Source organism: uncultured Clostridium sp., from assembly GCF_900547735.1.
In the GTDB taxonomy this organism is placed as follows: domain Bacteria; phylum Bacillota; class Clostridia; order Lachnospirales; family Lachnospiraceae; genus Otoolea.
Genome location: NZ_URHZ01000017.1, coordinates 1 through 57,671, shown reverse-complemented (window position 1 = coordinate 57,671; position 57,671 = coordinate 1). Strand labels below are relative to the sequence as shown.

The 57,671-nt window shown below is 49.1% G+C and carries 52 protein-coding genes; 10 read left to right on the top strand and 42 right to left on the bottom strand.

Going from position 1 to position 57,671, the window contains the following annotated elements:
- Positions 1-788: 788 nt before the first annotated feature.
- From QZT18_RS07695 to QZT18_RS07680, 4 genes are all read right to left on the bottom strand, one after another.
- Entirely contained in the window at positions 789-1,712 is a 924-nt protein-coding gene (locus QZT18_RS07695; protein WP_294146250.1) for an NTP transferase domain-containing protein, read from the bottom strand.
- A gap of 170 nt (positions 1,713-1,882) precedes the next feature.
- The gene (gene gltS / locus QZT18_RS07690; RefSeq protein ID WP_294146249.1) at positions 1,883-3,082 is read right to left on the bottom strand and encodes a sodium/glutamate symporter; all 1,200 of its coding nucleotides are present in this window, start codon (positions 3,080-3,082) and stop codon (positions 1,883-1,885) included.
- A 168-nt stretch (positions 3,083-3,250) separates the two neighbouring features.
- Positions 3,251-4,222 (bottom strand): aminopeptidase, encoded by a 972-nt coding sequence (locus QZT18_RS07685; RefSeq protein WP_294146248.1) that lies wholly within the window; start codon positions 4,220-4,222, stop codon positions 3,251-3,253.
- 90 nt (positions 4,223-4,312) lie between these two features.
- Complete coding sequence (locus tag QZT18_RS07680; protein ID WP_294146246.1) at positions 4,313-5,002, bottom strand: GntR family transcriptional regulator; 690 nt, start codon at positions 5,000-5,002, stop codon at positions 4,313-4,315.
- 368 nt (positions 5,003-5,370) lie between these two features.
- Between QZT18_RS07680 and QZT18_RS07675 the strand changes: the two genes are divergently transcribed.
- Positions 5,371-6,609, top strand: coding sequence for a 6-phosphofructokinase (locus QZT18_RS07675; RefSeq protein WP_294146244.1), 1,239 nt, complete (start codon positions 5,371-5,373; stop codon positions 6,607-6,609).
- 70 nt (positions 6,610-6,679) lie between these two features.
- Complete coding sequence (locus QZT18_RS07670; protein ID WP_294146242.1) at positions 6,680-7,357, top strand: Crp/Fnr family transcriptional regulator; 678 nt, start codon at positions 6,680-6,682, stop codon at positions 7,355-7,357.
- A gap of 151 nt (positions 7,358-7,508) precedes the next feature.
- On the opposite strand, the gene trxA is transcribed toward QZT18_RS07670, so the two are convergent.
- Positions 7,509-7,820 (bottom strand): thioredoxin, encoded by a 312-nt coding sequence (gene trxA, locus QZT18_RS07665; protein ID WP_294146239.1) that lies wholly within the window; start codon positions 7,818-7,820, stop codon positions 7,509-7,511.
- 169 nt (positions 7,821-7,989) lie between these two features.
- On the opposite strand from trxA, the gene QZT18_RS07660 reads away from it, so the two are divergent.
- The gene (locus QZT18_RS07660; protein ID WP_294146237.1) at positions 7,990-8,475 is read left to right on the top strand and encodes a GNAT family N-acetyltransferase; all 486 of its coding nucleotides are present in this window, start codon (positions 7,990-7,992) and stop codon (positions 8,473-8,475) included.
- A 43-nt stretch (positions 8,476-8,518) separates the two neighbouring features.
- Here the strand turns inward: QZT18_RS07660 and QZT18_RS07655 are convergent, their stop codons facing one another.
- From QZT18_RS07655 to QZT18_RS07625, 7 genes are all read right to left on the bottom strand, one after another.
- Positions 8,519-8,698 carry a hypothetical protein gene (locus tag QZT18_RS07655; protein ID WP_164516808.1) on the bottom strand — a complete coding sequence of 60 codons (180 nt, stop codon included), beginning with the start codon at positions 8,696-8,698 and terminating at the stop codon, positions 8,519-8,521.
- A gap of 157 nt (positions 8,699-8,855) precedes the next feature.
- Positions 8,856-9,422: a 6-carboxytetrahydropterin synthase gene (locus QZT18_RS07650; RefSeq protein WP_125141867.1), complete on the bottom strand. Its 567-nt coding sequence runs from the start codon at positions 9,420-9,422 to the stop codon at positions 8,856-8,858.
- A gap of 57 nt (positions 9,423-9,479) precedes the next feature.
- The gene (locus QZT18_RS07645) at positions 9,480-9,824 is read right to left on the bottom strand and encodes a transcriptional repressor (RefSeq protein ID WP_366925814.1); all 345 of its coding nucleotides are present in this window, start codon (positions 9,822-9,824) and stop codon (positions 9,480-9,482) included.
- A gap of 476 nt (positions 9,825-10,300) precedes the next feature.
- Positions 10,301-11,611, bottom strand: a complete 1,311-nt coding sequence (locus QZT18_RS07640; RefSeq protein ID WP_294146232.1) for a serine dehydratase subunit alpha family protein — start codon at positions 11,609-11,611, stop codon at positions 10,301-10,303.
- Between the two features lie 58 nt (positions 11,612-11,669).
- A complete protein-coding gene (locus QZT18_RS07635; protein ID WP_294146230.1) occupies positions 11,670-12,671 on the bottom strand; it encodes a uroporphyrinogen decarboxylase family protein in 1,002 nt (333 codons plus the stop codon).
- 50 nt (positions 12,672-12,721) lie between these two features.
- Positions 12,722-13,930 carry a Xaa-Pro peptidase family protein gene (locus tag QZT18_RS07630; RefSeq protein ID WP_294146229.1) on the bottom strand — a complete coding sequence of 403 codons (1,209 nt, stop codon included), beginning with the start codon at positions 13,928-13,930 and terminating at the stop codon, positions 12,722-12,724.
- 15 nt (positions 13,931-13,945) lie between these two features.
- Positions 13,946-15,472, bottom strand: a complete 1,527-nt coding sequence (locus QZT18_RS07625; RefSeq protein ID WP_294146228.1) for an AbgT family transporter — start codon at positions 15,470-15,472, stop codon at positions 13,946-13,948.
- Between the two features lie 238 nt (positions 15,473-15,710).
- Between QZT18_RS07625 and QZT18_RS07620 the strand changes: the two genes are divergently transcribed.
- Positions 15,711-16,742: an NAD/NADP octopine/nopaline dehydrogenase family protein gene (locus tag QZT18_RS07620; RefSeq protein ID WP_294146226.1), complete on the top strand. Its 1,032-nt coding sequence runs from the start codon at positions 15,711-15,713 to the stop codon at positions 16,740-16,742.
- 91 nt (positions 16,743-16,833) lie between these two features.
- Here QZT18_RS07620 and QZT18_RS07615 read toward each other — a convergent pair whose 3' ends face one another.
- The 7 genes from QZT18_RS07615 to QZT18_RS07585 form a co-directional block, all read right to left on the bottom strand.
- A complete protein-coding gene (locus QZT18_RS07615; protein ID WP_294146223.1) occupies positions 16,834-17,769 on the bottom strand; it encodes a LysR family transcriptional regulator in 936 nt (311 codons plus the stop codon).
- A gap of 203 nt (positions 17,770-17,972) precedes the next feature.
- Positions 17,973-18,887: a LysR family transcriptional regulator gene (locus QZT18_RS07610; RefSeq protein ID WP_294146221.1), complete on the bottom strand. Its 915-nt coding sequence runs from the start codon at positions 18,885-18,887 to the stop codon at positions 17,973-17,975.
- A gap of 135 nt (positions 18,888-19,022) precedes the next feature.
- Positions 19,023-19,841 carry a DUF6282 family protein gene (locus QZT18_RS07605; protein WP_294146220.1) on the bottom strand — a complete coding sequence of 273 codons (819 nt, stop codon included), beginning with the start codon at positions 19,839-19,841 and terminating at the stop codon, positions 19,023-19,025.
- 4 nt (positions 19,842-19,845) lie between these two features.
- Positions 19,846-21,123 carry a TRAP transporter large permease gene (locus QZT18_RS07600; RefSeq protein ID WP_294146218.1) on the bottom strand — a complete coding sequence of 426 codons (1,278 nt, stop codon included), beginning with the start codon at positions 21,121-21,123 and terminating at the stop codon, positions 19,846-19,848.
- Entirely contained in the window at positions 21,124-21,663 is a 540-nt protein-coding gene (locus QZT18_RS07595; protein ID WP_294146216.1) for a TRAP transporter small permease, read from the bottom strand.
- 23 nt (positions 21,664-21,686) lie between these two features.
- Positions 21,687-22,766: a TRAP transporter substrate-binding protein gene (locus QZT18_RS07590; protein WP_294146214.1), complete on the bottom strand. Its 1,080-nt coding sequence runs from the start codon at positions 22,764-22,766 to the stop codon at positions 21,687-21,689.
- Between the two features lie 104 nt (positions 22,767-22,870).
- Positions 22,871-23,734, bottom strand: a complete 864-nt coding sequence (locus QZT18_RS07585; RefSeq protein WP_294146213.1) for an alpha/beta fold hydrolase — start codon at positions 23,732-23,734, stop codon at positions 22,871-22,873.
- 232 nt (positions 23,735-23,966) lie between these two features.
- Here QZT18_RS07585 and QZT18_RS07580 point away from each other — a divergent pair, with 232 nt between their 5' ends.
- Positions 23,967-24,725: a succinylglutamate desuccinylase/aspartoacylase family protein gene (locus QZT18_RS07580; protein ID WP_294146211.1), complete on the top strand. Its 759-nt coding sequence runs from the start codon at positions 23,967-23,969 to the stop codon at positions 24,723-24,725.
- 115 nt (positions 24,726-24,840) lie between these two features.
- Here the strand turns inward: QZT18_RS07580 and QZT18_RS07575 are convergent, their stop codons facing one another.
- Positions 24,841-26,379 (bottom strand): AbgT family transporter, encoded by a 1,539-nt coding sequence (locus tag QZT18_RS07575; RefSeq protein WP_294146209.1) that lies wholly within the window; start codon positions 26,377-26,379, stop codon positions 24,841-24,843.
- Between the two features lie 109 nt (positions 26,380-26,488).
- Between QZT18_RS07575 and QZT18_RS07570 the strand changes: the two genes are divergently transcribed.
- Complete coding sequence (locus tag QZT18_RS07570; protein ID WP_294146207.1) at positions 26,489-27,424, top strand: LysR family transcriptional regulator; 936 nt, start codon at positions 26,489-26,491, stop codon at positions 27,422-27,424.
- A gap of 42 nt (positions 27,425-27,466) precedes the next feature.
- Here the strand turns inward: QZT18_RS07570 and QZT18_RS07565 are convergent, their stop codons facing one another.
- The 22 genes from QZT18_RS07565 to QZT18_RS07460 all read right to left on the bottom strand — a co-directional run bounded on the left by QZT18_RS07565 (position 27,467) and on the right by QZT18_RS07460 (position 52,482).
- The gene (locus QZT18_RS07565; RefSeq protein WP_294146205.1) at positions 27,467-28,561 is read right to left on the bottom strand and encodes a Xaa-Pro peptidase family protein; all 1,095 of its coding nucleotides are present in this window, start codon (positions 28,559-28,561) and stop codon (positions 27,467-27,469) included.
- An 89-nt stretch (positions 28,562-28,650) separates the two neighbouring features.
- A complete protein-coding gene (locus QZT18_RS07560; protein WP_294146280.1) occupies positions 28,651-29,700 on the bottom strand; it encodes a C45 family peptidase in 1,050 nt (349 codons plus the stop codon).
- Positions 29,701-30,147: 447 nt separating this feature from the next.
- Positions 30,148-31,956 (bottom strand): gamma-glutamyltransferase, encoded by a 1,809-nt coding sequence (gene ggt, locus QZT18_RS07555; protein WP_294146203.1) that lies wholly within the window; start codon positions 31,954-31,956, stop codon positions 30,148-30,150.
- A 75-nt stretch (positions 31,957-32,031) separates the two neighbouring features.
- Entirely contained in the window at positions 32,032-33,177 is a 1,146-nt protein-coding gene (locus QZT18_RS07550) for a succinylglutamate desuccinylase/aspartoacylase family protein (RefSeq protein WP_294146201.1), read from the bottom strand.
- A gap of 10 nt (positions 33,178-33,187) precedes the next feature.
- Positions 33,188-33,334, bottom strand: coding sequence for a hypothetical protein (locus tag QZT18_RS07545; RefSeq protein ID WP_164516807.1), 147 nt, complete (start codon positions 33,332-33,334; stop codon positions 33,188-33,190).
- Between the two features lie 15 nt (positions 33,335-33,349).
- Positions 33,350-34,627 carry a TRAP transporter large permease subunit gene (locus QZT18_RS07540; RefSeq protein WP_294146198.1) on the bottom strand — a complete coding sequence of 426 codons (1,278 nt, stop codon included), beginning with the start codon at positions 34,625-34,627 and terminating at the stop codon, positions 33,350-33,352.
- A 17-nt stretch (positions 34,628-34,644) separates the two neighbouring features.
- On the bottom strand, positions 34,645-35,289 hold the full coding sequence (locus QZT18_RS07535; protein WP_294146196.1) for a DUF6305 family protein: 645 nt from the start codon (positions 35,287-35,289) through the stop codon (positions 34,645-34,647).
- Positions 35,290-35,462: 173 nt separating this feature from the next.
- Positions 35,463-36,095 (bottom strand): response regulator, encoded by a 633-nt coding sequence (locus QZT18_RS07530; RefSeq protein ID WP_294146195.1) that lies wholly within the window; start codon positions 36,093-36,095, stop codon positions 35,463-35,465.
- The gene (locus tag QZT18_RS07525; protein WP_294146194.1) at positions 36,073-37,485 is read right to left on the bottom strand and encodes a HAMP domain-containing sensor histidine kinase; all 1,413 of its coding nucleotides are present in this window, start codon (positions 37,483-37,485) and stop codon (positions 36,073-36,075) included. The genes QZT18_RS07530 and QZT18_RS07525 overlap by 23 nt, the downstream gene beginning before the upstream one ends.
- 235 nt (positions 37,486-37,720) lie before the next feature.
- Complete coding sequence (locus QZT18_RS07520) at positions 37,721-39,379, bottom strand: GGDEF domain-containing protein (protein WP_294146192.1); 1,659 nt, start codon at positions 39,377-39,379, stop codon at positions 37,721-37,723.
- Positions 39,380-39,497: 118 nt separating this feature from the next.
- Positions 39,498-40,169 carry a V-type ATP synthase subunit D gene (locus QZT18_RS07515; RefSeq protein WP_294146190.1) on the bottom strand — a complete coding sequence of 224 codons (672 nt, stop codon included), beginning with the start codon at positions 40,167-40,169 and terminating at the stop codon, positions 39,498-39,500.
- 237 nt (positions 40,170-40,406) lie between these two features.
- On the bottom strand, positions 40,407-41,780 hold the full coding sequence (locus QZT18_RS07510; protein WP_227033816.1) for a V-type ATP synthase subunit B: 1,374 nt from the start codon (positions 41,778-41,780) through the stop codon (positions 40,407-40,409).
- A complete protein-coding gene (locus QZT18_RS07505; protein WP_294146184.1) occupies positions 41,781-43,550 on the bottom strand; it encodes a V-type ATP synthase subunit A in 1,770 nt (589 codons plus the stop codon).
- A 73-nt stretch (positions 43,551-43,623) separates the two neighbouring features.
- Positions 43,624-43,947, bottom strand: a complete 324-nt coding sequence (locus QZT18_RS07500) for a V-type ATP synthase subunit F (RefSeq protein WP_294146182.1) — start codon at positions 43,945-43,947, stop codon at positions 43,624-43,626.
- Positions 43,940-44,917 (bottom strand): V-type ATPase subunit, encoded by a 978-nt coding sequence (locus tag QZT18_RS07495; RefSeq protein WP_294146181.1) that lies wholly within the window; start codon positions 44,915-44,917, stop codon positions 43,940-43,942. The genes QZT18_RS07500 and QZT18_RS07495 overlap by 8 nt, the downstream gene beginning before the upstream one ends.
- Before the next feature lie 91 nt (positions 44,918-45,008).
- The gene (locus QZT18_RS07490) at positions 45,009-45,602 is read right to left on the bottom strand and encodes a V-type ATP synthase subunit E (protein WP_294146179.1); all 594 of its coding nucleotides are present in this window, start codon (positions 45,600-45,602) and stop codon (positions 45,009-45,011) included.
- 31 nt (positions 45,603-45,633) lie between these two features.
- A complete protein-coding gene (locus QZT18_RS07485) occupies positions 45,634-46,110 on the bottom strand; it encodes a V-type ATP synthase subunit K (protein WP_341466990.1) in 477 nt (158 codons plus the stop codon).
- Positions 46,103-48,118, bottom strand: a complete 2,016-nt coding sequence (locus QZT18_RS07480; protein ID WP_294146175.1) for a V-type ATP synthase subunit I — start codon at positions 48,116-48,118, stop codon at positions 46,103-46,105. The genes QZT18_RS07485 and QZT18_RS07480 overlap by 8 nt, the downstream gene beginning before the upstream one ends.
- 35 nt (positions 48,119-48,153) lie before the next feature.
- Entirely contained in the window at positions 48,154-48,462 is a 309-nt protein-coding gene (locus QZT18_RS07475; protein ID WP_294146173.1) for a hypothetical protein, read from the bottom strand.
- A 452-nt stretch (positions 48,463-48,914) separates the two neighbouring features.
- Complete coding sequence (locus tag QZT18_RS07470; RefSeq protein WP_294146171.1) at positions 48,915-50,240, bottom strand: SLC13 family permease; 1,326 nt, start codon at positions 50,238-50,240, stop codon at positions 48,915-48,917.
- A 54-nt stretch (positions 50,241-50,294) separates the two neighbouring features.
- A complete protein-coding gene (locus QZT18_RS07465; protein WP_294146169.1) occupies positions 50,295-51,185 on the bottom strand; it encodes a 3-hydroxyacyl-CoA dehydrogenase family protein in 891 nt (296 codons plus the stop codon).
- 109 nt (positions 51,186-51,294) lie between these two features.
- On the bottom strand, positions 51,295-52,482 hold the full coding sequence (locus QZT18_RS07460; protein WP_294146167.1) for a thiolase family protein: 1,188 nt from the start codon (positions 52,480-52,482) through the stop codon (positions 51,295-51,297).
- 617 nt (positions 52,483-53,099) lie between these two features.
- Here QZT18_RS07460 and QZT18_RS07455 point away from each other — a divergent pair.
- Genes QZT18_RS07455 through QZT18_RS07440 form a run of 4 tightly spaced genes read left to right on the top strand, consistent with a single transcriptional unit; the run spans position 53,100 to position 57,621 of the window.
- Positions 53,100-53,882, top strand: coding sequence for an enoyl-CoA hydratase/isomerase family protein (locus QZT18_RS07455; protein WP_294146165.1), 783 nt, complete (start codon positions 53,100-53,102; stop codon positions 53,880-53,882).
- Between the two features lie 59 nt (positions 53,883-53,941).
- Complete coding sequence (locus QZT18_RS07450; RefSeq protein ID WP_294146163.1) at positions 53,942-55,150, top strand: CaiB/BaiF CoA-transferase family protein; 1,209 nt, start codon at positions 53,942-53,944, stop codon at positions 55,148-55,150.
- A gap of 25 nt (positions 55,151-55,175) precedes the next feature.
- Positions 55,176-56,501, top strand: coding sequence for a 2-hydroxyacyl-CoA dehydratase family protein (locus QZT18_RS07445; RefSeq protein WP_366925813.1), 1,326 nt, complete (start codon positions 55,176-55,178; stop codon positions 56,499-56,501).
- Positions 56,494-57,621, top strand: coding sequence for a 2-hydroxyacyl-CoA dehydratase subunit D (locus QZT18_RS07440; protein ID WP_294146161.1), 1,128 nt, complete (start codon positions 56,494-56,496; stop codon positions 57,619-57,621). Before QZT18_RS07445 ends, QZT18_RS07440 begins: the two co-directional genes overlap by 8 nt.
- Positions 57,622-57,671: the final 50 nt, after the last annotated feature.

Sequence of the window (57,671 nt, the reverse complement as noted above, 5' to 3'; positions counted from 1 at the left end):
GGACGCAGAGGCGGTCCCCACGGGCCTGGCGGCGGTGGCGGCGGGCCCCACGGACGGGGTGGCGGTGGCGGGCCCCACGGACCTGGAGGTGGCGGCGGGCCCCATGGACGAGGTGGCGGTGGTGGTGGGCCCCACGGACGAGGTGGCGGTGGTGGCGGGCCCCACGGACCCGGCCCTGGTGGCGGGCCCCATGGACGTCTTTCCGTTCCGACCTCCTGAATTTGAGTCTCCTCCATCTCCCAAGTCTCGTAGCCTTCTCCGCCCCCGTACTCGCTGTTGACAGGGCCGTAGGAAACCCGCGGAGCCGTATCCGCAGTTCTGATTTGAGGCGGTTCCAGCTCTTCCGAGGTCATTTCCGCCTGCTCTGTCTCCTGGCCGGCGGGTGCTGCTCTATCTGCAATCTTCTGAATCATCTGCTCCATCAGAATTCGATCCGGAAACTCATCATAGATCGGGCTTCCGTCGTATTCCATCTCATCGCAGACCTCTTCCACGTACATTTGCAAAGTCTTGACTCTATCGGGAAACATACTCTTAAAGTACTCAAAGTCCCGGATTCTTCCACTTCGCTCCGCCTGAACAGCCTGATCCTTGCGGTACAGTATGTAAGGCTCCAAAGCTGCTTCCTGCGCTCTCAATCTTTCATACGAAAAATCCTGCATCTGATTCCCATTCCTCCTTCTGGCATGAAGTTATATGGTATCATATGCAGGATTTTTCCAAAGTTTCTATATTGCTTCCCCAATCCGGGGATTTTCTTTTATTTCTGCCTTAATTTTTCCGGTCAATCAGTTAAACAGCTTTTCCGGATAAACGCCCTGGCTGATCAGTGCCCTGATAGACTCCGCAACCCCTGCCTTGTCCTCTTTGTAGGTTACGCCGAACCAGTGATCCTGAGTTTCCAGCACCGTAACTCTGACACGGCCGTCCTTAATCATCTGGTCGATGATGGTCGGAAGCAGGTATTCAGACTTAATATCGCCTTCTTTCAAATTCTGCAGAAAGGCAGGAAAACCTCTCTCAAGCTCTCTGATAAACGCAGGCGTAAGTCCCCACATATTCATTGAGACATGCTGATCCGCCCTGACCGTAACCGGGTTCCCCTCTTTGTCGGATGCAGACAGGCCGTCCGGAGTTTTAACAATGTTGTAAGTCTCCGTCACGCGCTTTAAAACTCCGTCTTCCCCTACTTCACACACCCCTCTGGTAACTCCGCCGTTATCGCTTAATGTGTTGGTCAGAATAAAGCCGCCCATGCAGACATCATAAACGGGCGCATTCTCATCCATCTCAGAAATCATGTAATCATGAATCTTCTTAAATACTTCCTTGCCGTAATAGTCGTCCGCATTGATAACCAGAAACGGCTCATTTACGATATCGCGCACACTCAGTACCGCCTGACCCGTTCCCCACGGTTTTTTCCTGCCCTCAGGGACTGAAAATCCGTCAGGTATATCGTCCAGTTCCTGGAATGCATAAGAAACCGGAGCAATCTTTTCAATTCTGTCTCCTATCACTTCCCTGAAATCATCCTCCAGATCGTGGCGGATAACAAACACAATCCGGTCAAAACCTGCTTCAAGTGCATCATGGATTGAATAATCCATAATAATCTCGCCGTTAGGCCCTACCGGCTCCAACTGCTTAATCCCGCCTCCAAAACGGCTTCCGATTCCGGCAGCCATGATTACAAGCGCTGTTTTTTTCATTTCTCTTCTCCTCATATGTGTTTCCTTGATAACTGCATAACAGTATAGCACATGGGGGAGGGTTCTGCAATCAGGATGTTAGGTGGGGGAAGGGACGCGGATAGCAGGATCGAAGACTCATAGCATTCCTCTCACCATCCCGCCGGGCCGGCCCGGCCGCGAACTTATATCTACTTCAAAAAATTCACAAAACCTGTAATTACAAATGTATTGATGAGGTTAATGAACAGGCTGCCTACCAGCGGCACGATAAAGAAGGCATCCGGTGATGCACCGTATTTTTCTTCTACCGACTGCATATTGGCCATGGCCGTCGGAACGGCGCCGAGTCCGAAACCGCAGTGACCGACCGCAATCATAGCGGCGTCGTATGTTTTTCCCATGAACTTAAATGTAATGAATACCGCACAGACGAACATCAGGATGGTCTGGGCCAGAAGCAGAACGAGCATTGGAATTGCGAGGTCTGCGAGCTGCCATAACTGCAGGGTCATCATTGACAGCGCCAGGAATATAAGAAGCGATATGTTGCTGATGATTGAAATTTCCGGCAGGCGCAGTTTTAAATGATCCGTGTTGTCGGCAATGTTTCTGATGATGGCCGCTGCCGTCATGCCTCCTACCGAAGCAGGGAATGAAAGGCCGGTTTTGGCGAGTAAATCCGAAACAAGACAGCCCAGTGACACGGCGATAAGAAGCTGGTATGCTCCTACGGTCAGGGCACGTTCACTGGATCCGTTTGCCGATTTTCCGAGTTCACTGTCGTCCAGTTTTACGGCAACGCTGGCCGCATCGGAACTTTTTAAATGGTAATGTTCGATCAGGAAACGTCCCGTCGGGCCGCCAATCAGGCTTCCCGCCACCAGGCCGAATGTGGCCGCCGCCAGGGAAATCGTATTGGCGTTTGCAAGGCCGGCCCCTTCCAGAACAGGTGCAAATGCCGCCGATGTTCCGTGGCCTCCCGTCATAGGGATGGAACCGGTTGCAAGACCTACCAGAGGATCGATGCCCATCAGCTTAGACAGGCCGACTCCCAGCAGGTTCTGGAATATTACGACTACGGAGGAGATGACCAGGAAAATAATAACCTGCGGCCCTCCCTTTTTCAACAGTTTCCAGCTTGCCGTAAATCCGATTCCGGAATAGAACAGCAGCATGAAAAAATCTTTAAACGCCATGTCAAACTTGATTTCAAACGCACCTGTCTCGTGACCGATAAGAATCAAAACCGTACATATCAGGCCGCCGACTACCGGTACGGGAATACAATATTTCTGTAAAATTGCAACCCGCTTACGGATTGCCTCGCCCAAGATTAATATAACGACTGCGATTGCTATGGTATGATATACATTTAATCCAATTGTCATAGTTCATTCCTCCTGACCTTCTGTTCAGGTAAAGCTTTTCCGCCTCTATACTCCCTGTAATCCTCCCGCCTGAAGCTTTATCTGCTATTTCCCATAATAACAATAATTACACGTCAAATTAGCCGAAATTCTTTTCGGACTGCGTGTTAATTTCCCCTGTTAAACGACTCAGATTACCAGCGCTTTTCCCGCATCCATCAGAGTCTTACCGTCGGCCATGATGGTCGCATCCTTCATAATGAGATCGTAGTGGCAGGATGCCTTCACAACTCCCCCGAGTGTGATGCTCGTTCCGATTCCTATGTGGGCCGACCCGTACACGCCCTCGTCTTCCAGCATAAATCCCATGAATCGGCACTGCGGGTTCAGGCCCACTCCCATCTCTGCAATGTTGTATACATTGGGATCATTTTTCGCCGCCAGATCGGCTTTCAGCATTTCAGCCTGTTTTCCACCCTCAATTGAGGTGATAAATCCGTTTTCCACCGTGAGACGGACCGGTTCATCCAGAACGCCGATACCGATATACGGGATGCTGGCGTCCGCTATAATCACGCCGTTGGCCGTTCCTTCCAGCGGGGATACGTTTGCCTCCACCGTCGGTATGGTGGAAAACTGGCCTTTTTCCACCATACAGTAGAGGGAATTTCCTCTTCTTCCGGCAGCCGAGTAACGCAGGTTGGTGCCCGCGGCCGTCGTCAGCACAATCTCCCGGGAACCGGCCAGAGCCTCCGCCATGGCCTTGCATACCACCTTCGCCTCTTCAAAATCACACTCGATTCCGCCGTGAATCATCATTTCCTCGCTGAACTGCGTCAGAACAACGCCTCTGGAACCATTCTGGACCGCATCCTTTACCGCATTGGTGTGTGTGATGGATTTACCTACAACGGAGATAAATGCGTCACTGGATTTCATTGCCGCCGCTATCGTCTTCGGCGGCTCCTGGCTGTCCTGTTCCCTCGGCTCCATCACCGTAAGTATCGGCTGTGCTCCAACACGGTAAACAGCCGCCGCCACCGCCTCGGCGATGCTCAGCTTGGATTCCTCCGTGATAATTACCACTTCTTCACCCGGCTGCACTTTGACACAGGTGGTCACCACTTTGTCCGCCCCTCTTGCCATTAAAATTTTCTTCATCCTGTATATCCTCCTTATTATTGATTTACTTTCTATTTTCTATATTCTATAGAATAAATATTAGTAAAAAAAAGAAGTTTCCTTCTTTTTTTAGTTTTCCTGCTCACGGGTACCGTCCTCCCCGTAAACCGGGCGGCGTCCCTCTATGTACTTCTGGCCGTTACGGATATGGGTCACCATCGCATTCTGGGCTCTCTCCAGATCGTGATCCCGGATTGCCTCGGCTATCGCAACATGCTCATGGTATATCTCAGTTCTCCGCTTCTCATCGCTGGCGGAGTACTTCATGTCACGTGAAATAACCGTATTCAGCATGTCGAGCAGACGGCAGAGCATCGTGTTGTCCGCTGTCAGATAAATCACATTATGAAAGCTCTTGTTAATCCTTGATACTTCCAGAATATCTTCCGTATTCTTCTCCTTTTCAATGATATCAAAGAGCTGCTTCAGGGTATTCTCATCAAACCGTCCGATTGCATCTTCCAGCGCCATCTTCTCCAGCGCCTCCCTGCAGTGGTAGGCCTCCCTGATCTCTTCCTCGTCCAGCTCCTTCACAACCGCCCCACAGTATGGGACAATCTCAATAAAACCATCGCCGACCAGTTTCTTAAAAGCTTCCCTGACCGGGGTTGCGCTGACTTCCATCTGCTTTGCAATATGTTTTTCCTGAAGCTTGGTCCCCGGAGGCAGTTCTCCGCTGACAATTGACTGGACCAGAATCCTGTATACTTTTTCACTCAATGGCATCTTTCCTACGGTTGGTAATTCACTAATCTGCATTGTCTCTCCCATCTGCGGGAAAGGTTTTCTATATTCTATAGAATATAATATCTCCTTCCCCATGTCAATACTTTTCTGTTATTTTTCTATTTAATTTGTTCCTGTCTGAATTCTTTGCCGCTTATTCTATTGGCTTCCATTTCATCTCAAAAGATGGTTATCTCATTTTTTATGTGATTTTATTATAATGAAATTTGGCATTAAAAGCAATATTCCCCTACTTTTTCTTGTTGTAGTATCATAAAACTGATATAATCATTTTATAACGGTAAAAAGTTTGGACAGATGACTTTCCGCCGTTGTGGACGGGAACCTGTATGCTCTTTCCACGGGCCACCGTTACTAAAAAAGTTTGGAGGGGTATAACTATGAAAGGTAATGTAATTGTCGGCCAGTCAGGCGGGCCTACCGCTGCCATTAATTCCAGTCTCGCCGGTGTATTCCGGACCGCCATCGACAGAGGGGCTCCGAAGGTATACGGAATGCTTCACGGCATTGAGGGTTTGTTAAATGAGAAGTATATTGATTTATCTGAGCATATCCAGACCGATTTAGACGTAGAACTGTTAAAGAGAACGCCGGCCGCCTATCTTGGCTCCTGCCGTTATAAACTTCCCGAGATTCATGAAAATATTGAATCCTACGAGAAAATTTTTGAAATTCTCGACAAACTGAATATAGAATGTTTCATTTACATAGGCGGCAACGATTCCATGGACACGATTAAGAAGCTGTCCGACTATGCAATCATCAAGGGGTATCCGACGAAATTCGTGGGCGTGCCGAAGACGATTGACAACGATCTTGCGCTTACCGATCACACACCCGGCTATGGCAGCGCCGCCAAATACATCGGCACATCCACCAAGGAAATCATCCAGGACAGCAGTGCGCTTGTTTACAGCAAGGGCCTCGTAACCATCATCGAAGTAATGGGCAGAAACGCCGGCTGGCTGACCGGATCCACCGCACTCTCGGAAGGCGAGGACTGCGAAGGACCGGATTTAATCTATCTGCCTGAGGTTGCCTTTGATATTGAGGATTTTCTGGAGCGCGTAAAGAATCTCCTTAAGAAGAAACCCTTTGTCGTGGCCGCCGTATCCGAGGGCATCCGCCTGGAGGACGGCCGCTATGTGTGCGAGCTGACGGACGGTGTGGATTTTGTCGATGCTTTCGGCCACAAACAGCTCACCGGAACCGCCAACTATCTGGCCCGGCGCCTTGCACAGGAGATCGGCTGCAAGACGCGCAGCATCGAACTCAGTTCCCTGCAGCGGGCGGCTTCCCATCTGGCTTCCCGTATCGATATCCTGGAGGCTTTCCAGGTTGGCGGCGCCGCAGTTAAGGCCGCTGATGAGGGTGACACCGGGGAGATGGTTATCTTAAAGAGAATCTCCGATGACCCATACCAGTGCACCACCGAACTGCGCAATGTACACAAGGTTTCCAATGTGGAAAAGACCGTTCCCCGTGAGTGGATCAACAAGGACGGCACCTATGTGACCGAAGAATTTATCAGCTATGTGCGTCCGTTAATCCAGGGTGATGTTTCTCCCGTCATGGTGGACGGCATTCCGCGATACCTGTATCATAAGAAAAATTATTAATATTTAAAAAGAAGCGGTGAAAGGCCTGAGCAACATGCCTTCCACCGCTTAAGAAATCAGAGGTATTTGTATGACGTCAAATGATGTAACCGTATACTTAAAAAACCTGCCCTTCTGGGAACATATCTCCGATGACGATAAAAACCTGATTTGCGGCAACCTGCATCCGCTTCATTATGAGGCAGGCCAGTCCGTCCACTCGGGTGAAGCCAATTGCCTTGGAGCCCTGATTATCCGTCGGGGAATCCTCCGTACGTTTCTACTTTCCGACGAAGGAAAAGAGACCACCATGTTCAGGCTCAGAGAAGGCAGCATATGCATTCTTTCCGCATCCTGCGTCCTTTCCGTCATTACCTTTGATGTTCAGATAGAAGCAGAAACCAACTGTGATGTACTGTTAATCCCAAGCGCCGTATTTCAGGCGCTGATGAAGCGCAATATTTATGTAGAAAATTTTGCCTACAAACTGATGACCGAACGTTTTTCGGATGTCATCTCCGCGGTTGAGAGGATGTTTTTCCTGAATCTCCAGCAGAGAATTGCCGTGTTCCTGATCGATGAATCCGTCGCCCAGCAATCCACGACCCTCACCCTCACCCAGGAACAGATTGCAAAGGCCATCGGAAGCGCCCGTGAAGCGGTGAGCCGCAATTTAAAGCTCCTTGCAAAGAGCGGCTGTATCGAGGTATCCAGAGGCACCATCAACATCCTGGACAGGAAACAGCTCTACGAGATTATTTCGGCCTGAATAAATCCGGAGGCCGAGCCGATAAAAAGGGAAAGCGGCGTCACTGACATCACTTTCCCTTTTTATTATGTTTCTATTTTGTTCTTCCTTTATACGGTATTGCCTTAAACTAATATTCCTTTGATAGCTTCTTTTTTACTGCGGCGTTCTGTTATGCCTTCAGGGCTTTTTCCAGGGTCTGAAGGGACTGTAAACCAACCATTTTTTCTTTAATTTTGCCATCCTTAAATACGATCAGGGTCGGAATGCTCATAACCTGGAACTTTTCAGCCAGCTCCGGCTGTTCGTCGATATTGACCTTTCCCACATTATAACCGGCCACTGCCAGTTTCTCCACTGCCGGTCCCTGCATTCTGCACGGTCCGCACCATGTTGCCCAGAAGTCCACCAGGACGCTGCCTCCCTCTGCGCTGAGTATTTCTTTATCAAAATTCTGTGTTGTCAGTTCTTTTACGTCTGCCATGATTGATCATTTCCTTTCATTTAAATATTACCGCTATGTTCTAAGTTACTGTAGACTTATCACTTCGATGACTGTATTATAAACATAAAACTGCTCTTAATCTGTGACTTAGTCACAAATCCTGTGCAGATTCGAATTTTATACATTATCTTTTACGGAGGTACGAATTATGGATAACCCGCAGCTCAAATTCCGCAGCGCAAAAAGGGAGGATACCGGACTGATTCTCGATTTTATCAAAGCACTGGCCGAATACGAAAAAATGGCCGATGAGGTCATTGCCACTGAAGAACTTCTGGAGGAATGGATCTTTGATAAAGGGAAGGCCGAAGTCCTGTTTGCGGAGGAGAACGGCACTCCGGTCGGATTCGCCCTGTTTTTCCACAATTTCTCGACCTTCCTCGGAAGAGCCGGAATCTATCTGGAGGATCTCTTTGTCCTTCCCGAATACCGTGGGAAAGGTTATGGGAAATCCCTGTTCAAAAAACTGGCGGCCACAGCCGTAGAGAGAGGCTGCGGCCGTCTGGAATGGTGGTGCCTCGACTGGAACCAGCCGAGCATTGATTTCTACCTTTCCATGGGCGCTCAGCCGATGGATGAGTGGACTTCTTACCGCATCAGCGGAAAAACGCTGCTTGAAATGGCAGAAACCTGATATTTCTTTAAACACGGCCCGAATATTTCGCGCATCCGGCCCTTTAACCGCGGAACATATTTTCCACGTAATTCTTCATTTCCTGTCGGCTCTCTACATCTCTGGAACCGTCTATATAACGCTCCTGCTCATCGTGAGACAGGGCGGCAAAGCGGTTCAGTATATCTGAGTGCTGTGCCAGTTCCATGGTAAAGCCGATGGGAAGCTCATGGTTATCGATCATTTTAATCACCCCGGTATTATCATGTGAAAATGAGGTAATTAGTATTCTGGAATTTTATTGAAATATGAGCTGCGGTTCACTTATTTTTTTGAAAATGCCAAAAACAGCAGGCCGTTCAAAACCCGCTGTTTTTGACTGCAGTTCTACCTAGTTCTACTTAGTTTTTCTTATATCCGCATTTCGGGCAGACACCGTTTTCATTCAGGGCAATGCCGCACAGAGGACAGCGATCGATCTGATTCTTTGTCGTAAACTCTGCGGAAGCTGCATTCACGCCGCTGGTAAAGGTGATCTTTGCAATATTCAGTTTATCCTTAAGCAGGTCATAAACAATTTTAATCATGCCCTCAACCGTCATGGTTTCTTTTGTAACCACAAGCCGGCATTCCGGATAGGCTGTCGCAAGCTCGGTTTTGAAAGCCGGGCCCTTCATCTGATTGTTGGGAGCGCCGTCACGGATACCCTGCTTTTCATATACTTCAAGAATGGCAGGCAGCAAAGGATCGTCTTCCCTTAAAATCAGAGCGTGATCAAAATTCTTCAAAACGGCCCAGGCGGTCTTTTGAATCTCATTACATGGGAAAACCATATTTACACCCGGCTCAACGGTGTCTTCCACCTCGATGGTCAGAATACCCGTATGTCCGTGCAGATACTGTGCTTCACCCTTAAAACCGAAAAACCGGTGAGCATATTGCAAATCTAATGTCGTGATACTTCTCATATGTAGTCCTCCTATTATTATATTTTTACGGGAATCCGCGCCCGCATACGCACATGGTTATGACAGCTCTTTCTTCTTACATTCAGGACAAAGATATTGAATCTTCAAATCATATGCTTCAATTTGGAAACCCACCTGCTTCTCCAGGTCAGCAGTTAAATCCGAAAGAAAAATATCAGACAGCTTCCCGCATCGGCAGCAAACCAGATGGTCATGCCGTGTAATTCTGTCATAGCGGTCGGGTTGCCCTTCAACGCTGATTTTCCGGATACTGCCCTGCCGGTAAAGGCTGTTCAGATTGTTATATACCGTCGCAATAACGACAGCGGGGAAATGTTTCTTTAGTGCGAAAAAGACCTGCTCCGCCGTCATGTGTTCATGCGAGCTATTGATAATTTCCAATATGCTTTGTCCGTACCTCATTGTTTTTCTCCTGTTTTAGAATTATTCTAAATCTAAATTAACATATATTTCCATATCTGTCAAGAAATTTCTGAAAATTATGTTGATTGGTGGTGATGGGTCAGTATAATATGGGGAAGAGTTGATATGAAAGAACGCCTTTGTCGGATAACAGACGGGGTATGAGGATGGTATTGTCGCGGCAATGCCATTCTGTCATGAAGAAATAGAACAGACCAGCGATCGTCCCAGCGTCATTCTCTATCTTCTACGATATCCCATTATGCTTAGAAACAGGACACAAAAGAAGAAGTGCCAAGCCGGTTTTACTGCCCGGCTGGACGCTTCTTCTCATTTGGATTATATGGGATGTATGCTTTTACTGCAATATGAAAAGCGCTTTCAAATAACATAATTCCATTTTTAATTAAGGGAAACCGACCTGTTACAGACTTTTAATTTTCTGCTAACGACTTTTAATTTCCTAACATAATATTCAATATTTCAATATCTGTCCCCTTCATTCCTACCCGGCCCATTCGCCCTACGGCTGCTATTGTATCCTCCGGATTCTCCATTGTCATTCCTTCTCCAGGTTTAAAGACATTTCCCGCGAGACTGAGTTCCAGTGCCATTAAAGCATTTTCTACCGCTAAACCAATTTTGGCGGCACAACTGGCCTTCGCTCCATCACAGACCATTCCTCCTAATGTCTCTATACTGTTGGTAATCGTATCGCACAAAACCTGATAAATTCTGGAATCTTCCCTCCTCTTCTTTAACATCATATATCCAATCCCACAGGCCGCTCCGGTGGCAGCACTGGTAGCTCCGCAATAGGCGCTCAAACTTCCAATATATTTTTTTTGATGCACACTGAGCAGATTTCCAATCACCATAGCTCTCATCAATATCTCATCTTGAACATCCAGTTCTTTTGCATAAATCACGATAGGCATAGTCACTGTAATACCCTGGTTTCCGCTTCCACTGTTAATTACAACAGGAAGAGAACACCCACTCATTCTGGCATCACTGCCTGCCGCCGCCGCTGCTCTTGCACGAAGTCGTACATTATTGCTTCCATATGTAAAGGCTGCGTTGTGCATGAGAATTTGTCCCGTTTCCACTCCGTAGGAGCCTTTCAGCCCTTCTTCAGAAATAGCCATATTATAAGAAATCTGGCGAGACAGTATTTCTTCCACATCTGAAATTTTCACTTCTTCTGCAAACTGTAAAATATTTTCTACAGATAACAGCATCCTGTCGGTTCTGGATTCTTCCTCTCGTTGGACTTCACTTTCTTTTTCAAAGAGAATGTTACCGTCCTTCACAATCCTGGTGATATTGTTGTGATGTTTTTGAAGTTCTACTATGGCAGAATGCTCCTTATTTCTCACTTCCACGATAATATAAAGGTTGTCTACTCCTTCAATAAGGCTGCATCTGCAGAAACCGTTTTTTAAAAGTTCCCTGGTTTTTTCAATATGGCTCTGAGTGATACCTTCCAGTACGGCCAGTTCACGCTCGGGATTTCCTCCAACGATTCCGAGTATCGCCGCCACGTCCATCCCACGCATTCCATCGGAATTAGGCACAATAACACCTTTTACATTTTTAATGATATTACCGCTGCACTGAACATGACATTCATCCGGTTCTTCTCCCAGTACCTGTCTCGCCTTGGCGCCTGCATAGGCAATAGCAATCGGTTCTGTGCAGCCCAGAGCGACTAAAAGCTCTTCTTTCAAAATATCCAAATGGTTCTGATACAGTTTTTTGTCCATTTCTGTCTCTTCTCTCGTTACATTTTTTCGCCGCCCAGAATAAAACATTTTTTATCCTCTATTTTTCAAAGGCCAGCTCTATCTCATTCCTAGTTTTTCCTATAAAAGCAAGCATTTCATCATCCAAAGGATAACGGATGACACATCCGGGGGTTAAAATCTGGTGCAGTCCGCCCAGCTCTTTAAAACATTGGAAAATCTGATTTTGAATTGCGCCTTTATTCTTTTTAGTAATATCTGTACGATTCAGTCCACCCATCAGACATTTTCCAGTGAGCATATAGGCCTCTTCCAAATCCGGCAATGTTTCCCATGCATGCCAGTTAAATATCTGAACCGGGTAGTCCTTCAACAATTCAAACATAATATCGTTGCCATGGCAATGGAGCGTATTCATCCATCCTTTTTTTGCCGCTTCTAAAACACGTAAATCATAAGGCTTTCCAAACTCCGCATACTGTCTAACTGTACACTTGTCATAGGAACTCATCTGAGATGCCAAAAAGATTCCATCGGCCCCTTGTGAAATGGCCGCCTCCGCCAGTTGGCAGGTGGTTTCTGTGATAACTTCCAGAGCAGATTTTACTTCCTCGCCATAGCCGCCCTCCAGGTATTCTGTCAATTCCCCCCCACATATTTTATCGGCTATTGTGATTGGTGTAAAAACTGTAAAAATTACAGGCACCTCTTCACCTGACAGCTTATCAAGCACCAGTTTAAGATGCCGCAGTTCTCTGGCATTGCTGCCTTTATCACATGAACATACTTTAAGCTTTTTCCAGTCATCCGCACAATGAACCGGAGAGCTGACCAGTTTGGCTACACCGCCCTTTGCAATTTCTGAATAGTCGATTGTACATCCAAAGTCTTCAACAGCATACATTCCATTATTCATTGTTTTGACGAAATCGAAGTCATAGGTCTTATAAAATTCATAAGTTTTCTGTGCAATGGCTTCCGGATCCAGATCGGTTCCCGGCATATGGCTCCAGAAAGAATATGGAAGTTTATCCGGTTTTTCTCCTCGAATCGCTGCCTGTATACGTTCTTTTTTTGTCATATTACTTCACCCCTTTGGGAGGTTCGGCTACCGCCTCCCCTCCTTTTCTCTTATGCTTTTATAATAATTTTATCTCTTTTGGAATGCGTCAGGAACTCAAATCCATCCTCTGTAATGAGGACCGTGTCGCTGTTCCTGACAGCCCCCAGATCCGCGCTCATAAGTCCCGGCTCTACGGTTAAAATCATTCCTGGTGCAAGTTCTTTTTTATTACCTTTCGTCACAGAAGGAAACTCGTGAGTGGATAATCCCATTCCATGACCGCAACGGCCCGGTAAGATGTTACCAAACCCGGCGTCTTCATATTCTTTCATTGCGGTAAAATACAGTTCTTCAAAAATAGTTCCCGGGCGAAGCATATTAAAAATTTTGCTCCGAGCTCTCAGCATAGCATCGTAGGCCCTGGTACGCTCTTCGTTAACATAGCCCACTATTACCGTTCTTTCATTCTCCACATTATATCCACCGATTCTGGCCCAGCTCATCGGCATGGTCAAGTCACCCGGCATTGGTACATAGCCCGAGGGACAATCACAGCCATAATTGAGGCGTTCATTGGACATGCACCATACTACAAAAGTATCTATATCAGCTGTCTCTGAATTGGAGAAACCGGACACCTCATATTTCTGATATTTTTCATGCCAGCGGTTCCTCATGGCATACTGTCCTTCTGTAGCAGCCTGCGCTTCACTTGCCCCTGCTTCCAACGCTTCTATGGCTCTGGTTACACCAAGGTCAACCAGCTCTCCTGAAATGCGGCACATACTGATTTCATGGGAATCCTTAATCAAACGAAGATCGAGGGCATCCTGAGCTATGTCAACGTAGGATTTAACCTGCAGTTTTTGTTGAAGCTGTTTCAGAAAATTCATGTTGGCATAATCGCCTTCAACGCCTACCGTTAACGGCGTATCTCCCAAAATTTCCCGTAAGGCGTCCAGCGCATCCATGGCAATTGACTGTGTTGCCCCCCATTTTCCATAGCAAAGAACCTTATCTACCGCGCCCTCATTAACAGCGTGATCGTGCCGTATGCAATGAACCAGAAGAAATGCATCCTCTTCTGTAATGACAAAATAAGGAACATGGCTGATAATGATCGGATTAAAATTGCTGAAGTAAAACACATTTTCCGGCCGCATCATAATGGTTACATTTACCCCTTTTGTCTGCATTGCCATACGCATACGGTCAATTCTCTGTTTCACATATTCTCTAAGCTCTCTACTGGAGCGCTTCTCATCTAAAACATTCATACTAAAACCCCCTGATTACATTGTAAAGAAAATCGAGCTGTTAGGTCCGAGCGGTAATGCCAGGAAGAACCAGATTAACAGTTCGGCAACCATAAATATAAAATAGCCAATTACGTAAGGCATCATATTAGACATCAGAGTACCAAAACCGGCTTTTTTATCGTACTTCTGAGCAAGTGCCAGCAGCATACCAAAATAAGCAAATGTGGGACAAATGGGATTACTTACCGCATCACCGATTCTGTAAGCCATCTGTACCAATGCCGGTGAATATCCCATTAACATAAACATCGGAACAAATACACTGGAAAGAAGTGACCACTTGGTGGAAGCAGACCCAATTAAAAGATTCAGGAAGCAGCACATAATGACAAATAATATCAATACAACCCAAATTGGAAGCCCTGAAGATTCAAGCATATTTGCACCGTTAATAGCTAAGATCAGTCCCAGGTTGGACCAGTCAAAATATTTGAGGAACTGTGCGATAAAGTAGAATAACGCAATATACCCCGCCATACCGGCCATAGCGCTTGTCATTGCAGCCGCTACATCGTCAAATTTAGTAAAACGTTTTGAAGCATAACCAAAGGCAACACCCGGAATAGCAAACATCAGTGCAATAAGAACCGTCATTCCCTTCATCAGCGGAGCTCCAGAATTCAAAAGTGACCCTGTTTCATCTGCCAGAACTCCTGTTGCGGAAAGAATAATAATAATGGCTACATACGCTATAAATGCAATTACAGCTGCCTTCAGGCCCTTTTTATCATATGCACCCTGTTCCTGTGCTTCTTCCCTGTAATCACCTGTATAGCATCCCATACGCGGTTCTACCAGTTTCACTGTAATTACCGCTGAAAAAATAGTTAGAAAAATAACTGAAACTGCTGAAAAATACCAGTTCATGGATGGACTGAGTGCAATGTCCGGAACCAGCAGCTGAGCTGCCGCTTCGGTATACCCCATATTTACTACATCCATTGATGTAATCATCAGGTTAGATGCAAACGCACCTGATACAGAAGCATAGGCGGCCAGCATACCGGCCATTGGGTTACGTCCCATTGCTGCCCAGATAAGCGCTCCCAGAGGTGGCATTACAACAAATCCTGCACCGCCGGTGCAATCTGCCATAACGCAGACAAATGTAAAGATTACTATTACTTTCAGGTCGGAACCCTTTGTGTTGGCAAGTCCCCGAAGTGCCACATGAAACAGGCCCGAAGCTTCTGCTACACCTACACCGAGCATACAGGTCAATGTCAGACCCAAGGCAGAGGTGCCGGTAAAGTTGGTAACAAACGTGGTGAGCATTTTTACGAATCCTTCGCGGCTGAACAGATTAACAACCTCTACCACCTCGTTATTAACCGGATTAATCGCACTGACATGAAAAATGGAACATATCGCAGAAATTGCAACTACACCAATGCACAAATATATAAATAACAGCATTGGATTTGGAATTTTATTACCCATTACTTCTATGCCGTGCAAAAAGCCTTCCAACGGACTTCGTTTTACTTTTTTCTCTCCCATTTTTACCTTCCCATCCTTTCTCATACGCAGACATCTTTGTCATTTTTGACGTATAGACTACTGGCGCGCCCCCAAATCTATAGTAAAATTTTACAGTGTTTTGCCCCTTATCGTCCAACAGCTTTCCACGATACAGCCACAGCCTTTTGGCTGTTAAATCATACTTTTTATGTAATTTGTTTGAAAAATACCAAATTATATGTTAAAATCACTAAAAAAACAAAGGATGTGAAGAAATATGAAAATTACAATACTGGGTGCCGGTAACACCGGTAAGGCAAATGCTGTATTTTTGACCCAACATGGTCATCAAGTTATTCTCTATGACCGCTCTCCTTCCAGACTGGAACCAATCACAGAAAAAGGAATTACCGCAACCGGCTGCATCGAAGGATTATTCCATATTCCAGCTACTACAGCCCTCTCTATGGCCGTAAAAGGAAGTGACTTAATTCTGGTGTGTACAGTCGCTTCCGGACATCGCCCCCTTGCTGCTGCTCTCCAAGGTTTATTGGAACCCGGCCAGAACATCTTAATCACAAATGGCTGTTGGGGTGCTGTTGAGTTTGAACAGGAATTGGGGAAAGAGGCAGCCATCAAAGACTGTATTATCTCCGAGACCAATGGGCAGCTGATCTTATGTAATTCGCCGACCCCTGATTCTATTTATCTGAAGACTATCAAAAAGCAAATTTCATTTTCCTGCACGGATCCCACAAAAAACCAAAGTTTACTGGAATATTTACATCCACTTTTTCCACAGCTTTATCCCGCTCCCAGCGTGCTGTATACCTCGCTAAATAACTCTAACCCTATCTCCCATGGTCCTCTCGCGCTTTTTAATCTTACCCGTATGGAAAACGGTGAGGATTTCCTGCTTTTTGGGACAGGAGCCACGCCACGAGTCACCCGTTTCATGGAAAAAATTGATCAGGAACGGGTAAATGTGGTACGCGCCTGTGGAATTGAGGCTCCAACTCAGTTAGAAATGTTAAATGCATTCTGGCCACAAAAGCAGAAAAATCTATATGATGTATTTCACAACACGGCAGCCTATTCTGTCACAAAAGGCCCTACTACTCTGGAGCACCGTTATCTTTCTGAAGATCTTCCCTACGGGCTCGTTCCATACATACATCTTGGAAAAAAACTCGGCATAGAAACTCCCTGCCTTTATACCCTGGTTCAGATTATCAGTCTATATATGGAAACCGACTATTTGTCCATGGGACCATGTCTGGAGAAACTAAATTTTTCCTGTTACATATAAAAATCATCAATCCATTAAAGAATGCCGTAATGTTCCGGGCGCATAATTCCCGAACCATTACGGCATTCTCCTATGTATTTCTTTAATTCATTTATTTTTTCATCATTTTCTTTGTCATTGCAATAAATTTATGGGCGGCTTTCGTTTGATATTTATTTTTCAAATAATTAATTGCGATCATTTTATGGGCATTGGGAAAATCAAGAATAAATTTATGAATATTAACGCGCCCCTTATAGCTCAAAGCGAGGTTCGCTTCTTCCACAAAGATACTCGGACACAAAATCACACCCAAACCGGCTGCACACATGGACACCATGGTAGTAACATTTGCTGTCTCAAAAACAATATTACCGCATATGCCTTCTTCGTCACAAATTCGTTCAAACATTCCACCAATCCAGCTGCAATGATTCATTTTAATCAGTGGACAATGGGCAAATTCCTGTAATGGAAGAAATTTCTGAGCAAGGATCCTCTCCCTCTCGTTTTCTGGAATATATTCTTTCATTATGTTGTCCGGAACAACTATCAGTGTATGCTCCTCCTGAAGTATTTCGGTTGTGATTTTCTCTTCATCATCAAGTTCAAATCCAATGGTAAAATCAACGCGTCCCTCATAAAGAGCTTCCGTTATCATATTGGATGTACCTTCTACCACCAACACCTTCACCTGCGGAAAATCCTTTTTAAATTGTATCAGCAGCGGAGGCAGGATAAATGCTCCACGCGTAATTGGAACACCGATAGTTAGCGTAGCATTCTTAAAATCTTTGATATCCTGAAGTTCCAGCTCCGCTTCTTTTTTATCCGCCAGAATCTTTCTTGCATTTTTTAACAGACTCTGCCCTGCCAGCGTAAGAGTAAGCGGTGCGCTTCTATCAAAAAGCTGAACACCGAAGCAGTCTTCCAGCTTTGCAATATGATTGCTGAGCGACTGTTGGGATATAAATAACCGTTTTGCTGCCTTCGTGAAGTTCATCTCTTCCGCAGTCACAATAAAATATTCCAGATTAAGGAAATTCATGGCATCAGTTCCTCCCTTTCTTTCAGGTAAAATTATACGAGGACAGGGTAGAAATTGCAAGGTTTATCTGATAAGTCAATATGGGAAAATAAGGATAAAAAATATTTATTAAAGAATATCGAGTTATGCTTCAATTTCAAAGTCTACCTGTACCTGAGATTAAGTGCGGTTTATACCAGAAAGTCAACTTTGCATTTTTCCATCTACCCCATATTCGCCTTCATAATCCTGATAAACTCCTTCGCCGGCCCACTCAGCGTATCCCTGGAATCATAGGCCACCCCCATCGTCCATTTTGCCCCAAATTCCTCCTCCATCCGGCAGAACTGGGGTTCCACCGGGCAGTTGAACAGGGCAATATAGTTTTCCGGCATAAAGGAAATCCCGAGTCCCACAGAGGACAGGCACATCGCGGTCTGGACGCTGCTGGTCTCCAAATACGCGGCGGGTTTAATCCCCGCCGCGGCGAGGATCTGATCCGAAATCTGCCTGACCCGCTGATAGGGATAAGCCAGAACAAACTTTTCCCCTGCAAACCGCCTGGGATCGATGAACGGAAACGAGCTCTCCTTCTTTTCATAAAAATGCTCCCGCAGAAGGCTGTCTTTCGGCAGCACGGCCACAAAATTATTCTCACAGATTGGGACGCAGGAGATGGCTTCGTCCTTCAGAGGACAGTGGAGCAGCCCGATATCCACCTTTGAAGCCATTATGTATTCCTCTATTTTTTGTGACGGCCCCTCCCTGATCCGAATCTCAATATTGGGATACAGTTCCCTGAAAATCGGCAGAATTGTGGAAAAGGCAATGGAACCCAGATGAATGGTTGAGCCGATGGTCAGGCGCCCCTTTCTCATATTGCTGATCTCGCACAGTCCAGTTTCAAAGTCATTATAGAGTTTCATAATCTTTCTTGCCGTTTCCACATACTGTTCCCCTGCAAAAGTCAGGACAAGGCCGTTCTGAGTCCTCTTAAAAAGAGGCATATCATGCTGGCGTTCAATCCGCATCAGGCACTGGCTGAGATACGGCTGCGATACATACAGTCTTTCGGACGCGCGGGAAATGCTGTTTTCTTCCGCGATTGCCACGATATATTTCAATTCCTTTAATGTCATAACTTGCTCCCTCCCCACACGGAAAGGCAGGGCATCCCGTAAACCGTTTTTAAGGTTCATGGATGCCTTGCCTCTTTTACTGATCACCAACGAAAAGATCACTGCCATACCTTTCGTTGTATCACCATTATTTTATTATACCAGATTCAGCAGGTTTGCAGGATTGTCCTTTGTCATCAGATTCAGCTCTTCCTCCGTAACCCCATGGCTGAGAAGATACTGGAGATATTCCTCCATCAGTTTCGGCCAGTCCGGAAGTCCGATGTTGCCGCCATCCGTAGAGAGCACCGTATCGGAACATCCAAGCTCCGAAAGGTTATAAAACACATCCCCGTACGACCGGCTTAAATCCAGATATACCGCGCAGCGCAGGAAGTAGACGCCGTATTCCTGAAGATATTTCTGTTCCGGGACAGTGAGCCTTGTCAGAGACAGTTCCGGGTGATCAATCACGATTTTCTTGACCCCCAGCTCCCTGGCCCTTGCAATGACGGCTCTCTGCTCCTGAAATGACAGGTGCCCCGTGGACAGGATGACATCCCTGTCTGCAATCATGCGCAGGATGGATTCCAGTTCGTCCCTCACCCTTCCCCCTTCCAAAGCATTCAAACCGCCCGGCAGATTAAAATATTTTCTGTGGTTCTCTGCACTCTTCGTGGGCATCCATACCGTTTTAGCCCCCAGATTCAGGGCCGTCTCCACCGCCGCCGGATTGAATCCCCCTACTTCATCATTCAGGGTGATGGAACCGAACACGGGAAAACCGGCCGCTCTCGACGCGGCTTCCGCCCGCGCCATCGTAGGAAACGTATGGGATTTCAGCACGACGGCCGCTGCTTCCGACGCCTTCATCTGCTCCGCCAGTTCCAAATCCGTGAATTTTCTCGGCTGTATGTCGGGTGATGGATGGACATGCAGCTCCGTCACACCTTTTAATAGGTTTCTCTTCACCATGCCGTCACCCCGCCATCAATCCGGGAAGGAATAAGGTGATCTGGGGCACGAACGCAAACAGGGTGATCATGATAAGCGCCACACAGATATAGGGCAGAGCCCCCTTAACAATTTCCACAAATGTAGTATCGCAGACTGCCGCCGCGGTAAACAGATTCATGCCGAAGGGCGGTGTAATCAGTCCCATGACAAGCGCAATGCAGAAGGTGACTCCCAGATGCAGCGGATCCATTCCAAGCTGGACTCCTATCGGAATCAGGATTGGCGCCAGAATGACAACAAGGGCCAGAACCTCCATAAAACAGCCCGCCACAAAAAGCAGAATTAAGAGCAGCACCGTAAAGACAAACCGGCTGCCCAGATACGGCACCAGCGCATTAGCCACGGTGGTCGGTATTTTGGCGGCGGACAGAATCCAGCCGAAATTGGCCGACATGGCCATGATAAACATTACCATACCCGAGGTCACAACCGTCTTCTTCATTGCGCTGATCAGATCCGACAGCTTCATCTCCCTGTAGGCGATTCCCAGTACAAGACTGTAGATTACGCATGTTACCGCCGCTTCGGTCGGTGTAAAGATCCCGGTATAAATACCGCCCAGGATGATGACCGGGAGAAGCAGAACCGGCACCGCCTGTATAAAGGACTCCATTACCTCTTTTCTGCTGTAACTGACGGTGGCGGCAGCTTTTTTATTCCGGTTGGTCACCAGATTGACCGCAACAAAGGAAGCGGCCAGCAAAAGTCCCGGCACAATCGCAGCCACGAACATTTCCGGTATGGATACATTCATCGTACTGCCGTATACAATCATGCAGATACTCGGCGGTATCACCGGACCCAGAGAACCGGCCGCCGCCAGGATGCCCCCCGTCTCCGATTTGCTGTAACCGTTCTTCAGCATGGCCGGGAGCATGATAGCCCCGATGGCCGCTACGGTAGCCGGACCGGAACCGGTAAGAGCCGCAAAAATCGTACAGCAGACAATTGTGACGGTTCCCACGCTCCCCGGCGCGCCGCCCAGCAGTTTTTCAATGCAGCCGACGAGACGTTTGGAAAGCCCGCTGGACTCCATCAGATATCCACCCAGCGTAAAAAGAGGGATCGCCAGAAGCGGAAAGCTGTCCGTTCCCAGAACCGTTCTCTGGGCAATCAGGATCAGCGGTTTCATCTGTGTCACCATCAGAAAGATACTGCTGGAAATCCCAATAGAAAAAGCAATGGGAACGCCATATGCCAGAAGTATCATCATAACCCCTAATAACAGTGCAACTTCCATCTACCGCTCCCCCCTTTCTCCGCTTTGTACCTTATCTTCTGCGGTGGTAATCTCTTCCGTCCGCCCGGGTCCGGCCATTCTCTTAAGCAGGTTGTTGATCCCGTTCAGTATGATGCCGAATGCCCCGACTGGAAGGGAACAGTAGATAACGGACATCGGAATATGCAGGGTTGGCGTAAGCTGCCTCGTTGTCATGGACGCCATCTTGATTCCCTGCGCAAACAGAAGCACCGCACAGGCCAGAATCAGGAGATCCACCGTTATTTTATGTCCGCCCTTCATTTTCCCCTTTAAGTGATCATTCAGGATTGTCACGGCCGCATGGGAGTCTGTCGAGACACAGATGCTGGCTCCCAGCATCGTCATCCAGATGAAGCAGTACCGCCCCAGCTCCTCCGTACCCGACAGGGAGGCTCCCAGCACATATCTAGTAAAAACCTGTACGGCCATGGCTCCGGTCAGGACGGCCAGGAGGAGCAGGGCCGCTCCTCCGTAAATCCTGTTGACCAGACCGCACACTTTATCCATCGCATTTCTCATAAGCCTTCTCCTCGCCCGGCCGATTACTGGATTTCCGCTATTTTTGCATTAATTTGACTCAGCAGTTCACCGTTTACATCCGCCGCGAACGCCTCGTGAATCGGTTTTACCGCATCCCTGAACTGCTGTTTATCCGTCACTTCGTTCACCTGGACTCCGGCGTCCTCCATCTCCTTTAACAGCTTGTCGTCCGTATCCTTTGCAGATGCGCGCTCCTCTCCCGCCGCCTTCTTTGCAGCCTCCTCAAACCATCCCTTTTCCTCATCGCTTAAGTCGTCCCAGATAAATTTCGATACGCTGAGCGTGATGGGGGAGTAGAAGTGTTCCGTAAAGGAGATGTAATCACAAAGCTCATATGATTTATAGGTATACATCGGCGTAACCGGCTGCTCCAGACCGTCTATAGTACCCTGCTGAAGAGCGGTAAAACATTCGCTGGACGCCATTGTTGTGGGGTTGGCGCCCAGAGCCTTGAATGTATCTACGTAGGTTGAATTCTCCGGCACGCGGATTTTGATTCCCTTTAAATCGTCCGGCGTATAAATGGGACGTTTTTTATTGATGGTGCTTCTGAAACCGCCCTCGCCCCAGCTTAAAATTTTAACGCCGAAATCATTGTAAAGTTCCTCCTCCATTGCATCGGTTATGGCTACGTCGTCCAGAACCGCATGGGCCTGCTCACGGCTCAGAAACAGGTAAGGCAGATCAAAAACGGCAAAATCGGGTACTGATGAACTGAAGCTGAAATTTGTAATAACCGCCATGTCGATAGTTCCCATGTTCATGCCTTCCATCATGGAAAGCTCACTGCCAAGCTGTGCATCCGTAATTACGTCAACCGTGATTGCCCCGCCGGACAGTTCCTCTATCTCTGTTTTAAAATTCATTGCCAGCGTGTGGTAAGGATCCACATCCTGGGCCGGATCAATGTGGCCCAGCTGGATCGTTCTAGTCTTTCCCGCCGTTTTAGCCCCGCCCGTTTCCTGTCCTCCGGCGCTTTCTTTGGCCGCCTGCTGCGTATCCGCCGCAGTTCCTTTCGATGAGCACCCTGCCAGGGAAGCCGCCATGATAAGTGACATACCAATTGCTAACATTTTCTTCATAGTTTTCTCCACTCCATTTCTTATGTACGCTTTTTATGTTTACATGTTAAATAATAACAAGTCAATACCTTCACAATCACCGTTCTCCGCTTCTCCCGTCCGAATCAGGATACACACCTGGAATTCCCCGCCAGGCCGCCTCCCTCCGTGACCCGGTCGATAAAACGGCTGACACACTGATTAAATTTATCAGCCTCATAGTAGAACATCATATGACCGCTGTTATAAAATTTGTTCAGTTCCACATAACCTCTTAACTCCGCGGCAAACGCATCCACCATTTCCAGTCCGTACGCTTCCGACGAACCGCCGAATATTGCCACGGGAACCGTCAGTTTTTTCAGGTTACCGTAATTGTCGGTCTGGCAGAAATCATAGTGGAATTCCAGGGCCGACCACGGAGGCGTCTTCATGAATTCCGCCGTCACCCACTCCCTGTCCTCTTCCGTCATCGCCCCGTTTGATATCCTGGCGATAAAACGGCCGTAGAACGCCTCCCTGTCAAAAATCAGCGGCATGTAATTTTCCAGCCAGTTATCCACGTTGTAGTCCCGTGAGCGGTGTTTGTTCCACCCGTCGGGCGACATCGGGAACAGAGAGCCGTCTATCAGGATTATTCCCTTCAGGTGCGCCTCCTGCATCATAGACGCGTAGGAAACCACCACCGACGAACCCATGGACCATCCCCCCAGTATTACGTCCTCAAGGCGGAGGTGTTCGATCAGATCCCTGATATCCAGGGCATTGCGCTCCATCGTATTTCCGCTGCATACCTTGGCGGAACGTCCCTGGCCTCTGGGATCGAAGACAATCACTCTGTATTTCTCCGCCAGTACTTCAACGTTTCTTTCAAAGAATTTTGTCGTCGCTAAAAAGCCCGGCATCAGGAGAAACGGAACACCGTCCCCCCTGTCTTCATAATAGAGGACAGCGCCGTCCGACGCCGTAAAAAAATTGCTTTTATCCATTGCCTTACCTCTCCAATACCTGTTAAACCGCGGCCGTGATTTGAATAGATTCAGTATAGCAAAATACAGATATTGCAACAAAGACTTAATCTTTATCCAGTATATAACAGAAATATTATATCGTACGTAAAGGCAGGCGTATTTGTTGTTCCAATATTTTCCATTCTATCTTTTTATTCCCTGCTGTTGTATACTTTTAAGTAAGAAAAAGTACAGAGAGGTGGAGTCACCTATGTCCGGACAAAAGAAAAAAGGCCGTTGCCGGCCTGTTCTGCTGCTTTTATTCGTTTTGTGCGCCGTCTGCCTTTTTATGGTGTTAAGGCCGGGACCGAAGACGGAACTCATCATGGAGCATACTCCTCTTGAAACGGGATTTACCATCCTGGAAAGCGGTTCCCCCGGTAAAACCGTCCTGGTGGTCGGTGGCATTCACGGGGATGAAACTTCCGGCTGGATGGCCGCAGATCAACTGAAAAAGCGCCGGAAACTTAAAAGCGGAACGCTTATCATCCTCTCCCCTGCCAATGCTCCGGGGAGCCGGAATGGGGAACGGAACGTGGAACAGTACCGGGATTTGAACCGTTCCTTTCCGGGTGATAAGAACCGCGATTTGACTGACGGGCTGGCCGCCTCCATCTTCCTGAAAATCAGGGAATACTCCCCCGATCTCGTCATCGACCTGCATGAGGCTTACCGCGAGGGGTCCGGACGCGACTTTCTCGGCAACTCCCTTATTATCACCGATTCCGGAACTATCGATCAACTGGTCTTCGACCTGATTGTGGAATCCCAGGACGGAACGATCAAAACCTCCGCCCCCTTTTCCTGCTACAACGGCACTCCCGCAGGCAGCCTGAACCGCACCGTCACCGAAACACTCGGTATCCCTGCCGTCACCGTGGAGGTGTCGCAGGAAGAACCATTGGAAACGCGCATCCGGAACCAGATCGCCGTTGTGGAACGGATTCTCGGTTATTATTCGATGGAATAATAAACTGTTATTTTCGGCCGAAATGCCGCAGACTATCAGAAAAGGAAATCTTTCCTGCTGCACACAGCTATGAAAGATTTCCTTTTTATCTCCTTATTCCTAAAACCGTTTCCTGCTACGAAAGTCTAAGCGGCGCTCCGGGACCGAACGGGATTCCCAGGAAGAACCAGACAAGAAGCTGGATTGTCATAAAGCAGAAAAATGCTATGGTATAAGGCAGCATATTGGCCATCAGAGTGCCGAATCCCGCATTCTTATCGTATTTCTGGGACAGGGCCAAAAGCATTCCAAAGTACGCGAAGGTCGGGCAGATCGGATTGGTAATGGAATCTCCAATTCGGTAGGCCATCTGGGCCAGAGCCGGGTGATATCCCAAGAACATAAACATTGGTACGAAAATAGGTGAGAGGATTGCCCACTTTGTAGAAGCTCCTCCTATCAGCAGATTAATAAACGCGCACATGATGATAAACAGGACCAGCACCACCGGAATCGGCAGGCCGGAAGCTTCCAGAAAATCTGCTCCCTTAATTGCCAGGATAATTCCCATATTGGACCATTCAAAATATTTGAGAAACTGTGCCGAAACAAATATCAAAGCAATGTAAGGTCCCATATCGGCCATAGCCTGTCCCAGGGCCTTTGCCACATCCTTGCTTCCTTTAAACGCTCCCGACACCTTTCCGTACGCAACACCGGGAATAAAAAACAGAAGCGCAATCAGGAAGGGCAGCCCCTTCATAAGTGGAGCAGCGGAAGCGATCGCCGACCCCGTTTCCGGATCTCTCAGGATGCCGCTTTCCGGAATTACACCGGCAAGTACGACCGCCAGATATACCGTAACGGCAATTACCGCCCTTTTCAAAGCCTTTTTTTCGTTATCGGTTACTGCGCTCACTTCTTCCCCTGCTCCGGTTCCATGATACTGTCCCAGTCGCGGTTCCACTACTTTCACCGTAATGAAAACCGCCATGGCCGTAAGTGTAAAAACGGAAAATGCGGAAAAGTAATAGTTGATGGCAGGAGAAAGGGCGATGTCCGGATCCACCAGTTTTGCCGCCGTCTCCGTAAAGCTCAAGTTAACAACGTCCATGGATGTGACCAGCAAATTTGATGCAAACGCCCCCGATACGGCACCGTAGGCGCAGAGCATGCCGGCAAGCGGATTTCTTCCCATTGCCAGGAAGATAATAGCCCCCAGCGGCGGCATTACGACAAAGCCGGTGCCTCCCGCCGCATCCGCCATAACACACATAAATACAAAGATGCAGATGATTTTCATGTTGGAACCCCTGGAATTTTCCACCACATTCCGAAGAGCCACCGAAAAAAGCCCTGAGCGGTCGCAGACTCCAACGCCCAGCATGCATACAAGAACCATACCAAGAGCCGACAGGCCCGTAAAATTGCCGACTGCCGTCGTTATCATCCTGACCAGGCCCTCGGCCGACAGAAGGTTATAGACGGTTACGACTTCTCCCGTCGCCGGGTTCATACCCGAAAAACCGATCTTCGACAGCACGAACGAGGCTGCCACCGTAATGATGGAAAGCCATACAAAGAGCATCATAGGATCCGGGATTTTATTCCCCATATATTCGATTCCCGCCAGAAAGCGGTTAAAAATACTATTATTTTCTTTCTGTTGATTCATACTACCTTCTCCTGTAAGTACATGGCGCAAAAGAGCGCCGTTTATATTGAGCGCCGCCGGAATTAATGCTATACTTCAAACGTATCACACCAAAGGAGGCGCTTTTATCATGATCAATTTTTTGAACCTGCAGTATTTCCTGGTGTTATGTGAGGAAATGAATTTCCGCAAGGCTGCCCGGAAGCTCCATATAACCCAGCAGTCCCTAAGCGGCCATATCAATAAACTGGAAACAAGTTTCGGCGTTCCGCTCTTTGACAGAAAACAGCCCCTGACCCTGACTCCAGCCGGTATCTACCTGCGAAAAAGAGCCTCCGAATTTATCGCCATGCAGGATGATCTGCAAAAAGAGCTGTTGGATATAGGCGGCATGATTGGCGGTTCCTTGACCGTTGGAAGTACCCATGCCCGATCCCAGGTTCTTCTGCCCACCGCATTCCACGCCTTTCAGGAAAAGTATCCCCAAGTCTCGGTCAAACTCTTTGAGGGCACGACGGACGAGGTCGAGAACGGAATCCGGGCCGGTAAACTGGATGTGAGCATCGGTTACCTGGCCGAAACCTCCAGCCAGATCACCTCGATTCCGCTCTATGAGGAAAATATCATCGTGGTGATTCCCGACAGTATCATCGAACGTTACTTTCCCAACCATCCCGTCCTCCAAACCAGGAAACCGGATCTCAGCTTTGTAATGAGCTGTCTGGAAATGTGTCCGTTCCTGGCCATGACCCAGACCACCAGAACTCCTACATTTACCAGCCGGTATCTCCAATACCTTAATATCTCTCCAAATATTTTTCTGGAGACAAAAAATGTAGGCACTCTGCTGTCATTCTGCTCCATAGGGCTGGGCGTTTCGATTTTCCCCGAAACCTTCATCACCTATTCCCAATATGATTTTTCTCATCATTGCTTTTACACTATTGAGGACTACGATTCAAAAAATACGATTGTATTAAATTATAAAAACACAAAATATCTTTCAAAGACCATTCAGGCATTTATCAGCACCGTACGGGAAGTACTTGGCACGGTCCAGACGTAATGTCCCATTATACATGTCACCCACAAAATCCCGGGATGGGTTTTAAACTATAATAGCGCTCATATCAAACCGGGTGAGCGGTTCGTACCCATCCTCCGTAATCAGAACCGTATCCGAGTGACGTACCCCTCCCCACGATTTGTCCATTAATCCAGGTTCCACCGTCATCACCATGCCGGGTTCAAGCCGCAACAGGTTTCCTCGTTCCAGGGACGGAAACTCATGGGCGGAGCAGCCGACCCCATGCCCCACACGTCCCGGCAGGATTGAATCAAATCCTCTCTCAGAGTAAACCTTAGCCGCGGCAACATACAGCTCTTCAAATGCCGCCCCCGGTTTTAATATCCGGAAGATACTCGCGCGCGCCTTAAGCATGGCGTCATAAGCATGCTGTTTAAATGAGTCCAGTTCTCCAATGATGACGGTTCTCTCATTCTCGGCATGATAGCCGTCCGTCTTGGCCCAGGCCATGGGAAGGGTCAAATCTCCCGTCCGTGGATGGTAATGCCGTGGGCAGTCACAGCCGTATGCGATATGCCCATTGGAAAGACACCATACATGAAGACTGTCAATCATTCCTCCCTCCGAAGTACCAAAACCGCATACCTCAGAATCAGGAAATTTCTCATGCCACATCTTTCTCATGGAATACTGTCCCTGAGTACAGGCCTCCGCCTCAGAACAGCCCTGTTTTAAGTAATCGATCGTGACCTCCACACCTTTATCAACAAGGGCTGCGGAACGTCTGATACGGCTTATCTCATATGGATCTTTTATAATTTTCATCATATTGATTACCGGTGATACGTCGGTTATCCTGCCGGGGCTCAGCTTATCCTCAATCTCCCGGCAGAATCCGGAACTGCTGTAATCGAGCTCCAGTCCGAGATTTTTCTTATTTTTCCCCAGGAGCATCCCGGCTGCATCGACGGGATGGGCAGCCAGCGGTACATTATCTCCCCACTTACCGTAGGTTTGGATATTATCAATCTTACCTTCTTCACAGGCATGGACGTAACGGATGGCATGCACCAGCAGACACGGGTCATCGTCCAGAGAGATAATCATAATCGCTGGATGGCTGTTTAAAACCGGATTAAAATTACTGAAATAAAACACGTTTTCCGGCTTCGTCAAAATTACCGCGTCCATTCCCTTTTCCGACATGATATTTTTTAGTTTTTTATACGTCCATTTATATAATTTTTGCAGTCCATTGTCCCCTCCTATTTCAGTAATGCATATTTCAGGCTGTCACATGGATTTCCCAGGGTAGTCCATGCCTCGCCGTCCTCAAGCACAAAGAGGCTTGTCGAGATCGTCCTGGAGGGTGCCCCCTCTTTCGGATGGCGGCAGAGCGCGTTTACCCCGTTTTCATGATCCGACATAATGCGGAATAAGTCCTGAAACCTGATTTTTCCGTACTGTTCCCTCAGCATTTCTTCCATTCTTCTATATCGGAAATACGTAGAGGGGTACTCCGCTTCTTCCGGGTTCAGGTGTTTGAACTGATTCGACAGGTAATGGTTGGAACGGAAAAGAATGCCGCTTCCGCTGTCCTTTTCTACCGAAACTTCGTCCTTCGTCATCTCCGCCAGCCATGCCTCATTCTGATCGACAATCATAATGTTGAGTCCGTTCATTCGGGGCGACGCCTTCACATAATCCAGCGCCTCCCGGGCCGTCTTACACTCGGCAAGCAGGAGGTGGACATTTAAAAATATGTGGGAATCCTCCACCATCTCCATATCAGCAGGCGCTTTAGCCGACCAGAAGCCGGTCGTCGCAACTCCTACTCCGTGGCTGTTCATCCCGCTGGCGGGATAGGTGACCGTACCTGCACCGTTAATTTCCACGATCTTCAGCCCGTCCGGATATTCCCGTTCCACCACAGCCTGCTCGATATAAGTGCTCATATCCCTGTTCTTAATCACATAGGTGCATCCATCCGCCGTCGCTTTCCCCCTGGCCATAATCATGCTGCATTCCTGGTTAAAATATCCCGTCATAAAATAAGCGGGAATATTCAGCATCAGAATCTCCTCAAAAGGGCTCCCAGCTCCTTCCGATATCCCTTTCATTTCTTCAAAGATATCACTGTGCGCCTGTTCTAAAAACGCTGCGTTCCTCTTAACAAACGCTTCATAACGTATCATATCAACGTGATCAGAAATCATCTTTTTTCTTACTTCTCTAATATTGTGGAGAATGATTTCTCTAAGCTGCCCCCCTTGCTGCAAACCCTGTTCATATGGAGTTCCTTTCACTTTTACCATGCTGTTCATGTTGTTAACCCCTTTAAAGTCCTTTCTGTTGAGAAACGTATATTTATAATTATTCCGGTGGGATCCCTGTTCTTATCGATAAATTCATTATATTCGCTGTCTTCCCTGTAATCAAAAAGTTATTTTTCGACCACCCTGACAGTTTATTACCTGTCAAAGTTCCCTTCTGATTTCTGAAAAGCATAATATTCTCTTTAGATTCACCCACTGAACCACCCTATTTTCAACAGGCACACGGCTGTCTTTACTCCTGTTATTCCTTGGATTTCCGGCAAAAGAAAAAGGACCGGTAACGGTCCTGCTCAGATAAATTTATAAGATAGAATAAAAAGAAAAGCCGGGATGGCTGACCCCCGTGTATACAGGCTCATTCTCCCGGCTTTGAAAGTGTAAAGAATCGTAAGAAATGTTATATTGTTTTAGTCGCCCTGACTGCAGTTAATACCCAACCGCCTTCCCGTCACGCCTCGGATCCGCACCGCCGCGCAGCGTTCCGTCGGGAAGCATCTCCACAGCCTGCACGCACGGATAATCCATCCAGTCTCCGGTTTCAAGTACCGGATGGCCCAGGGCTTTTAATCCTTCGATTACGTCTTTGTCGACCCTGGTCTCGATCATGATTGTCTCATCGCTTGTGGTCCAGTCGGAACCGGCGTGGATTCTCGGTGCGGAAATCGCATCCTGGATATCCATATCAAAGTCTATGACATTAGAGATAACCTGAGCCACACCGGAAATAATTCTCTGGGAACCCGGCGCGCCGATGGTCATAACCGGCTTTCCGTCTTTAAGAATAATGGTAGGTGACATGGAGCTCATCGGACGTTTGCCCGGCTGTACCTCATTGGCCGTGCCGACCTCGGCGTCGAAGTCGTCCATCTCATCGTTCATAATGAATCCGTATCCCTCCGGAACCACGCCGGAACCGAATACGTAGTTGATCGTTTTCGTTACAGCGACAATGTTTCCCTGTTTATCCATGATGGAGTAGTGGGTCGTCTGTGGTGACTCATAAGCCCATGCATCTCCATGCTCAAAAATCTGCGCCTTTTCAGGGTCGATCTGGGAAGCCAGTTCCTTTGCATATTCTTTGGAGGCCATTCCCGTCAGCGGAACATCGATAAAATCGGTATCTGCCGCAAAGAAGCCTCTGTCCTTGTATGCCATTTTCATAGCTTCCGTCAATGTGTGAAGATGCTCCGTCGAATTGTGTCCCATCCCCTTGATATCAAAGTTCTCAAGAATGTTCAGAATCTCCACAATTGTCGTACCGCCCGATGATGGAGGCGGGGAGGAGAGAATCTCATATCCCCTGTAAGTGCCGCTGACCGGAGTCCTGAGCTTGATATCGTAGTTTGCCAGGTCTTCCAGAGTCAGGATCCCGCCCGATTCCTGGACAGCCTTAACCATGGCTTCCGCCATTGCTCCCTTGTAGAATGCATCCGGGCCGTTGTCGCGGATCAGGGAGAGTGTTTTTGCAAGATCCGGGTTTTTAATCACATCGCCTACCGAATACGGAAATCCCTCTTTCAGGTAAATATCACCGCAGGCCTCGAAGCGGGTGAGCACTTCGAACTCTTCCATCATATCCCGGTTCAGGACAGCCGATACCTCATAGCCGTTCTCAGCCATCTCGATGGCGGGATTCATAACGTCTTCCCTTGTCATTGTTCCATATGTATCCAGGGCGTATAAAAGTCCTTTTACTTCGCCCGGCACGCCGACTGCGGGACCGCCCAGCCATTTTGTGTCATCCGTCAGTTCCCCGTCTTTGTCCACCGGCCACATTCCCGGCTCTGCCTTGGACGGCGCCGGTTCACGGAAGTCTACAAATACATTTTCGCCCGTCTCCGCCGAATGGATTAACATAAATCCGCCTCCGCCGATGCCGGATGACTGCGGCTCGCATACGCCCAGGGCAAATCCTACGGCAACCGCAGCGTCTACGGCGTTTCCTCCGGCCTCAATAATGTCGGCTCCTATCTTCGACGCCTCATATTTACCTGTGGATACTACGCCGTTTTTACCGTTTCCGTCACGGTCGTCGCGCTTAATCTGTCCATTCTCGTCGTAAGGTTTCCATCCATCTTCCTCCGCCGCAGCTTCCTGTGTTTCCTCAGGCGCTTCCGTCTGGACGGCGGACTCCTGTACCGCCTCCGTGGCCGGCGGCGCGGTCTTTGTCTGGCATCCCGTAACGGATGTTGCCAGAACAGCAGCTAAAAAGAGCGCCAAACTTTTCTTTCTCATATTCATATCCTCCTAATCTCTTTTAAAAGGTTACCGTTCCGGAGTGTGTCTGACTGAAAGCAATCTTCACACACTCTAGTTCAGGAAACTTCCCAGTCTGTTTCCTCCCAGATCCGAGCCGTCCGAATCCACGAACAGTTCCGTATAAGTCGGAACTTCCGAGAAAACAATCTGGTTGTCCGGGTACAGCTGGTTGTATGCGTTCGTATACTCGATGACTCCCTGGAGATGTCTTCCGACTCTCTCCTCAATGGGGTGCCCGTTCTCATCGTAGGGAACATACAGAAACCCCAGCTTCGCGCTCTTGACATACGCCTTGTCTTTGCCCGTCAGGGCCAGTTTCTCATTGGTCGCCCCGCGCAGACGTCCCTGTGATGCATTGGCAGTCTCCATCAGCAGCGGGATGGTGTCCGTATAATCGCCCAGCTCCCTGTGTGTCAGGCCGTGCAGGTTGGTCGGCGACGGTTCCAGGGACATCTGGATGCCCGCAAAGGTCAGTTCCATCATTCCGCTGGCCGCCAGCGACATTCCCTTTTCATGGGAAACCGTCGCGTTGATAACCGGGTACTCCGGGGATGCCTCGTGAAGGTCAAAGGTTTCGTCCACGCCTTCCGCCCGGATCATCTCCGCTATCGCATAGGCCGCCTTTTCCGTAGAATTGCCGTCCGGCTTTCCCGGGTATGCCCGGTTGATGTTTCTTGTCTCCGAGCCGGAGAGCTGCTGCCCGGAGGCCGCATGCACATAAACATCCGGATCCGGCCACTGGTCAACCGGATTGGAAGCCCTGGAGCCATAGCGGAATTTCCGCTCTCCGCTGGGCGTTGTAATGTGCATATACTGTGGGGACGCCTCCTGCGGATCGTTGTGGGTCATTCCGCTTCGGTTGGTAAAGGGAATCACGTAGACCGTTCCCTCTTCCACCTTCGCCGTTTCAATAAATGTAATGGCCGCCATATATCCGGCCGGTTCATTACCATGGGTTCCTCCGAGAATCAGCGCCTTGCCACCCGGTTTTTCTCCCTCCATCACATAGACTTCCGTGTCCATGTTCGTGCCTTTGATGCCGTCAAAATACTCGGATAGCATCTTTGTGCCCGTCACACCCGGTCCCGGTTTAATCTCCCCGAGATTCTTCAGTGACGCAAAATTCTGTCCCGTCACCGCTGCCACCAGAAGCGCCGCCGCCAGGCAGACAGCCGCTGTAATATGGTTTTTCTTCATGTCTGCCTCCTTATTTAATCATTAATAATCTCAGTATCAGCGGAATTACAACGAGAGCCGCGTTGGCCTGCAGTGTAATCTTTTTTTCGTCAAACAGGTTCCAGACGGTAAATATCAGGACAAGTGCCACAATTCCTCTGTAAATCAATGTAATCATACCCGATCCCTCCCTCTATTTAATCACGATATACGGCGCCAGAACATTAGCAAGAAGAATAAATGCAATGGCCCAGACAATAATCATCAGAGACGGAATCATACACTTTTTAAGCACTTTTGTATACTTGTCGAGACCGACTACCTGGGCTGCAAAGATTCCTGCCAGCGCCGTCGGAGGCATCATGTCTCCCAGTGAAGCAATCAGTGAAATGGCTGCCGCCGTGATAATCTGGTTCTTGCTCAGGAAGGCCAGCAGGAACGGTACTCCCAGCACGGAGGCCGCTCCGTAGGAAGATACTGCGCCGAACAGCGGAATGGTAACCGCCATCGCCAGATATAAGAAACCGTTCGGAAGGCTGAGGCAGGTTGTTACAATAAAGCCGCGCACGCCCGTCAGTGTCATAATCTGAATAAACATTCCGACGCCCATCAGGATTCCCAGAACAGGAAGCACACTCTGGACCGCGTCCTTACACACCTTCTGCACATTGATTTTGTAGCCGGTGAACAGTCCCGTCACCGAGGCAATCATGAAAATCAGCGGCATTCCCAGGTTGGGGAGTGATGGAACCGTCTTGTTAAGGACCATCAGAATCATCGCCACAAAAATCGGGATGTAAATTTTAAATCCGAATTTCTCGCCCGGCTCATGGTTTAGTTTTTCCCTGATTACTTCGTATTCCAGCTTTTTCACATATTTTAATCCGAACATCAGGGCAAAAACGAATGCAAGCGGAAATGTCAGAAGCGCAAGGGGAAGTTCAAAACCGACATAAGGAATATCAATTCCGCCTCCAATAATCATGGCCGGAATGTTGACCGGCGGAGCTATCATTCCCAGGATTCCGCCCATGGCCAGGATACAGGCCGTTTCAAGCTGCGGAATTCCGATAAGCATCAGCACCGGGGCCATAATGGAACCGGCAGAAAGAACCGCTGCGGTGGAAGAACCGGTAATCATACCCGGAAACATAATGACCAGCATAATCAGGCAGACCAGCAGGGCCGGTGCCTTATGGAACTTCTCAATAATCAGGGAAGACAGCGCATCCAGCGCTCCCGACTCCTGAATCACTTTCATGAAAATCATGGCGGTCGTAATAACCAGAATCGTATCCACGTAGGAGAAGGTTCCCTCAATCAGATGACGGAGCGGAAAACCGTATCCTCCCACAAGGGCTCCGACAACAGCCGCCAGCACCATGGAAAGACTTACGGGCAGCTTCAAAAGGAAGCAGCCTGCCACGAACACAATCACCATGGCTAAAAATATTATCAGCTCAATACTCATATGTAACCCCCTGAAACTTAAGATTTAAATGCGGCGCCCAGTTTCGGAACCACGTCGGCCATGCTGCTCACCTCGTCGAAAGGAATTCCCGCCTGTGCCGCAAGTCCCTTCATGAGGCCGTCCTTATCTCCGTCCGCCACTACGATGGCATAGTCTGCTTTTTCAAAACTCGGTGCAATGAATTTATCGGATAAATCACCGCGCCTGGCCTCTCCGCCCACATGCACCGCGATGATGACGATTCCCTGCTCATCCGCCGCGCCGATCAGTTCTGCCACGCGCTCCAGTTCACCGTTTGCATCGATTCCGGCGGCTCCAAGTCCTTTGGAGGAACCTCCCACGGCCAGCATCAGCGTTTTAATCCCTTCCAGATCCGCCGAGGTGGCAAGGCTGTTTTTCTCACACTTGATGTTGTTTTTATCCAGCATCGTCTTAACCATCTCATAATCGGCGCTCTGTCCTACAGAAGTCAGAAGAACCGGCCCTTCGGCGATCGCCTCCTTGAGTCCTTCAACCTCCGCGGCTGTTTGAGCCTCTCCGCCTGCGTCCTGTGTCTGCGCAGCCGCCGGCTGGCCGCCTCCCTGGGAAGTCTTTTCCCCACATCCACTCACTGCCATAGCCAGCGCCAGGCACATTAAAACTGCAACTGATTTCTTTCTCATATTTCCCTCCTGCGTTATTTTTTTGTTAAAATCATAGTATCATAGGCCATCCCAAACTTCTATTTTTTCTCTTATTTATCTCTCGTTGAAATAGACAAAAAAGGAGCTGTTTTTTCGTGATTTTAACTATAAAATCATTTCAAAACAGCTCTTTTCTAATAATTTCATACAATTTACAGCAGTAAATAGCTCTGTTTCGGTCTTCCTTTCTTGCCGTAACTGCTCTTTACATCCACTTTTTCTTCCGAGGTAAGGTGCTGGAGATAGCGGTACGTCGTCTGATAGGCAAGCCCCGTTTTCTCTGAAATTTCCTCCACGGTAAGATACTGCGTCTGCCCCCTCATCGCGTCCTTGATCAGCTCCATCGTAGAGGTTCCGATACCCTTGACGATAAACGGTTCGTACTCATTCTTCTTTGCCTTTTTGCTCTCCATCAGCCTGATATGGACACGGATTCTGGAAATAATATCCGGCGCCTTGATCGGCTTTGTGGCAAAATCACTGGCGCCCGCCTCCAGAAACTTATCGGCAATGCCCTGGTCCTCGTCTATCGTAAATACAATGATGGGAATGTCCGGATCGATTTTCCGGAACATTTTCACTCCCTCCACCCCATTGATATGCGGCATGTGGTAGTCAATCAGAATAAGATCCGGCGCGCTCTTCTCATACAATTCCAGCGCCTGCCTGACGTTCTGGGCCATCAGCCCCTCCCACCCCTGTGTCTCAAGCACCGCTTTCAGCGCGCAGAGAATCTCAGGCTCATCATCAATCAACAGAATTTTAATTACACTGCTGCTCATCATACTCCTCCTCTTTATCCTCGGGCAATCTCAGTACAATGCTTGTCCCTTTTCCGATCTCGCTGTCTATCGCTATCGTCCCGCCCGAATCCGTCACCACTTTCTTTACAAAGCTCAGGCCCAGGCCGTGGGAGCTTCTGGTGGTAAATCCCCGTTCCCAGATGAGTGACAGCGTGTCCTCATCGATTCCTTTTCCGTTGTCGGTTATATTAAAACAGATCTCCCCTTCTCCGTCTGAACCGGCCTTATCCACAATAAAATCAATGCTCCCGCCATCCTCCGCAAGGGCATAGAACGAGTTTTCAATCAGGTTGATAAGCGCTCTTGAAAACCGTATTTTATTGACAAGCAGGTATTTTTCCGGAACCCGGTTCGAGACATGGACCAGGGACGAATACTCCGAAACGGAAATCTGGGCTAAAACGGAATCCAGTATTTCTTCCGTCGAAATCCTGGTCCTGTGATTCTCATAAAGAATCTCGGAAATCATCCCGCTCATCTTCTCAATGGCCGATTCCACCTGGCTTAAATATCCCGATTCCTTTGACATCTGCCTGGAATCGCAGGACATCCGCACCACGCCCACCAGCGCCTGGGCCGATGTCAGCGGAGACTTGAGATCGTGGACCAGATGGCGCATTTCCAGATAGGTCCGGTTCTCCAGGACACGGAGCCTGGTATCCATGACCATCCTCTCGTTCTGGGCCTTCAGCTCATTCATCGCCTTCAGGTTATTCTCATCCCGGATCAGCAGAAAGAGAAGCACCCCCATAAACATCAAAAGGGCGAAGAATATCGCCACGGTCCCGTTCATCTCGGGTTCCATCTCCAGAAACTCGGCAATGATCTTGATGTCCCTCGACATCTCCCCCCGGCCCGTGGGAAGTCCCTTCAGGCAGGGCATGATATCCAGAAACTGGAGCGCCGACAGAAACACCAGAATCAGCATGGCTTTTTTCCACAGACTGACGTAATTATAATCATTTTTCCCCAGCAGAATCAGCAGAATGATAAGAGACAGCGCCGGTATTCCAAAATCATACTTAATTTGGTGGACCACGCTGATAATCGTATAAATTAATGGGATGATGCAGAAGACAATGGCCGATTTCAGCCACTTTGTGATCTTGTGGTCGCTGTCCAGCTCGATGGATTCAGCAATAATAAACGCCCCGAAATAATGGGGAAATGCGCGGATGGAATTCAGCGCCCCCAGCTTCATTCCCGCCGTCCACAATTCCAGCTTGTCCCGTGTGACGATGGCGTCATAGGCTTTTTCCGGAATATTCCACATATTGATTGTCAGAAAATATGGCATACAGATTCCAAGCAGCAGTAAAACGCAGCCCGAAAAAAACTTCTTTTTGTTGAAATACCTGACCCGAATTTTCATAGCTCCCCCCGTATGTGCATGAACGTTTCAGATTTAGCAGGTCTATCATACCATATTACGGGGGAAAAATACAATATCACCTTTCTTCCCGGCTTAGCCGCATGTCTTTTTACCGCGGACAATTCGATAGAAAATTGCAGTGTTTTTAACCGAGCGGTCTGCCGCCGCTCACCAACGAAAAGAACGCCTCGCGAACTTTTCATTGCCACTCAATAAAAAGGGAGCCTTAAGTCTTTCAGACCTCCCGGCTCCCTGCTTTTTCCGAATATTCCAATATTACATGGCCATGCTTTCCGCCATTTTTCATCTGATACATTGCATGATCCGCCATATCCATCAGTTTCTCACATGTCAGTTCCACGGCATCGTATACTGAAAAATCAACGGTTACGGCGCCGATACAGCAATAAACCGGCAGATGCACTCCGCTGCCGCGCAGCACAAACCGTTCCGCCGCCGTTTTCTCTACCTGCACCAGCCGCTCTTCCATCTCCGCCATATCCCCGGGGCTTTCTATCAGGATTACGAACTCATCGCCTCCAACCCTTCCCACCGTTCCGTTTGTCTCTCTCTCAAGGACAGATGCGAAGAACATCAGAGCCTGATCTCCGACATTGTGTCCGTAATTATTGTTAAAGTCCTTAAAGTCGTCGATATCCACAAACAATACCGCCAGTCCTGTATGCGCGTTTCTGTGGCGCTCAACCGCATCCCGGATAGACTGGCTGATCCGTTCCCGGTTAAAGACTTTTGTCAGGGCATCCCGCCCGGCGCGCTCCTGAAGAAGGCGCTGCTGCTGCATCTTGTAGAGATTTTCCGTCTCTATAAATTCCAGCAGACCGTTGACCTCCGCTGCCAGCGCTCCCAGCTCATCCTTCTTTCCAACCTCGACGCGCGGGGAATAATCCTGTCTTTCCCGGATGGAATTCAATGTGTCGGAAATATTTTTTATCGGATGGACAATCCGGTGTGATGCAAACCAGCCGATTCCCGCCGCCAGCATAAACCAGAGCAGCAGAATAAAGCAGATCATCATATAGTAAACCGTTTTCTGGCTCTGGTAGGCGCTTAAATTGACCGACAGCATAACACGCCAGTTCGTATATTCCAGGTTGGAATAATAAGTAATATAATCCGTTCCGCCGACCTTATAACGGAAACTGCCCTGAGGATGCAGCGCAAAATCAATTGAGCCGTATTTCGCGGTGTAGTTTTTCCGTTCCGCCTCCGTCGTGACAAAGGAATCCCGGTTTTCATCGGAAGTGCCCGCACTGATAATCTTTCCCTTCCCATCCAGCAGGTAAAAGGTGGATTCGTTCCACAGCTCTGCCCGTTCCCTGATGGTTTCATAGAAATCGGTGCATAGTTCCGCCAGAACATAGCCTAATACTTCTTCCCCGTCTTCAATTTTTGCTATCGCCACCAGAGTCTTATTTCCTTCTTCATCCGGCATCGTATCAGAAATGTAAAACGGTTTATCTCCCATCATTTCTATCAGGGGATCAATCCCTTCATTGGCAAATACATCATGCTGTACACCGCATGCAGCCACGCGGCGGTCTTTGTCAATGATCGCAATTGCGTCCAGATATCCCATTGTCTGGACGCGGGCCTCCAGCATATTATCCAGATATCCCTGCATTTCATCATTAAGCTGGCCGCGCATGGCCGCCCTCGACATATTCATGTTTCCCATGACGGTCAGATAATCTCTCTGCTGTTCGCAAAAGTCCGTCATCTCCGCTGCCTGGGCATTGGCCACAACCTGAAGGCTGTCGGTAATTACTTTTTCCATTTTATTGGAAAACAGATAGGCAACCAGGACCATAAAAAGTAAAAAAGGAGGAACAACGAGTGCGAAAAACAACCGACACATGGAATTGCGAATGCTCATATGTAATACCTCATAAAAACAAAATACAGTCTTATGTTTTTGTAAAAAGGCAGACACGGCCGCCATCTGTATCCTCTATACTACAGACGTCGGCCGGTCTCAATTTCTTATTTACTTATTATTCTGCAGCTACCTGCTTTTCCTTGTAATGATGAGCCTCTTCAAGCATCATATCCTTCACCTTCATCAGACGGATCTGGGTACTTCGCTCGTTCTCATCCAGCTTCATTGTAATATACTTGATGTTCTTCTTCGTCTCCGGGATGATGACATGCTCCAGGGCGTTTACGCGCCTTCTGGTTTTCTCAATCTCGGCTGCCATGAGCTGGCAGGCCTTCTCCGTCTCGGACAGCTTCAGCATATCCGGCAGGATATCCGCCAGGGATTTGACGGCGCCGTCCAGGTCACTCGAAGTAAAGGCAAATCCATAAGAATAAATATCATTCTCATCTGCCGTTCTCGTCTTATATTCAAACACCGGGATATCGACACTCATGACGTTCTTCTTTCCGGTCTCCAGGTATACCTCCTGCTTGGGCGCAATCAGGGCGGCGTTCAGCGCCTGCTCAGACATTCCCGCCTTTGCAATGACGAAATTCTTGTTGGCGCTTCTGATCCCCTCTTCCACCTTAAGGCGCAGGGCCATGTTCTCCCTTGCCAGATCCAGAAACTGCCGCATCAGCTCGTCTCGTTTATCCTTCAGAAGCTTATGGCCTCTCGTGGCCGTCACCAGTTTTTTCTTGAGCCTTGTAAGCTCCATCCTGGTTGGGTTCACCTGTGTAGATGCCACGGCAATCACCTCCTTTCTGTTACTGTTCGCTCCGCGTACAGTAACAGAAGGACGCTTTGCGATGCACAGAAACGGCAAAAATGCCGTTTCGCGCTGCTGTCCTCGGGTTTGACCCAAAGGGGCCCGCTGTCTGTGACTTGCGCTTCGCTTCACTCACAAAAAACGCCTCGCGGAATATTCTCTGCGGACAGTAACTAACTATTCTATTTTTCGTCCCTACTCTTTGGTCTTCAGTCTTTAGTCTTTCCCATAGTAGAGATCCAGGAATTTGTCATCGATACGTTTCAGCTCCGCCCTCGGAAGAATGGAAAGGAGTTTCCAGCCAATCTTCAGTGTCTCTTCAATATCGCGGTTTGCCGTGTAGCCCTGGGAAACGTACTCTTTCTCAAAGGCGTCCGCAAATTTGGCGTAAATCAGATCGATATCGGAAAGTGCGGCCTCGCCCAGGATTACCATCAGCTCTTTTGCCTCTTTGCCTCGGGCATAAGCGGCAAACAACTGGTTCATCGTGTTGGAGTGGTCGGCTCTCGTCTTACCCTCGCCGATACCTTTATCTTTTAATCGTGACAGGGACGGCAGTACGTCGATTGGAGGTGTAATGCCTTTTCTGTAAAGTTCACGGCTCAGAATAATCTGGCCCTCGGTAATATATCCGGTAAGGTCGGGGATCGGGTGAGTCTTATCATCCTCAGGCATGCTCAGGATCGGAATCATCGTAATGGAACCCGATTTGCCCTTCTGGCGTCCTGCTCTCTCATAGAGGGAAGCAAGGTCGGTGTACATGTAACCCGGATAGCCACGGCGTCCCGGAACCTCTTTACGGGCTGCGGAAACCTCACGCAGGGCGTCTGCGTAGTTTGTGATATCGGTCAGGATTACAAGTACGTGCATATCTTTTTCAAATGCCAGGTACTCGGCCGCGGTCAGGGCCATTCGCGGTGTTGCGATACGCTCTACGGCCGGGTCGTTTGCCAGGTTGACGAAAAGTACGGTCCTGTCAATCGCGCCTGTCTCTTTAAAGCTCTCAATAAAGAAGTTGGACTCCTCGAATGTGATACCCATAGCGGCGAACACTACGGCGAACTGCTCATCGGTTCCGCGCACTCTTGCCTGTCTTGCGATCTGAGCCGCCAGATTGGCATGGGGAAGGCCGGATGCCGAGAAAATCGGCAGTTTCTGGCCGCGGACCAGGGTATTCAGTCCGTCAATGGCCGAGATACCGGTCTGGATAAACTCTTCCGGGTAGCTTCTGGCCGCCGGGTTCATCGGCAGTCCGTTAATGTCTCTTCTCTCCTCCGGCAGGATATCGGGGCCTCCGTCGATCGGCCGGCCCAGACCGTCGAATACACGGCCCAGCATATCTTCCGATACGCCCAGCTCCATCGTTCTTCCGAGGAACCGCACCTTGCTGTTGGAAAGGTTAATACCGGTTGAGTTCTCAAATAACTGTACAAGAGCGTCGCTTCCGTTGATCTCCAGCACCTTGCAGCGCCTTGTCTCGCCGCTTGCCAGCTCGATCTCTCCCAGTTCATCATAAGTAACATTCTCAACGCCGCGCACCAGCATCAGAGGACCGGCTACTTCCTGTATGGTTCTATACTCTTTTGGCATTTAGAAGTCCTCCTTTCCTAATACGTCGGCAATTTCTTTTGCCAGTTCATCTAAAACTTTCTTGTATTCCGTCTCTATATTGTCTTCTGTCGTATATTTAAATCGTCCGATCTGCTCCCTGACGGCCATCTTGATGAGTCCGTTTGCCGAAGCTCCATCGTTTAACGCTTTCTGTGATTCCTCGTAGAACGCCATAACCAGCTTCATCATCAGGAACTGCTTGCGCAGGGAAGTATAGGTGTCAATCTCATGGAATGAGTTCTGGTGCAGGAAGTCCTCACGGATGGAACGGGCCGCCTCCATCTTAAGCCGGTCGGAAGGGGAAAGTGCATCCATACCAACCATCTTAACGATCTCGTCCAGCTCTGATTCCTCCTGTAACAGGCTCATCATCTTCTGGCGGTTTTCCATCCACTCGCTGTCTACGTGCTCATCAAACCATTTACCCATGCTGTCCACGTAAAGTGAATAGCTTGTCAGCCAGTTGATGGCCGGGAAATGGCGTTTTGCAGCCAGGGAAGAATCCAGTCCCCAGAATACCTTTACAATACGCAGTGTCGCCTGGGATACCGGCTCGGAAATATCACCGCCTGGCGGGGATACGGCTCCGATCGCGGACAGGGCGCCTTCTCTTCCATCCTTGCCGAGACATACCACATGACCGGCACGCTCGTAGAACTGGGCCAGACGGCTTCCCAGATAAGCAGGGTAGCCTTCCTCGCCCGGCATCTCCTCCAGACGTCCCGACATCTCACGGAGGGCCTCAGCCCATCTGGATGTGGAGTCGGCCATCAGCGCCACGGAAAAGCCCATGTCACGGAAATACTCTGCAATTGTAATACCGGTATAGATGGACGCCTCACGGGCTGCAACCGGCATATCGGAAGTGTTGGCAATCAGAACGGTACGCTCCATCAGGGAGTGGCCGGTCTTCGGATCTTTCAGTTCCGGGAACTCATTCAGAACGTCGGTCATCTCATTTCCACGCTCGCCGCAGCCGATATAAACCACGATATCCGCCTCGGCCCATTTAGCAAGCTGATGCTGGATAACGGTCTTTCCGCTTCCGAACGGTCCGGGAACGGCTGCAACGCCGCCCTTGGCGATTGGGAAGAAAGAGTCTACTACACGCTGTCCTGTCACAAGCGGAGTCTCCGGCGGAAGTTTTCTCAGATAAGGACGTCCCTTGCGGACCGGCCATTTCTGCATCATGGTAAGCTCTTTGTCACCCTCATCCGTGGTAACGACAGCCACAACCTCTTCCACGGTGAATTCACCGCCCTTAATCTCTTTTATCGTGCCCTTGATTCCGTAAGGCACCATAATCTTCTGAACTACTACAATACTCTCCTGCACGGTACCGATGATATCACCGGTCTCAACCTCATCACCGGCCTTGGCCGTGGGAACAAACTCCCATTTCTTCTCGCGGTTCAGGGAAGGAACTTCAACACCCCTTTTCAGGTTGTTGCTCCCCGTCACTTTCATGATCTCATCCAGAGGTCTCTGGATACCGTCGTAAATACTGGCGATGAGTCCCGGCCCCAGCTCTACGGAAAGCGGAACTTCTATCGACTCTACCGGCTCTCCCGGCCCCAGTCCGGATGTCTCCTCATATACCTGAACGGAGGCCTCGTCTCCGTGCATCTCAATAATCTCACCGATCAGACGCTGGCTGCTTACGCGGACCACGTCAAACATATTGGCATCTCTCATCCCCTGTGCAATAACCAGAGGGCCTGCCACTTTTTTAATCGTACCTTTGCTCATTGGAAGGTCACACCCACCTTTCTTAACAATATGGCCGCCGCGGCGTTCCCGCCGGACAGTTTCCCCGGTCCCGCTACTGGTTTCCTCCGAAAAGGATATCGGAACCGACCGCCTGCTCCACCGATTTCTTAACGCCTTCCACGCCTTTTCCCGTATTACCGGAAATTCCCGGTATCAGGATGATGGAAGGAAGCAGGCTTTCTTTATATTTTGCTATGGCGCGGCCAATTCCGGCCGCCACGGCTTCCGTAATATAGATGACTGCATATTCATTGCCGGCAAGCTTCTGAAGCATTTTTTCAGCATCCTCCTGGCCGGATACAGAAAATGTATCCAGTCCGAGCGCCGCAAAGCCGTAAATACTGTCGTAGTCGCCCATCACTGCTGCTTTATACATACATTTCCCTTATCCTTTCCCGGATCTGCTCCTCAGGAAGCTCATTCAGCCTGGCCGTCAGAATAATCCTGACTGTCTTTATCTCATTCTCCCTGGCCAGCACGTAGGCTACCAGAGGTCCTGCTGAAAATGAATTATACTTCTGCGGTTTGATCGCCTCCATGAGCTGGTTATCACACCAGCGCTCGAAAGCCGACGGCGATTCACGCAGCGCCTCGGCGCCGCCTGCATATGCAGTACCTTCCAGATATTCGCAGATGGCATCCATGCCGGAGAGCGCCGCCGAACTGAGGCGGGTGACGCTTAAGCCCGCACAGGGAGCCATTGCCCGTTTTATAAATTCAAGTGATTTTGCGGTTTTCTGTGAGCGGACGGCGATCTTGATGTCGGCAACCGCTACGGTGGATTCGGCATAGGCCCTGATGACCGGGTCCTTAGATTTCTCCCCCTCCGCATAGATTGCTTCCAGAGCCGCCCTGTCTACGATAATATCGCAGAGCTGTCCGTCCCTCGTGTGCAGGAATGTCTCATAGGCTTCCTCCGCCGCCGGCCTCATATTGGCCGGAAGCGCCTGCCAGTCACGTTCCGCCACGATGCGGGCCATCTCCCTGCCGTTCACGGCACAGTTGTCAAAATAGATGTTCCCATGGTGATCCGAAGTGACCGTTTCCTTGATTGCCGCCTTGAGATTGTGGAAGAGATTCTCGTAGGACAGCACGTTTAAAATGCCCGCGTCCTCCTTCTTCAGAAGCTCTCTGACCACATTCCACGTTTTTTCCCTCTCCTTTGCCAGGATCGCTTCCGCGTCCTGGGCCGTATCCTGGTCTCCCCAGCCCTTCTCTAAAAGAAACTGCAGGCAGCTCTCATACGTTTTCAGGGCCATCAGCTGATCCAGTGTGGCAGCGGAAAAAAGCGACAGTTCCATCGCACGGATTCGTGCAACCGCATAGGCATATTTTGTATCAGACATATGATCCTCCTTCTCGGTAATAACCGTTCGGTACCTTTATGCATTACCGCTTCGCGGTATCCTGCCGTCCGAACAGTTACGCGGTTACACTTTATGAAAATAACAATGCATGTACCTTATCAGAAAGTTCATCTCTCCTCGCCGCAAGCAGCGCTTTGAATGAACAGTTCTCCTCAACACCTCCATAGACAAGAATAAAACCTCCGTCTATGTTTTTCGGTTCCTTTACAAGAACCAGGCTTCCGCCCTTAGAAGAAGCCGCCTTTTCAATTACAGCTTCAAATCCCTGTGGCATTCTGTCCAGGTCTTTCTTTGAAAAATAAATCTCACCCTCTTTGGGCAGGACAAATTTATTAAGCATTTTCTCAATCAGAGTAAAATATTCTTCGCCCTCTTTTCCAAGCAGCGTTTCATATGCCTGATTCAGCATCTCCGTGATAACCTGCTGTTTTGCGAGCAGCACGGACTGGCGTTTTTTCAGTTCTGCGGAAGATTTGATTCGCTCCATATAGCTTGTGGCCTCTCCGGCCATCTTTACGTCGTTCTCCTCCGCAATTTTTTTACAGCCCTCTTTGGCGTCTTCCAGAATATACTGAACCTCGCTTTTTGCTTTCTCGGAAATTTCCTGCGCTTCTTTGCCTGCATCTTCAAGGATTTGACTTATGATTTTGTCTAATCCGGTCATTCTAAACTCTCCTTACTTTAAGTTTATCGTATTACAGGGCACTTACTGCCAGGATGGAGATTAACAGCGCCAGAATTGCATATGTCTCAACCATGGCCGGGAACAGCATGGCTTTACCGAACTGCTCCGGTTTTTTAGCCACGATGCCGATGGAGGCAGCGGCTGTTTCACCCTGATATCTTGCGGAGATAAGTCCTACGATACCGATCGGGATGCAGGCCGCAAAGTAAAGAAGACCTTCCGTCATTGCCATATCCATGTTAACACCGCCGCCTAAAAGACCGATTTTGGATAATGTGATGAAACCAACCAGCAGTCCGTAGATACCCTGCGTACCCGGAAGAAGCTGAAGTACAAGAACCTTCGCAAATTTACTCGGATCTTCTGTTACAACGCCTGCGGCCGCCTGGCCTGCAATGCCTACGCCCCAGGCAGAACCCATGCCTGCCAGGCCAACTGCTACTGCTACACCTAATAATGCAAAAACAATACCGCTCATATTATAAATCCTCCTTAATATCTACATATTTCGTATTTTGTTTAAACGGCGTGAATTCTTTTCCTCCGCCCTCATAGAATTTACCGAAAAACTCCACATACTGAAGACGGCATGTGTGGACGTATGCACCCAGCAGGTTGATTGCCAGGTTGAACAGATGGCCGAATAAAAAGACTGCAATAAACAGGATTGCGCCTATCGGACCGGAACCAAACATGCTGCCCATCTGATTGACAACGGAAGCGATAACGCCGGTTGCCAGTCCCAGGGCTAAAAGTCTTGAATAAGAGAGCACATCAGACAGCCAGCCTGATATGTTGTACAAATCGTAAGCGCCGAGAGCCAGTCTGAGCGCCGGATTCTTCGTCGTCCGGGCCGACATCACCAGGATGCCGACGGCTCCGAGAATAGCCATCCACTTTGCCAGCATGCTTACCGCCGGCGGGAATACGATCTGAATCTGTGCGATCGAGCTGAACAGTTCGGTCGGAATCAGCATCATAACGAGGCCGACAAGCATCATATACCAGAATACGACATCGCATACGAAGCCGAGGACGTCCTTGTTCTTCAGGTACATATATCCCTTGATTCCAAGTCCCAGGAAAAGATGGATGACGCCGAATACCATGGAACATACAAGCATCTTCATCGGATCATTAAGCGGCACGAACCAGAGCGCCGGGATCGAAACTTCATGCCCGAAGAAGGTCCTGCTGACAATATTTACCGCGTCTCCAAAATATCCTCCAAACAAAACTCCCCAGAACAGGGTGGAAAGGCCGCAGTACATAAAAAGCCGCAGTGACTTTTGCAGGTTCTCTCCCATTCTCGGGAACTTCTTAAGTGCGATGAAGCAGGCCAGAAATACGATTAGGCCGTACGCCGCATCCGAAAGCATCAGGCCGAACAGGAACACATAACAGGCCGACATGATTGTCGTCGGGTCGATCTCCCCTTTTGCCGGAAGGCCAAAGGAGGCCGTGATTCCCTCCGCTGCGGAAGCAAAATGGCCGTTGGACAGGAGTACCGGGGCTTCTTCATCCTCCGGGATATCCTCCGCCTCAAAGGACAGGTCAAAACGCGATGTAAGCGTTCCTTCCAGCTTTTCCACGCTTCGCTTGGGAACGTAGCCTGTGACGATAAATGTCTTTTCCGACTGGACGAGCTGTCCAAGTACTTCGTACTTCTGCGCCCTGATCCTGTAATAGTCGGATAAAACCTTCAGGTTTTCCCTGCTGCCCTCATACACTTTCAGTTTATTTACGGTATTTTCAATTTCGTTATTCAGTTGTTCAATCTGTGCACGAAGCTCAGTGACGTACTGTGCGGGAATCTCCTGAACCGTCTGGGACGGTCTTGCAAATCCCACCGACCTGAGCGCTTCCTCAAGCTGTTCCGAGTCGCGTTTCAGGCAGACGGCCGTGATGCACGTCTGATCCTTATCCGATCCCACTATCTGGATATCCATTGCCTCTATCCCCGGCGCTCTCTCGGCCACCGCCTGATAGAGCAGGTCAAGCGTCATTCCGCCCGCAACCGCTCCAACCAGAACCGAAGCAGTCCGCGTCTCCTGGCAGCTTAAGGGGATGTCTAATCCCAGCCAGGGCTTCATGCTCTCTATCTGCGTCTCCAGTTTGACTATTCCGGCCTTCTGCTCCGCTACCTGCTTATTCAGCGCCTGAATCTGCCTGGCGTCCTCTAAGACGGTCTGGGCATTCTCCGCAACTTTGCCGAATTTCCCGCGGTCTGTCAGAGCTTTTCCCTCCAGCGCGGAAAACATCGAGCTCTTCTCAGGAACATATTCCTGAAGTATCTCAAGAGCCTGATCCGCAAGGGCGGCATTCCTGTCAAACATCTGTCTCGAAGACGCCGTATCCATCTTTTTAAATACACTGTCTTCTTCTGCTTCCTGAGTGATCTCCATCACGCCGGCAGCCTGCAAAAGTTCCAGAACCTCTTTACGGTCCCTCTTCAGTGCACAGATACTAAATTTCTGCATCTGCAATACTGCCATGTCCGCATCCCTCCTAACGTTCTGCTAATATGCCGCTAAATAAGTTCGGAAATAACCTTATTAATTACTTCCTCCGTCTTCTTCCCGGCATTGTACTTCAGGGAAGCGATATCCTCTTCGGCCGCCGCAACTGATTCCTGCAGATACTGCTCGCCTTCCTCGGCCAGCTTTTCCCGGACCTTGCCGGCTTTCTCCCTGGCTTCCTTAAGGGCTGATTCGCGCATCTGCGAAGCATCTTCCTTCGCCTTCCCAATCAGATTCTTCCCCTCTTCAGATGCTTTCCCAATCATCTCAGCAGCTTTTTCCTCTGCTTCTTTTACGGCCTGGATCGTGTCCTTGACCATCTCCTCACCACCTTAGCTTCTGATATTTGTTAAAAAAATTACCATCTCCCGGAATCCTCCGATGATGGTACAGCATGTGCAGCTCCCCATGAAATGTTGAATTCTATCTGTTTTATTATAGTTCAAGCCTGCTTTTTCCATTCATCAAACCATGCAAAACTCATTTCTCTCCGCACATTTGTATACTATTATAACTATTTACTTCAGACTTGTCTATTAAATGTTATAAAAATGATAAAATTCATACAATTCTATGCCAATAGGTGACATTTTGTCAAAATCCGTCCATTTATATGCATTAGCGCTTTACAAAGGTAAAGTTTATTTGTTAAAAAAACTCCAGAGGGGGAACCGGCCCTCTTTTTCGAAAACCGGCTTTGCCTCTGGAATTTCTTTTGCATTATTCATTTATCGTATCTTTATTCCGGCAGACTTTACACATTCTTTCCCAATTAGAAAAGAATTGTGCAGCTCAAAACCGATACTGCTGCCACCAGCAGGACAAACAGAGGCCCTCCGATTTTAACAAAGTCCTTAAATGTATATCCGGCAGGCAGGATCTGCATATTTACAGCAGTTCCGATTGGTGTGGCAATCGCAAGGTTTGTTCCAATAGCAATTACGATTACCCAAGGAACGGGACTAATCCCCAGCGCCAGTGCCATGGATATACAAATTGGGGTCAACATGGCGGCCACGCTTCCATTCTGCATAAAAAGTGTAAGCACACTGGTCAGTACTGTAATAACGACTGTAAGAACAATCACCGATGCGCTTTCTCCGCCAAACATATTTAATACAAAGTTTGCAATAATCGCACCGCCGCCTGAGGCATCCAGTCCCGTGCCAAGGCCTGTGATTGCGCCAATACAAATTAATACATCCCAGGGCAGTTCAGCCAATGTCGATTTTACAGGAACACAGCCGGTTGCAAAAAGTATGGTTGCACCAAGAAGAGCAATATTTGCAATATTAAAATAATTTTTGAACGGAGCAAAACCGCAGAGGATAAAAAGTACAATACATCCGATGAGAACGACAACTGAAAGAGTTCCCTTCCATCTCGGAATGTCCGTCATAGTTTGGGCCGCAGCATTCGACGGGTTGGCAAAAGAATTATTCTTGTCGAAATCCGGACTGCCGGGTTTCAATGCCCATCTTAACAGTGAATAACCAATGGTCGCCCAGAACACCACCTGAAGTATCGCCGCCGGAACCATGACGCGGCTCATATCAAATACTCCCAGACCTTCCTCATAGCCTGCGTATCCCATTAAAATGGAATTTGCAGTAACCTGTGAAACCGAACCCACCAGAGTACAGGCACCTCCGATAATACAGGCAATTCCAGCAGGAAAGATAACCATCTTAGAGCGGATTTTTCCTTTAGAACCTGCAGCAATGGATGCAATAATCGGCATCCACATAGCGATACAGCCTGAGTTGGATAAGAACGCACTCATTATCGTACAGATTATAACGATAGCAACAATAAATACTCTCTCATTTTTTGCAATGGGAGTCGATGCAATTTTCGCTCCTATTCTCTGTGCAATTCCCGTCTGAAATAATGCATCGCCGACAATACACATTCCGGCCACCATCACAATCGAACTTCCGCCAAATCCCGAATAGATTTGTGAGAGTTTCATCTCCGGAATCAGGATACCCATTGCAAGAGTGCTGATACAGGCTACCACACTCATTGGAAATTTATTGATAAAGAAAAGAATCATTGTAATTATAGTAATAATAATGGCTATTGTACTTGATGTCATTTTTGTTCCCCCTTCTTTCGTCAGCTACTTTAACCCCAAATTATTCTATTACTGTTATTTTGAAGTATCCGGATATTCATACCAGCCCCTGCCGGTCTTCCTTCCGTACTCACCCTTTTCAAATTTCTCAATCACGAGCGGATTCGGCGCATCGAACGGATCATGGCTCTCCGCAAAGCGATCTACCCGCACATAATAATTCACATCAATTCCCGTTAAATCCATCAGACGGAACGGGCCCATGGGATAGCCAAGCCCCTTCTCACAAGCCGTGTCAATGTCTTCCACCGACGCCACCCCTTTTTCCAGAAGCGACAGAGCTTCATGTACTACGGCGGCATTAATGCGGTTTGCTACAAATCCGGCAATTTCTCTGTTAATCACAATGGGCGCTTTTCCCGTATTAAGTGCAAACTGTCTGGCAGTCTCGATGGTTTCCGTGGACGTATGAGAACCTTTCACAAGTTCCACCAACTGCATGACAAGAGCCGGGTTAAAATAATGTACATTTAAAAGGCGCTCCGGGTTCACCGTCACATCCGCCAGCTTGGAGCTTACGATATTGGAGCTGTTGGTGCCCAGAATCGTATCCGGCTTACAGAGCCTGCTGATTTTCCCAAACAGCTCCCGTTTGACCTCCAGGTTCTCAATAACCGCCTCAATGATAATATCAGCTTCGGCCGCCGCCCCCTCCACATCCTCCGTAACCGTGAAGTTTGACGCGATCCGGTCTGCTTCCTCCTGTGTCAGGCGTCCTTTCAGGACGCGGCCCGCCAGATAACCCTCCGCCCACTTTCCGGCTTTCTCCACCGCCGGCTTAAAGCTGTCGCACAGAATTACCCTGTAACCGCGGCTTCTGCCGTTCAGGGCGGTATTCATCGCAATCTGCTGCCCCATCGCCCCGGCGCCAATCACGGCAACCGTTCTTATTTCTTCTGCATTCATAATTATACCTCTCTTGCTCTTTCACATAAAGTAACGCTTCCCCACATTAATTTCCATTTTCAGGAATTCCGTTTACTCTGTATTTTCCATAATCATTAAAGCGTTTTCTTTAAACCATCTCCACTACCGCCGCCATGGACTGGCCGCCTCCGATGCAGAGTGTTGCAAGGCCAATCCGGCCTCCGGTGCGTTTTAAATTGTGGACTAGCGTGACAAGCAGGCGCGCTCCCGTGCATCCCAGAGGATGTCCCAGGGCAATTGCCCCGCCGTTTACATTCACCTTTTCCGGATTCAGGCCCAAATCTCGGATACAGGCAACCGACTGGGAGGCAAACGCCTCATTCAGCTCCGCCAAATCAATTTGAGAGACCGTCATTCCCAGCTTTTTCAGCAGTTTCTCCGTGGCTTTTACCGGCCCGTATCCCATGATGGCCGGGTCCAGGGCAGCCGACATGATTCCGGCTATCCTGGCTATCGGCTTTGCCCCCGTCTCTTTTACCATTCTGCCGCTCATCAGCACCAGGCAGGCCGCTCCGTCATTGAGCCCGCAGGAATTTCCCGCCGTAACGGTCCCGTCCGGCTTTACAATCGGTTTAAGCTTTGCCAGGACTTCCGCCGTCGTGGCCGGTTTCGGAAATTCGTCCGTGTCAAAAAGGAACGTCTTCTTTCTCTCCTTCACCTCCACCGGAACAATCTCTTCCTTGAAATAACCGGCTTCAATGGCGGCCGCCGCCCGGCGCTGGCTCTCTGCCGAGAATCGGTCCTGTTCGTCACGGCTGATTCCAAACCGCTCCGCCACATTTTCCGCCGTCTTCGGCATACTCAGGCCGGAACCATATACGGACAGCGGCTGGGCCGTAGTTCCGGCCTCTATGTTGGAATCGACGAGCGTCATCGGCCCGTCCCCCCAGCGTCCGTTCCGGATAAATACGGGGGCCCGGCTTAAATTCTCCGTTCCTCCCGCCACGATACAGTCGGCCTCTCCCAGCCATATTTCCTGACATCCGCTGTATACCGCCTGCATGGCCGATGCACACAGACGGTTCACGGTAAAACCGGGCACGGATTCCGGAAGGCCTGCCTCCAGAAGCGCGCAGCGTGCAATGTTGGACGCCTCCGTACTCTGACGCACTTCCCCTAAAATCACCTCATCAATGCGCTCCAATTCCACCCCGGACCGTCCGACGGCTTCTCTGATTACAGCCGCTGCCAGCGTATGGGCCGGAATGCTCTTCAGAGAGCCTCCGTATTTTCCGATTGCTGTGCGCACGCCGCTTACAATATAGACTTCTTCCATATTGAAGAACCTCCTTTTATATTTTGCCTTTTAGGATCTCTACTGCTTTTTATTAGAGCAATAACCGTGCCAACTTTTACAAAATCACCCATGCCATTTCTTAAAGCCTGCCTGTTCTATGCCAATAAAGCCGCGGTTTTCATATCAATTTCGAATATTTATTTTCGATATTACTACCACAAAATGGATCATCTAATTTTCCATACTTTTTTATAATGGGGTAAAACTGCGTTTTCTTCCCACAGCATTAGCCATATATGTGCACCGAAAGTGAATTTTTGTGCATATAAAGTGAATTTATTGCACGCTTGTGCACAATTGCACTTTTTATCTCATCCTTACTGCTGCCACCTTCTCCGAAAACGGCTGTATTTTTTATTTTCTATACAGTGACCATGAGTTATTTTCTTCGCTGTTTCCGGTTCTTTTTGCCTGCCTATTCTCCTTTTGAAACACTTTCCAATCCGTTTTCCGTGGAAAACCTGCGCCTTTGCAGACTGGAGACCTGCTGCAGTCTGTGTCGTTTTTATCTGTTGGCATGGTTCTTGCTATATAAAAGGGCAGAAAGAAAATAATTCCCCACTGATTTTCATTCCAGCATGAAAGGAGACTTACCTATGAACTTTGAAAACATTCTTTATGAAATAGAGGATGGGATTCTCTATCTGACCCTGAACCGGCCTGAGGCGCGCAACGCCCTTACCCCGGCCATGTGGAGAGATATCCGAACCGCCGTGGAAATGGCGCGGATCGATGATTCCGTTCAGGTGGTGATCGTAAGTGGAGCCGGAGACAAGGCTCTTGCCAGCGGGGCCGACATACAGGAAATCCACGACCGCGATTACCTGAAGATGCTGCCCGGCACCTCCTCCGTAGCTCTCAAAGAGCTGGAAGACCTTTATAAACCAGTCATCTGCGCCGTCAACGGCTATGCGCTGGGCGGAGGCTGCGAGCTTGCCATGGCCTGTGATATCAGGATTGCCACGGCGCGTTCCCGGTTCGGCCAGCCCGAGACCGGGCTGAGTATCATTCCGGGAGCCGGGGGGACGCAGCGCCTTTCCAGACTGATAGGAGTCGGAAGGGCAAAAGAATTAATTTACACCGGACGCATCCTCACGGCGGAAGAAGCAAAGGAAATGGGCCTGGTAAACCAGGTGACGGAAAACACCAGGGAGGAACTGATGGCCGCCGCCCTTAAAATGGCCCACCTGATTATGAAAAAAGGGCCTGTTGCCGTGTCCATGGCGAAAATGGCAATTAACGTCGGGATGGATACCGACATCAATACGGGTCTTCTGTTTGAACGGATCGCGCAGACGGTAGCGTTCAGCACAGAAGACCGCCGGGAAGGAACCGCTGCTTTTCTTGAAAAAAGAGAGGCCGTATTTAAAGGAAAATAGCAGATACCGGATACGCAGGTAATTACAGAAAAAGAAAGATTTACAGGAGGAACTGATCTATGAAACCAATGGAAGGTATAAAAGTAATCGAACTGTCCACCATGCTGGCCGGTCCCATGACGGCGCGCATTCTGGCAGAATGGGGAGCGGACGTGATCAAGGTGGAATCCATGAACGGTGATGCATGGCGCGAACAATACGGCACATCCCTGTCCCCCTGCACCGAAACGGCCAATCCCAATTTCGACATGCAGAATATAAATAAGCGGTTTGTTTCGTTGAATCTCCGTTCCAAAGAGGGGCTGGACGCCATCATCAAACTGATTTCGGAGGCCGATGTCTTTTTGACAAACTACCGCATCCACACCCTGGAAAAAATGGGACTTACGTATGAACAGTTAAAGCTGCGGTTTCCAAAGCTGATTCACGCCTCGGTGCTGGGATACGGAAGTGAGGGAGACGAAAAATACCGGCCCGGCTACGATTATACGGCATTCTGCGCCAGAACCGGCCTGCTGGGCGATCTGGCCCCGGCGGGAGGCCCCCCGATTATGACCGTGGCAGGCCTGGGCGACCACAGCGTCGCGGTGGCGCTTTCCGCGGGTATCGCCGCAGCCCTTTATAAAAGAACGGTGACGGGGGAGGGTGAAAAAGTGGACGTCTCCCTGCTTCAGGCAGGCACCTTCATTCTTTCCACCGGACTTCTGAACGGCTTTAACGGCCGGAAGTTCCCGCGTGACCGCTACAACTGCAGCCACGCAGGCAGCAATACCTACCAGGGCGCGGACGGTGAATGGATTTATCTGGCTATTGTGGATTACCGCAGGTTTGCCGAATTTTGTGACACCGTCGGACTTCCCGAAGTGGCGAAAGATCCCCGTTTTTCCACACAGCAGGCCTACTATACCCCGGAGAGCAAACGGGAACTGACCCAAATCCTCGATGCTAAATTTGCGGAACAGCCGGTCTCCTACTGGCATGAGCTACTAAATGCCCACGATCTGCCCCATGAGATTGTATATCACTTTAAAGATGTACCTTACGATCCTCAGGTTCAGGCAAACCATTATACCTATTTTCACGAGTATCCCGACGGAACAAAAACCGTCTTTACCAACAGTCCCGTCCACTTTGCCTCCGTTAACCCGGCGGAAATCCCATGCCGGACCTCAGGCCCGATCGGCTGTGATACGGCCGACATTCTTAAGGAACTGGGTTATACGGAAGAACAAATTCAGTCTATGTACCAGGCGGGTGAAATCCGCTAAAACAGGAAATGAAAGGAATCTGACAATGATGAGTGAATACAAAACCGATACAGTCACATCCGGTGCAGTCACAGCCGATGCAGTAAGTACGGCCCCTGCCCCTAAGCCAAAAAGACCGAAACCCAAAAGCATGCTCATGTTAAATGAGCAGACCGCAGCGCTTTTTGAAAATGCCCGTCTTGCAAAAGAGAGGGGAGAGAAAGTCGGCTGGTCCGCTTCCATCTTTCCGCAGGAGATCCCCGAAACGCTGGGACTTAACATCCTCTATCCGGAAAATCACTCGGCCGGAATAGCGGCCAGACACCAGGCGGATCCCTTCCTGCAGGAATGCGAGGGCGCACTCGGTTATTCAAACGACCTCTGCGCCTATGCAAAGGTCAATCTGGCTTATGCCGCCGTATTGAACGGTGAAAGCAGCATTGAACTGCCCGACGGCGGCAGAATGGTAAAACCGGATTTCCTGCTTTTGACCAACAATATCTGCAACCAGCTCACAAAATGGTATGAGAACCTGGCCAGACAGATGGATATTCCCATCTTTTTTATCGACACCTGCTACAATCCCTATGACTATGTGACGGAAACCAGGGTGCGTTATGTCCGGGCCCAAATTGACCAACTGATTCGGGATTTGTGTAAATTTACCGGAAAATCGTGGAATGAAGAACGTTTTCAGAAAATCATGAAAATCAGCCAGAACAACAGCAGGCTGTGGGAGCGCGCCAATGATCTTCTGGATCGCAGGCCCTCCCCATTAAGCGGCTTTGAGCTGTTCAACTACATGTCGGCCATGGTATGCAACCGCGGAAAAGAATCCTCCACCGCCATACTGGAACAGCTTAACGCCGAGATAGAGCAGCATATAAAGGACGGGACTTCCACCTTTCCGGTCGGGGAACAGTTCCGGATCTCCTGGGACGGCATCGCCTGCTGGCCCTACTTGAGCCACAACCTAAGAACGCTTAAGAAGTACGGGATCAATATGGTGGCCTCCAGCTACGGCAAGGCATGGGCAATAGAGTATGAAGATCTGGATGGAATGGCCCGCGCTTACTGTTTTGCTTCCACCAACGGAGATAACGCCACCACCATGGTATCCCGCCGTCTGGAGGCGTTGAAACGCTTCGGATGCGAGGGCACAATTTACCATGTGAACAGGAGCTGTAAAGTAATGGACTGCCAGATGATGGAGGTCCAGAGACAATTGTCAAATCAGGCAGGCGTCCCCTTCACCTCCTTCGACGGCGATCAGGCGGACTACCGCAACTACAGCGAGGCACAGTTTGAGACCAGGATTCAGGGTCTCGTTGAGGTAATGAGACAGAAAAAGGAGGATCTGATCAATGAGTAATTTGTTTGAAACTATTTCCCTGCTGCGGGCGGCATGTAAAAATCCGCGGGCACGGCTCGATTATTATCTGGCCTCGGGCAAAAAGGTCGTGGGCTGTTTTCCTCCTTATACACCGGAGGAACTGGTTCACGCATCCGGCATGATCCCCATGGGGCTTTGGGGCGGACAGGCCGAATTAGTTTTGGCAAAGAGCTACCTGCCCGCATTTGCCTGTCCCATTATGCAGGCCAATATGGAACTGGGGTTAAACGGCGCTTATCAGGGATTGTCCGCTGTTATCATCCCGGCCGCCTGCGATACCCTGCGGTGCATGACCCAGAACTGGCGTTTTGGCGTTCCCTCCATTCCAATGGTTCCCATTGTATATCCCCAGAACCGCACCTCCCCGGCCAGTGCCGACTACCTGATCAGTGAATATGAAAATGTACTCGTCATGCTTTCCACCATCACCGGGCAGATGATGAATGAAAAAGCCCTCTGCGAATCCATTGCGATTTACAATGAACACAACGTAACCATGCGTGAATTTGCGGCTGTTTCCCTGGAGCACCTTGACGTCGTCACACCCGTCGTCCGTCATGCCGTTATGAAGAGCGCTTTCTTCTATGAAAAGAGCGAACATACGGCCATTGTAAAAGAAATAATTGCAGGTCTGAAGCAGCTTCCGGCCTGCAGTTTCACCGGTAAAAAAGTAGTCCTCACCGGCATTTCCGCCGAACCCGACGAGTTCCTGGAAATTCTGTCTGATAACAACATCGCGGTGGCAGGCGACGATCTCGCCCAGGAAATGCGCCAGTACCGCACCGACACCCCGGAAAAGGGCGGCGGCGGACTAAAACGTCTTGCCCTGCAATGGAACGCACGGCACGGCTGCAGCCTGATCCATGAGATCGGCAAACCGCGCGGCACGCTGCTGGCAGACCTGTGCAAAACGGCCGGAGCCGACGGCGTAATCAACTGCCTGATGAAGTTCTGCGATCCGGAGGAATATGACCAGCCATACTTTGAGGCGGATCTGCGGGCCGCAGGTTTTCCCTCACTGACGGTTGAGGTGGATACGCTGAATAAGAGCTATGAGCAAATTCGGACAAGGATCCAGACTTTCAGTGAGATTCTGTGAGGATTTAGTTGAGATGCGAGGACGCCTCTGTAAGACGGCGGACGGGGGAG

Bases quoted from the DNA above. Each gene is read 5' to 3' on its own strand.
- gltS (WP_294146249.1), bottom strand. From the start codon at position 3,082: ATGACAATTGGATTAAATGTATATCATACCATAGCAATCGCAGTCGTT.
- QZT18_RS07575 (WP_294146209.1), bottom strand. From the start codon at position 26,379: ATGAATCAACAGAAAGAAAATAATAGTATTTTTAACCGCTTTCTGGCG.
- QZT18_RS07525 (WP_294146194.1), bottom strand. From the start codon at position 37,485: ATGAAAATTCGGGTCAGGTATTTCAACAAAAAGAAGTTTTTTTCGGGC.
- QZT18_RS07655 (WP_164516808.1), bottom strand. From the start codon at position 8,698: ATGATCGATAACCATGAGCTTCCCATCGGCTTTACCATGGAACTGGCA.
- QZT18_RS07605 (WP_294146220.1), bottom strand. From the start codon at position 19,841: ATGGTGAAGAGAAACCTATTAAAAGGTGTGACGGAGCTGCATGTCCAT.
- QZT18_RS07635 (WP_294146230.1), bottom strand. From the start codon at position 12,671: ATGACAAAAAAAGAACGTATACAGGCAGCGATTCGAGGAGAAAAACCG.
- QZT18_RS07545 (WP_164516807.1), bottom strand. From the start codon at position 33,334: ATGATTACATTGATTTACAGAGGAATTGTGGCACTTGTCCTGATATTT.
- QZT18_RS07685 (WP_294146248.1), bottom strand. From the start codon at position 4,222: ATGAAGAAAATTTTAATGGCAAGAGGGGCGGACAAAGTGGTGACCACC.
- QZT18_RS07590 (WP_294146214.1), bottom strand. From the start codon at position 22,766: ATGAAGAAAATGTTAGCAATTGGTATGTCACTTATCATGGCGGCTTCC.
- QZT18_RS07675 (WP_294146244.1), top strand. From the start codon at position 5,371: ATGAAAGGTAATGTAATTGTCGGCCAGTCAGGCGGGCCTACCGCTGCC.
- QZT18_RS07625 (WP_294146228.1), bottom strand. From the start codon at position 15,472: ATGGGAGAGAAAAAAGTAAAACGAAGTCCGTTGGAAGGCTTTTTGCAC.
- QZT18_RS07455 (WP_294146165.1), top strand. From the start codon at position 53,100: ATGAACTTTGAAAACATTCTTTATGAAATAGAGGATGGGATTCTCTAT.
- QZT18_RS07445 (WP_366925813.1), top strand. From the start codon at position 55,176: ATGATGAGTGAATACAAAACCGATACAGTCACATCCGGTGCAGTCACA.
- QZT18_RS07620 (WP_294146226.1), top strand. From the start codon at position 15,711: ATGAAAATTACAATACTGGGTGCCGGTAACACCGGTAAGGCAAATGCT.
- QZT18_RS07440 (WP_294146161.1), top strand. From the start codon at position 56,494: ATGAGTAATTTGTTTGAAACTATTTCCCTGCTGCGGGCGGCATGTAAA.
- QZT18_RS07640 (WP_294146232.1), bottom strand. From the start codon at position 11,611: ATGGACAAAAAACTGTATCAGAACCATTTGGATATTTTGAAAGAAGAG.
- QZT18_RS07595 (WP_294146216.1), bottom strand. From the start codon at position 21,663: ATGAGAAATGCGATGGATAAAGTGTGCGGTCTGGTCAACAGGATTTAC.
- QZT18_RS07495 (WP_294146181.1), bottom strand. From the start codon at position 44,917: ATGTCTGATACAAAATATGCCTATGCGGTTGCACGAATCCGTGCGATG.
- QZT18_RS07560 (WP_294146280.1), bottom strand. From the start codon at position 29,700: ATGGTAAAAGTGAAAGGAACTCCATATGAACAGGGTTTGCAGCAAGGG.
- QZT18_RS07460 (WP_294146167.1), bottom strand. From the start codon at position 52,482: ATGGAAGAAGTCTATATTGTAAGCGGCGTGCGCACAGCAATCGGAAAA.
- QZT18_RS07580 (WP_294146211.1), top strand. From the start codon at position 23,967: ATGTCCGGACAAAAGAAAAAAGGCCGTTGCCGGCCTGTTCTGCTGCTT.
- QZT18_RS07630 (WP_294146229.1), bottom strand. From the start codon at position 13,930: ATGAATGTTTTAGATGAGAAGCGCTCCAGTAGAGAGCTTAGAGAATAT.
- QZT18_RS07670 (WP_294146242.1), top strand. From the start codon at position 6,680: ATGACGTCAAATGATGTAACCGTATACTTAAAAAACCTGCCCTTCTGG.
- QZT18_RS07660 (WP_294146237.1), top strand. From the start codon at position 7,990: ATGGATAACCCGCAGCTCAAATTCCGCAGCGCAAAAAGGGAGGATACC.
- QZT18_RS07680 (WP_294146246.1), bottom strand. From the start codon at position 5,002: ATGCAGATTAGTGAATTACCAACCGTAGGAAAGATGCCATTGAGTGAA.
- QZT18_RS07510 (WP_227033816.1), bottom strand. From the start codon at position 41,780: ATGCCAAAAGAGTATAGAACCATACAGGAAGTAGCCGGTCCTCTGATG.
- QZT18_RS07550 (WP_294146201.1), bottom strand. From the start codon at position 33,177: ATGAAGAAAAACCATATTACAGCGGCTGTCTGCCTGGCGGCGGCGCTT.
- QZT18_RS07570 (WP_294146207.1), top strand. From the start codon at position 26,489: ATGATCAATTTTTTGAACCTGCAGTATTTCCTGGTGTTATGTGAGGAA.
- QZT18_RS07475 (WP_294146173.1), bottom strand. From the start codon at position 48,462: ATGGTCAAGGACACGATCCAGGCCGTAAAAGAAGCAGAGGAAAAAGCT.
- QZT18_RS07585 (WP_294146213.1), bottom strand. From the start codon at position 23,734: ATGGATAAAAGCAATTTTTTTACGGCGTCGGACGGCGCTGTCCTCTAT.
- QZT18_RS07490 (WP_294146179.1), bottom strand. From the start codon at position 45,602: ATGACCGGATTAGACAAAATCATAAGTCAAATCCTTGAAGATGCAGGC.
- QZT18_RS07470 (WP_294146171.1), bottom strand. From the start codon at position 50,240: ATGACATCAAGTACAATAGCCATTATTATTACTATAATTACAATGATT.
- QZT18_RS07610 (WP_294146221.1), bottom strand. From the start codon at position 18,887: ATGACATTAAAGGAATTGAAATATATCGTGGCAATCGCGGAAGAAAAC.
- QZT18_RS07530 (WP_294146195.1), bottom strand. From the start codon at position 36,095: ATGATGAGCAGCAGTGTAATTAAAATTCTGTTGATTGATGATGAGCCT.
- QZT18_RS07520 (WP_294146192.1), bottom strand. From the start codon at position 39,379: ATGAGCATTCGCAATTCCATGTGTCGGTTGTTTTTCGCACTCGTTGTT.
- QZT18_RS07465 (WP_294146169.1), bottom strand. From the start codon at position 51,185: ATGAATGCAGAAGAAATAAGAACGGTTGCCGTGATTGGCGCCGGGGCG.
- QZT18_RS07540 (WP_294146198.1), bottom strand. From the start codon at position 34,627: ATGAGTATTGAGCTGATAATATTTTTAGCCATGGTGATTGTGTTCGTG.
- QZT18_RS07600 (WP_294146218.1), bottom strand. From the start codon at position 21,123: ATGGAAGTTGCACTGTTATTAGGGGTTATGATGATACTTCTGGCATAT.
- QZT18_RS07500 (WP_294146182.1), bottom strand. From the start codon at position 43,947: ATGTATAAAGCAGCAGTGATGGGCGACTACGACAGTATTTACGGCTTT.
- QZT18_RS07480 (WP_294146175.1), bottom strand. From the start codon at position 48,118: ATGGCAGTATTGCAGATGCAGAAATTTAGTATCTGTGCACTGAAGAGG.
- QZT18_RS07615 (WP_294146223.1), bottom strand. From the start codon at position 17,769: ATGAATTTCCTTAATCTGGAATATTTTATTGTGACTGCGGAAGAGATG.
- trxA (WP_294146239.1), bottom strand. From the start codon at position 7,820: ATGGCAGACGTAAAAGAACTGACAACACAGAATTTTGATAAAGAAATA.
- QZT18_RS07450 (WP_294146163.1), top strand. From the start codon at position 53,942: ATGAAACCAATGGAAGGTATAAAAGTAATCGAACTGTCCACCATGCTG.
- ggt (WP_294146203.1), bottom strand. From the start codon at position 31,956: ATGAGAAAGAAAAGTTTGGCGCTCTTTTTAGCTGCTGTTCTGGCAACA.
- QZT18_RS07505 (WP_294146184.1), bottom strand. From the start codon at position 43,550: ATGAGCAAAGGTACGATTAAAAAAGTGGCAGGCCCTCTGGTTATTGCA.
- QZT18_RS07535 (WP_294146196.1), bottom strand. From the start codon at position 35,289: ATGAGAAAGAAATCAGTTGCAGTTTTAATGTGCCTGGCGCTGGCTATG.
- QZT18_RS07695 (WP_294146250.1), bottom strand. From the start codon at position 1,712: ATGAAAAAAACAGCGCTTGTAATCATGGCTGCCGGAATCGGAAGCCGT.
- QZT18_RS07650 (WP_125141867.1), bottom strand. From the start codon at position 9,422: ATGAGAAGTATCACGACATTAGATTTGCAATATGCTCACCGGTTTTTC.